Source organism: Amycolatopsis sp. NPDC114505, assembly GCF_055633615.1.
The window spans coordinates 166,951-222,595 of record NZ_JBVKDV010000006.1 but is presented as its reverse complement, the minus strand read 5'-3'; the positions used below and the strand labels follow the sequence as shown (position 1 = coordinate 222,595).

Below are 55,645 nucleotides of genomic sequence, written 5' to 3'. Positions count from 1 at the left end.
GGGGCAGGGTGAGCGTGACGACGTCGCCGTTCGCCCAGGTCCGGCTGACCTTGACGAAGGACGGCCCGGCCGTCGCGGCGACCGCCGCCCCGGCCACGACCAGCCGCGGCGCCGCGCACCAGGCGGGAATCCGGAAGTAGAGCGGGAACGCGAGCGGCTTCGGCGTCCGGACGGTGAAGGTGACCTGCTCGGAGAACGGGTAGGTGGTGTCCTCGGTGATGGTCACGGAGGTGCCGTCGCCGACCTTCGCCGTGACGCTGCTCGCGGAGTACATCGCGGCGGCGAGGCCGTTGTCCGGCGTGGCCAGCCACAGCTCTTCGGTGAAGTAGGGCCAGCCCATGCCGTAGTTGTGCGGGCAGCAGCGGTACTGGTCGACGCCCGGCAGGTAGGCCTGCATCGCGAAGCCGTTCTGGAACTGGCCTTCGCTCTTGGGCACGTTGTCGAGGTCGACGCTGTTCGCGCTGGTGATGTAGTGGATCGCGCGCCCGGTGGGGTCGAGCGACGCGGGCAGGGAGTTGAAGGCGAGGTCCTCGCAGCGGTCGGCCCACACCGGGTCGCCGGTCAGCCGGGTGAGCAGCTGATGGCTCGCCATGAACTCGACGATCCCGCAGGTCTCGAAGCCCTGCCGCGGATCCCCGAACCCGGGCCGCGCGTTCTCGTCCCCGGCGAAGCCGCCGCCGGCGAACTGGCCGTAGGTGGCCATGATCGTGGCGTAGTCGGAGTAGGTGGCCTGGGTCAGGCTCGCGTCGCCGGACCGCAGCGCGTACTGGGCGGGTTCCCGGAAGCCCTGCGCGACGTTGACGTTGTGCAGGCTCGGCAGGTTCCGGACCCAGTTGGCACCGAAGCCGTGGATCTTGTCGGCGAGGTCGAGCAGGAAGGCGTCGCCGGTGCGGTTGAAGAGCCAGAAGACGCTGTCGAGGCCGTCGCCCCAGCGCACGGACACCCAGCTGGAGTCGAAGGCGCTCTTGCCCTGGGCGTTCATGTAGCGGAGGAAGCGGGTGAGGAACGGGACGACGCGGGTGTCGCCGGTGTACTCCTGCCACGAGCGCAGGGCTTGCAGCAGCGGGAGGTACGGCCAGAAGTCGGGACCGTTGTTGAGCGCGGTGCGCAGCCCGGTGGGGCCGAAGAAGCCGTCGGACTGCTGGGTGGCGAGAATGGCGTCGATCCACTTGGCGGCGGTGGCTTTCGCGGTGGCGTCCCCGGTGACGGCTGCGAGATCGACGTAGCCGCGCAGCCAGTAGGGCACCTCCTCCCAGCCGGTGCGCTCGGGGTGGACCCAGCCACTGGTGGCGAAGTCGAGGAAGTGCGAGGTCTCGGCGTAGTGCCCGCAGAGGCCGTCGAGCTGCAGTTTCAGCTGGCCGGCGAGCCACCCCTTGGCGGTGACGGCCCCGGGCGGCAGCTTGAGGAAGGCGGCGGACTTGAGCGGAGCGGCGTTCGGCGTGTAGAGGCCGCCCTGCGCGGCGGCGACCTTGCGGAGGGCTGCGGCCCGGGCATCCGGAGCGGCGACGCCGGTCAGCAGAGTGGCGGCGGCAACGCCGGCCCCGGTGACGAACTGCCTGCGGCTCAGCGACACGGTTGGCCTCCGCTCGTCGTTACAACGTTGTAAAAATACGTTTTACCGGGTGGATACAACGTTGTAAATCCGCCGTTCGCCGGAGAGGCGGGGAGGGAGCCGGTTCTGGTGTGGCGCTACGGCACGTCCGGCGAACCCGAGCCGGCCCCACCAGCCGCGAAGTCCTCAGCCGCGAAGTCACCGGCCACGAAGTCATCCTCCGCGGCGCCGTCGCTCGTCGACGCGAACCAGTTCCCGGAACTCGCCACCCCGTTGGCCGCCGGTTGCTCCGCCACCTTGTCCTCAGTGGACGCCTCCGCGGTGGACGCCTCCGCCTCGCCGCGCACCCACTTCAGCTTCACCTCGAACTGGCCCTGCAGCCCCGTCCGGGCGATCACCGCGCCGGCCTGGGCGTCGAGCTTCACGCCGAACTTGAGCTCCACCTCGTCCGGGCCCAGGTCGCGGAACTGGGCCAGGGCCGCTCCCGCCGCCGTGCGGACCTCGCTCAGGGCGTGCTCGAACGTCGTCGTCGCCTTGCGCAGCACCCCCGAGGGCACCGACGCGCGCTCCAAGCCCGGCTCCACCTCCACCTCGACGACCACCGATCCGCCGTCGGCCAGCGGAAAACGCACGAAGTCCGGCAACGAGCTCTCCTCACACGAAAATCAACAAGGCAGGTCCAGCCACTGCTCCCGGCCGATGCCGACACGCACCCGCTCGAGCTCGTCGAGCAGCGTGCCCAGCCGGTCGGGGTGAGCCAAGTATTCCAGCACCGCCTGGTAGAACGCGCTGCTCATCGCCGACGGCATCAGGTCCGACGCGTCGAAGCACAGGTCGGTTCCGCGCGCGAGGGTCGTCGCGATCCGTTTGGTCACGTCGCTGCGGTAGACGTCCTGGTCGACGAGCCGCTGATGCACCGAGAACGTCGTCCCGCCCGACGGCCAGATCCGCTGGCCCGCTTCGCCGGCCAGGTACACCATCAGCTTGCGCGCGGCCGGGGTGTCGTGGAACAGCCCGGCCAGGTCGGCCGAGACCTCGGACGGGCCGCCCGCTCCCGCGCCCGGGAACGGGAAGAACCGGAAGTCGCGATCGGGCACGGGCGGCCCCGGCAGCGCCGTGTACCCGCCGATCGCGAACGAGCCGAGGTGCTCCCACGCGCACCCCGGCGGCTCGGCGAACATCGCCTTGCCGGCGTCGGCGAACGACGTCAGCAGCGCCGCCGAGCTGCCGCCGCGGACCGCACCCGGCGCCAGGACCAGGTCGCCCCAGCTCTGCCACGCCGCGCGGACCGCCGGGTCCGTCCACGCCAGGGTGCCCGCCGCCCAGGCGCTGTAGACCTTCGGGCCGGCGCGGTGCAGCAGGATGTCCTCGATCCAGTCGGTGCCCGGGAACCCGGAGTTCGGCGGGGCACCCATGCCGAGGCACCACGGCCGTTGCCCGCCCGCGGTGAGCTGCCGCGACGCCGTCAGGAGCTGGTCCCACGTCGCCGGTTCCGGCCCGGCGAACGTCTTCGGCGAGTACCAGACGATGCTCTTCAGGTCGGCCTTGACCGCGACCGCGTACATCGCGCCGCGCCCGAGCTGCTGCAGCTTCAGCCACTGCGGGCTGTACGTCTGCGCCGCCTCCGCGCCGAGGACGGCGTCGAGCGGCTTCAGGTCGCCCGAGTTCACGTACCCGGCCAGCTCGGCCGGGTTGGACAGCACCGCCACGTGGGGCGGGGTGCCCTGCTGCAGGTCGCCGCGCAGCACCTGGTTCTGCGCGCGCGTGCCCTGGTACCGCGTCGGGATCCCGGTCTCGCGGGTGAAGCCGTCGAGCACGCGCTGGAACGCGGCCTGCTCGTCGCCGGTCCACGAGCCGAGGACGGTCACGACCTCCGCGCCGGACCCGGCCGAGCAGCCGGGCACCACCGCCGCCAGGACGACGGCCAGCAGCGCGACGGCGAAGCGTCTCGTCATCGGCTTCTCGCTCCCCGGAACCGGTATTCGTCCAGCCGGGGTTGCAGTCCGCCCGCGGCGAGCACCCCGATTCCCGCGGCCAGCACGGGAATCCCGTAGCCGAGCAGCCCGCTCCAGCCCGGTTCCGTGAGCCCCGGCCCCAGCAGCGCCGCCTCGTCGACGCCGGCCGGGGCCGCGGGCGGGACGGCCGGCGGCGACGCCGTCGCCGCGACGAACGCGGCCACCGTGACACCGCAGGCGTCCGGTCCCCGGTTGGCGCAGGAAGCGAGCAGCACCCGGCCGAGCGTCCGCTGGGCGCCGCTCGCGGTGGCCGTCGTCGCGGCGGAGCGCGCGTCCACGGTGTGCGCCAGCGCGGCACCGCTGTCCCGCGCGTCGGACTGGACCCCGAGCAGCAGCGCCGTTCCCACGCCCAGCAGCACCAGTCCCGCCGTCGCGGCGAACAGCGCCGAGTTCACCGTCCGCCGGAAGCGGCGGGCGAGGAACCGCTGGGTCCACACCAGCAGCGCGAGCAGGAGCAGCAGCGGCAGCGCCCACAGCCACGTGATCGCGGGGTCCAGCCAGTCGGTGCCGAGCTGCGCGCCCAGCGCGCCCCGCTGGGCGGCGGCCAGTGCGTCGAGCCGCGCGAGGATTCCGTTCTCCTTCGCGGTCAGCAGGTCGGACGCCGACTGCAGGTTGCTCGCGGCGAGCGGGTCGTCGGCGTTCTGGCGGAAGTGGGCGTCGGCCTGCCCGATGAAGCCGTTGTACGCGGGCAGCAGCCCTTCGATGAGCCGGAGCGTCTGGCTGCCCTCGTCGCCGGCCGCGTTGTGCTCGGCGACCTGGGCGAGCTGCTGGCTGACCAGCGCGATCTCGTCCTCGTACTGCTCGCTGGGTCCGGTCAGGCGCACCTGGCCGTGCTCGAAGGCACCCACCGCGGCACGGTGGGCGGCCACGAGCGCCTCCTTGGCCAGCGACACCTCGAGCACCGCGGGCGCGGTCCGCTCGCGCACCTCGGCGATGCTGGCCCGCACCCCGAGGAACGTCGCCAGCGCGGTCACCAGCACCAGGGCACTGCCGGCCACCAGCCCGAACCGCAGCCACCACAGGGTCTTGCGCGTGGTGCTCGTCGCGCTCACGAAGGCACTCCCGCCGGGTTCTCGAACGGCTTCCCGCACTTCCCGCAGCGCTTGGCCGACGGCCGCGCCTTGTGTCCACAGTGGACACACTCGCGCGGCGCGCCGCCCTCTTCGGGCCGGGCCGCCGCGGCGACGGGTTCGGCGGTGTAGGTGGAAATGGTCGACCCGAGGACGAGCGAGAACCCGTCGCGCGGCCGGACGCCGTCCTTGATCGCGACGGTGCCGTCGTCGCGGACGTCGATCAGGCGGCCGAGGCGCTTGACGATCTCCGCGTTGCCGAGGTCGGTGGCGAGCCGGTACGCCGTGCTCCACTCGCGCGCCGCGTCCGCCCGGTCCTCCCGCTCGAAGGCGTCCCAGCCCGCGCGGACCGCCCGGCCCAGCTCGGCCTGCCCGGTGACGCGGGCGACGTTCTCGTCCGGCACGCTCGACAGCGCCAGGTCGTCGGTCAGGTAGCCGACGACCGGGAGCTGGTCGCTCACCACGGCTTCCGCGCCCTCGAGCAGGGTGACCGTGCCCAGCAGCCGGTCTTCGTGCCGGGTCAGCTCCGCCGCGTCGACGTCGAGGCAGAGGTGGTACTCGCGCTGCTCGTCGCCCCACGCGCCGGTCGGCAGTTCGAGCGCGCGGCCGTCGGCCCGGCACTGCGCGGTGAGGTCCACCTCGGTCGGGAAGACCTGCTTGACGAACCGCAGCCGGCTGTAGGGCATCGTGGTCAGGCGCAGCCGCAGGTCGGGCACCGTCCGGCCCATCGCCTGCTCGACCAGCCGCCGGAAGTCCGCGGCCAGCTCGGCGTCCTCCAGCACCGCGTCGGCGCTGCCGCGCAGCACGGACGCGATGCGCTGCAGGTCCCGCGGCTCCCAGTCGTCGCCGATTCCCCGCGCGTCGCAGGCGAACTCGCCCCGGCAGCGGTCGAGAGCGGCCTCCAGCGCGCCCGTGCGGTCGGACTCGTTCTTGCCGTCGGTGAGGAGCACGGCCTGCTTGATGGCCACCGGGTTCCGCTCGAACAGCTCGCGGGCCAGGTACAGCCATCGGCTCATCGCGGTGCCACCGCCGGCGATGAGCCCGGAGACCGCCGTCTTCGCCTGGTGCCGGGTCCCCTCGCCGGCCACGGCCAGCTCCGGCGTCGCGGGGTAGACCAGCTCGGCGTGCGCGGTGCACTCCACCACCCCGAACAGCACGCCGTCGCGCAGGGAACCGATGGCGACCCGGCAGGCGTGCCGCGCCGCCTCGATCTTCGTGGGCGGCCAGTCCATCGAGCTGGAACAGTCGACCAGCAGCAGGACGGCGGTCCGCGGTACGGCTTCCGCCGCCACCCCGGCGTCGCCCACCCGCACGGTGAGGACGGCGTCCATCCGCTCGTCCGACGGCGCCAGGTACTTGTTCTGGCTCAGCTGGAGTGCGAACGACGGGGTCTCGGGCATCCGATCACCTTCTCGTCTTCGGCCGGACGGAGTTGGCGAGGTCGACGAGCACGCCGTGCTCGTTGCGGTCGCGGGCCCGCTCGGCGAGCCGGCGCAGGGACTGCTCCAGCAGCGTGCGCAGCCCGCGGTCGGTGACGCGCTCGCCGAGCAGGGCACCGCCGTCCCAGCCCGGTTCGCCGCCGCCGTCGAGCGAGTCCAGCGCGGCTTCGCGGACGAGCGTCTCCAGCCGGTCCTGGGACTCGCCGTCGAGGTAGAGCTCGGGCAGCCGGCGCGCCGCGTCGGCGAGGTCGGCCCGGCCCGGCGCCCCGTCCGGCAGGCGAGCCACCCGGATCCGCACGGCGGCGATCCGGGCGGCGTCGTAGTGGCGGGAGATCGGCGGGACGGCGTCCAGCAGGGTGACCGCGCCGTCGCGGCCCCGCTCCCGCAGCCGGCAGCGGGCCAGCCCGAAGGCGGCGCTGACCTGGCCGTGGTCGCGGTGCCACACCGAGCGGTAGCGGCGCTCGGCCTGCCGGGTGTCCCCGCGCAGCTCCGCGCAGAAGCCGAGGGCGAGCTGCGGGGCGAGCTCGCCCGGCCACGCGCGGTGCACCCGGTCGAACGCGGCCGCGGCCGGCTCGGCGTCGCCGCGGACGAGCGCCAGCAGCCCGTGGTGCCAGGCCGCCCGCCAGTCGCGCGCGGCCTCCGCGCCGAGCAGCTCTTCGGCCGCCGACAGGCTCATGGCCGCGTGGTCGGAGTCGCCCATCGCGACGAGCGCCCGCGTCCGGGCGAGCTCGATCTCGACCGAGCGTTCGCCGAACAGGGCGAGCTTGTCCAGCCAGCGGCGCGGTCCGGGCGCGCCCGCGGCGGCGATGAACTCCACCGCCGGGTCGTCCGGCGCGACCCGCGGGAGCGGCAGCCGGCCGGCCCCGTCGGCGGCGCGCGGCAGCCCGAAGTCCCGCTCTTCGCCGTGGGGCGCCGCGGTGACCCAGCGGTCGAGGCCGGGCACCACGCCGAGGCCGTCGTCGAGCAGTTCCGCGGTGTCCTCGAACAGCGCCGACGGCACCGGGCGCGGCCGTTCGTCGCGCAGCGAAAGGATTTCCCGGCGCACGCCGTCGAGCTGCTCGGCCATCTCGGACGCGGTGGCGAACCGCCGCTCGAACGGCGCGACCGCGCGCTCGAGGACCAGGCGCAGGGAGTCGACGCCGCCGGCGACGCGGTCCGGGTCGCCGGCCTCGCCCGCGGCGTCCAGCAGCACCTGCAGCGTCTTGCCCACGGTGTGCAGGTCCGAGCGGACGGTCAGGCCGTGACGCGCGAGCTCGTGCGCCGGCGCCTGGAACCCTTCGGTCCCGACGCTCGGGCCGGCGGCGTCGTCGATCGCGCGGGCCGCGCCGAGGTCGATGACCTTGACGCGCTTGTCGCCGTGGATCACGTTCTCGGGCTTCATGTCGCAGTACAGCAGGCCTTCGCCGTGCAGGTAGTCGAGCGCGCCGAGGATGGCCCGGCCGTAGACGATGACGTGCTCGACGCGCGGCGGCGGGCCCTTGACGAGGAGGTCGCGCAACGACCGGCCGCCGACGTACTCCATCACCAGGTAGGTATCCGGCTCGCCGCCGGACGGTGGGGTGTGCTCGACGAAGTCGCTGATCCGCACGATGTTCGGGTGGTCGAGCCCGATGAGCACGTCCCGCTCGACCCGCGCGAGCGCGCGCAGCACCGCGCTCTCGCTGTTGATCACGCCCTTGAGCACGACGAGCTGGCCGGCGAGCGCGGTGTCGGCGGCCAGGTACACCCAGCCGAGCCCGCCGCGGGCGAAGCAGCCGAGGACCTCGTAACGGTCGCCGACGCGCTCTTCGCGGGAAAGCTTGGGCAGGAAGGAAAACGGCTCGCCGCAGCTCTCGCCCTCGCAGAACCCTTCGGCGAACCCGGGTTCGCCGGCGTAGGCGCGGCCGACGGGCTCGCCGCAGCGGCCGCAGAACCGGTGCTGCTCGGGATAGTCCGGGTCGGCGAGGACCAGCTTCTCGGGATCCGGCACCTCGATCGCGGGCAGCGAGTGGAAGTCGGCCTCCCCGCCCCAGAGCTCGACACTGCGCCGGGTGCTCTCCGGAACGGGCGTGCTCAGCGCGACGGTGGGGTTCTCGACCGGCACCCGGCGGTGGCCGCACACTTCGCAGAACCCCGTCGGCCCGACGGGCTGCCCGTGACACCACACCGGCTCGGCGGTCATGCGCCGGCCAGCCGGTGCCGCACCGCGCGGACGTAGCTCTCGACCAGTTCCGCCGTGGCCACGAGGTCGCCGGGGACCGCGGTGAGCGCCGCCATCGCCGGGCGGTACAGCCCGGCCAGCTCCTCGTCCTCCATCAAGCCCGCGTCGGTCGCCTTCGCGTTGTAGCCACGCAGCCGTCCGTGCAGCTCGGCGTGGCGGGCGGCGTGCGCGTCGAGGCCGGCGTGCAATCGGACGAGCTCCCGGCGGGCCGCCTCGGCGTCGCGCTCGGTCACCGTCAGCGCGCGGCGGACGCGGCCGGGGTCGATGCGCTCGCCCGCCGACCGCAGCGCGGCCAGCCGCAGGCGCAGGTCCGCGGCGGGAGCGGGCACCGGGGCGGGCGTGCCGACCTGGGCGGCGCGCTCCCGCGTCCGCTCCTGTTCGTGCTCCACCATCTCGACCAGCAGCGCCAGCCGGTCCAGCCGCCGCGCGTTCCGCTCGCTCTCCCAGCGGCGGGCCAGGCGCACGCCGGGCGAGTCCGGCCCGCTGAACTGGACGAGCACGGTGGCTCCCTTGTCCATCAACGGTTTCACCGCACCGGTGAGCACGTCCTCCGGCGCGCGGGCGGCGTCGACCCCGGCCACCGCCACGGCGACGTCCTCCGGGTGGGTCGCGAGCACCGTGGTGACCTCCTCGGTGCTGATGCCGGCGCTGACGTTCTCGGCCACCTCGTCGGCGGTCTTGCCGGTGGCGTCGACGATCGCGGCGAGCCGCTCGCCGCGGCCCGGCCGGGCCCCGCGGCGCTCGCGCCGGACCTGGGTCAGGAAGTCCCGGACCACCGCCGAGTCGCGGTCGCCGATGACGACGACCAGCGGGCCGGACGGCGGCCGCGGCGGCTCGCCCACCCACCGGGCGACCTCCGGGACGTGCCGGACGATCGTCTCGACCGGGATGAGGTAGGCGAGCCCGAGCCGTTCGTCGGTGTATTCGGTGACCACCATGCCGAGCACCGCGTCGGTGGCCTTGTCGATCACGCCGGCGCCGCTGAACCCGCGGCGGACCCGTTCCCCCGGCGGCTTCGAGTTCAGCTGGATCCACTCGCTGCCGGCCCCGGCCGGGCCGGCCAGCTCGGCGTCGTTCACCCACACGCCGTGCTGGTGCGGCGGCGGGAAACCGTAGGTGTGGACCACCCGGTCGCGGACGGCGCCGAGGCGCACCAGCGGCGCGCCCGGCACGCCGGGAAAGGCTTCGCTCAGCTCCAGCAGGGCGATGTCGCCGCGGCCGTCGACCAGCGGCGGCACCCAGCACCCCGGCCGGACGCCGGCGTACGCCTCCGGTGTGCCCGGCAGGCCGACGAAGCGGACCACGAGCTGCCCGGCCGGCGAAAGCGCTTCCTCCCCGGCGGCCTGCACCACGTGCGCACAGGTCAGGACCGTGGATTCGCCCAGCAGCATGCCGGCACCCAGTGCCCGGCCCGACGAGTCCAGCAAGCACACTCGCCACGGTTCCGAATCCCCCGCGCGCCCAGCGGAAAAGTCTCCGTTGTGCTCCCTCACCGGGAGCGACCTTACGGCGGCCCACCGGCACTCCGGGGCCGGTTCGCCCGCTTTCCCCGGCAGACCACCCGATCGGCCGCAGAGCGCCGGGTCACCGTGAGCAACTCACCACCCGGCGGGGTGCCCGGTGGAAAACGGCCCGCTCGCTCAGGCGATCGTGCGCACCCGGCGCAGCGCGAAGTACACCAGCGCCGCCGCCAGCAGGACGAAGAGTCCCGCCTCGATGCCCTGGAACGCCCAGAACCGGTCGCCCGGCTGGTACTGCAGCCAGTTGTAGGCACCGGGACCGGCCTCGTTGCCGCCGCAGCCACCGGGGCCGCAGGGGCCGAGCTCGGCGCCCGGCGACACCATTTCCCCCGCCGCGTTGCGGACGCCCTGCGAGAGCACCCAGTCCCCCGATGCCAGGTTGGGAGTCTGGTTGCCGTCCGGGGAGAACGTGAGGGTCCGCGCCGGCAGGTACCGCGGCCGGGCCAGGACCTCGATCGCGACGCGGACCACCGTGAAGCCGACCAGCGCGATCCCCATGGCGGGCAGGACCCGGTGCCAGAACGCCCCCGCGAAGACGCCCAGTGCCAGCGCGAACAGCGTGTACGCGATCGGCACGACCCCCTGGACGTCGAACGAGATGTACCCCAGCCGGCCGGTGCTCGCCGAGACCAGCGGCCGGAACCACCACGACACGCCCAGCGCGTACCCGACCGCCAGCACCGCGGTGATCCCGCCGACCAGGCCGAACTTCACCAGCACCCAGTGCAGGCGGCTCACGCCCTGGGTCCACACCAGACGGTGGGTGCCCTGCTCGACCTCGCGGGAGATCAGCGGCGCCCCGAAGAACACGCCGACCAGCACCGGCAGGACGACGAACAGGACCGCGACGAACACCATGCCGCCGAACTGCTGCTCGAACTGGTGCGCCAGGCTCGCGCAGTGCGACGCCGATTCGGTCTGCGTGATCATCGACGCGCCGCCGAGCGCGGCCCGGCAGGCGGCCAGGCCGAGACTGTCGTACTTCGCGTGCATCGCCAAGCCCGTGGGCACCATGATCGCGGCGAGCACGCCCAGGGCCACGAGCGTGAACAACGCCTGCCTGCGGTGCTGGCGCCAGGTCAGCCAGATCATGCCGGCACCCCCCACGCTTCGGCCGTCACGCGGCCTTCGGCCTCGGCGAGGTGCGCCAGCACCAGGTCCTCCAGCGTCACTCCGTGCTCCGTCCACAGTGGATCGATCGGGCCGTCGCCGCGCTGGACCAGCAGCGTCGACTGGCGTTCGGTGTGGCTGGCGCGGACCACCTTCGCGACGCCCGCGACAGCCTCGCTCCCCGCCCGCGGGCCGACGAGCGTGCGGTGCGTTTCGAGGAGCTCGTCGACCGGTCCCGCCAGCTGGATCCGGGACCGCTGCAGGACCACGAGGTAGTCGCAGCTGCGTTCGAGGTCGGCGAGCAGGTGCGAGGACAGCAGCACGGTCGTCTCGCTCTCGGCCACCGCGCCCATCAGCGCCTGCATGAACTCGCGGCGCGCCAGCGGGTCCAGGCTCGCGATCGGCTCGTCGAGCAGCAGCAGCCGCGGGCGCTTGGCCAGCGCCAGCGCCAGCGCGACCTGCGCCCGCTGCCCGCCGGAGAGCTTGCCGGCCGGCCGGTCCGGCGGGATGCCGAGCGCGGCGAGCCGTTCGCGGGCCAGCGCGGCGTCCCAGCGGCGGCGGTTCAGCTTGCCGCCCATGGTGATCAGCTCCGCCGCGGTGAAATCCCGGTACACCGGGGTGTCCTGCGCGACGAACCCGATGTCGGCGAGCACCGAGGTGCCGGCCCGCGGGTCGCGCCCGAACACCCGCACCTCCCCCGCGTCGGGCCGCAGCAGCCCGACCGCCAGGTGCAGCAGCGTCGTCTTGCCCGCGCCGTTCGGGCCCACCAGCGCGGCGATCCGCCCGGCGGGCACCTCCAGCGCGCAGTCCCGCAACGCCCAGGCCCGCCCGTACCGCTTGCCCAGCCCCTGGGCCTGAACCGCCAGCTCCATCACGGAACTCCCTACGACAGGTCGTGCGGCACCGCGGCACCGCGCAACGTGGTCTCGATCAGTGCGGCGATGTCGTCCGCCGTCATCCCCGCGGCTTCGGCCCGCTCCAGCCAGGCCACCAGCTCGTCGCGCAGCCGCCCCTGGCTGCCCAGCGACGGCCCGGCGAGGCTGCCGGTGACGAACGTGCCCACCCCCGGCCGGCCTTCCGCGAGCCCCTCCAGGACCAGCTCGCGGTAGGCCTTGAGCACGGTGTTCGGGTTGATGGCCAGCGCCTCGGCCACATCACGCACCTTCGGCAGCTGGTCGCCGGGACGCAGCAGGCCGACCCGCAGCGACTGCTTCACCTGGACGACGAGCTGCATGTACGTGGCGACCCGCGAGCGGCCGTCGAGGACGAACTCGATCACCCGACACCTTCCTATTGTCTTACGACATTAAGACAACACCCGTGGACACGGTGCTGTCAAGGGAACGCTGTCGAGGAGCGGCCGCCGGGCATAGGGTCTCGATCGGGACGCACACCGGCACCGGGAGGCAGGCATGTCGTTGTTGGACGGGCTGAGCAAGGCGATCACCGAGGGGACGATCGAGATCGTCGACCTCACCGCTCCGCTGAGCGCGAGCACGCCGATCCTGCGGCTGCCCGAACCGTTCGCCAACACCATCCCCTTCCGGCTGGAGGAGATCAGCCGCTACGACGAGCGCGGCCCGCGGTGGTACTGGAACGACATCCACACCGGCGAGCACACCGGCACCCACCTCGACGCGCCCGTGCACTGGGTGTCCGGAAAGGATGGTCACGACGTCTCGCAGGTGCCGCTGAAGACCCTGGTCGCGCCCGCGGTCGTGCTGGACTTCTCGGCGCGCGCTTCGGAAGACCCGGACTTCCTGCTCTCGATCGACGACGTCCGCGCCTGGACGGCCGAGCACGGCCCGCTGCCCGACGGCGGCTGGCTGCTCTACCGCACCGGCTGGGACGCGCGCAGCGACGACCAGGAGCGGTTCCTCAACGCCGACGAGGCCGGGTCGCACGCCCCCGGTGTCTCCCCCGAGTGCGCGCGGTGGCTCGCCGAGGAAACCGCGATCACCGGGCTCGGCGTCGAAACCGTCGGCACCGACGCGGGCCAGGCGCCCGGCTTCGACCCGATGTTCCCGTGCCACGAACTCCTGCTGGGCGCCGGGAAGCACGGCCTGACGCAGCTGCAGAACCTGGCCTCGTTGCCGCCGACCGGGACGCTGCTGGTGGTCTCGCCGCTGCCGATCGTCGGCGGGTCCGGCAGCCCGGCGCGCGTGCTGGCACTGGTGGAGCGGTGAACGTCGCCGAACTGGTCGGCCGCACGCTGGCCGGCCTCGGCGCCGGCACGGCCTTCGGGGTGGTGGGCAGCGGCAACTTCGAGGTGACGAACGCGCTGCGCGCGGGCGGCGTCCGGTTCGTCGCCGCCCGCCACGAGGGCGGCGCGGCGAGCATGGCCGACGCCTACGCGCGGATGAGCGGGAAGGTCTCGGTGCTGTCGCTGCACCAGGGCTGCGGGCTGACCAACGCGATGACCGGCATCACCGAGGCGGCCAAGAGCCGGACACCGATGCTCGTGCTCACCGCCGACTCCGCGGGCGCGTCGGTGCTGTCGAACTTCCGCGTCGACCAGGACGCGCTGGCCACGGCGGTCGGCGCGGTGCCGGAGCGCGTGCACTCGGCCGCGACCGCGGTCGCCGACACCGTGCGGGCCTTCCGGACCGCGCGGCAGCAGCGCCGGACGGTCGTGCTGAACCTGCCCCTGGACGTGCAAGCTCAGCCCGCGTCGTCAGCGTCCTCGCCGCCGGCCATCGCCGGTCCCGCTTCGGTGCGCCCGGACGCTTCGGCGGTGGCCGCGTTCGCGGAGCTCCTCGCGGCGGCCGAGCGGCCGGTCTTCATCGCCGGCCGCGGCGCCCGCGGCAGCCGGGAACCGTTGCGGGAGCTGGCTTCCCGGTGCGGCGCGCTGCTGGCGACGTCGGCCGTCGCGCACGGGCTCTTCCACGGCGAGGAGTTCGCGCTCGGCATCTCGGGCGGGTTCGCGTCCCCGCAGGCCGCCGAGCTGATCGTCGGCGCCGACCTCGTCGTCGGCTGGGGCTGCGCGCTGAACATGTGGACCACCCGGCACGGCAAGCTGCTCAGCCCGCACGCGAAGCTCGTCCAGGTCGACGTCGAGCAGAGCGCGCTGGGCGCGCACCGGCCGATCGACCTCGGCGTCGTCGGCGACGTCGCGTGCACCGCCGTCGACGTCCTGGCCGTGGCGAAGGAGCAGCAGGGCTACCGCACCGAGGAGGTCGCGGCCCGGATCGCGACGGGCCGCTGGAACGACGTCGAGCACGAGGACCTGTCCCGGGGCGGCCGGATCGACCCGCGGACGTTGAGCCGGCTCCTGGACGAGCTGCTGCCGGCGGAGCGGATCGTCTCGATCGACTCGGGCAACTTCATGGGTTACCCGAGCGCGTACCTTTCGGTGCCCGACGAGCAGGGGTTCTGCTTCACGCAGGCGTTCCAGAGCATCGGGCTGGGCCTGGGCACGGCGATCGGCGCGGCACTGGCCCGCCCGGACCGGCTGCCGGTGCTGGGCACCGGCGACGGCGGGTTCCACATGGCACTGTCCGAACTGGACACCGCGGTCCGGCTCGGCCTGCCGCTGGTGGTGATCGTCTACAACGACGCGGCGTACGGCGCGGAGGTCCACCACTTCGGCGACGCGGACATGACCACGGTCCGCTTCCCCGACTCCGACCTGGCCGCGATCGGCCGCGGCTTCGGCTGCGCGGGCGTGACGGTCCGGTCGGCGGAAGACCTTTTCGCGGTGCGCGAGTGGCTGGCCGGTCCACGTGCCGAGCCGCTGGTGATCGACGCGAAGATCGCCGACGACGGCGGCTCGTGGTGGCTCGCGGAGGCGTTCCGGCACTGACCCGCCCTTGACAGCGTCCGGGCGGAGCTGGATGCTGGCCGAGTTGTCTTACTGTCGTAGGACAGCAGGTATTCGTTCTGGGGAGCCGTCATGCGCTTGTTCAAGACCGTCCTGGCCGTGCTCGCGGCCGCCACACTGGTGGCCGCACCCGCCGACGCGGGTCAGCCCCGGTCACCATCCGACCCCGTCGGAGCCGTGCTCGCGGCGTTCGACAGTCATGCGATCGTCGCGAAGTCCAGCCCCGAACCCGGGACGTTCGTCTTCGACCTCGTCCGGGACCCGCGCTTCCCCGGCAAGGTGAACGACATCGTCGTGGAGTGCGGGAACTCGCGCCTCCAGCCGCTGCTGGACGCGTACATCGCCGGCGGTGACGTCCCGGACGTCAGCCGCGTCTGGCGGGACACGACCCAGCCGAGCTGCGGGTTTTCGTTGTACTACGAGCAGCTTTTCGCGCTGGTCCGGCAGGTCGACGCGACACTGCCGGCGGCGCGGAAGATCCGGGTGCTGGCGGGCGACCCGCCGATCGACTGGAGCCGCGTCCGGAGTCCGGCGGACGTCGAGCCGTTCCACGACCGGGACGGGTCGATCGTGTCCGTGGTGAAGACGCAGGTGCTGCAGAAGAACCGCAAGGCCCTGATGTTGTTCGGGCTGGGACACCTGAAGCACGACGGCGGCAGCGCGGCGGTCGCCCAGCTGGAGCGCGAATACCCGAACGCGGCGTACGTCGTGGCGGACCACTACGGGTTCACCTCGGACAACGCACGCCTGGAACAGCGCTTGGGCGCGTGGCCCGCTTTGGTGCCACTGAAGGGTTCCTGGCTGGGCACGCTCGACACGACGTACTTCCCGACGAACCGCGACTACCCACCGGGCACGAAGGGCTTCCCCGGCGTGGACGCGTACCTGTACCAGGGCCCGGCCGACCTCCTGCTACGCGAGCCGCTGTCGGCCCGAACGCTCCTGGACTTGGACTACCTGAACGAGCTCCACCGCCGCGCGACGGCGATCGACGCACCTCCGGACAGCCTGGAGTGGCCGGAGTTCTTCTTCGAGCGGGAGCGGACGTCCGGGGTGCTGATCCACGGCTAGGTGTATTGACCCGTGAGGTTGGGGACGCGTGTAGGCCGGCCGGGAGTGGTCGTCGACGGCGTTGTGCAGGTAGCTGTGGTCCAGATTCGCGTGGCCGCCGATCCTGCGGGCCGGTCGGGGTTGCGGTGGGCGGCGCTGTTGCGCCCGCCGAGGGTGCGGCCGTGGATCTTGTGGCCGCCGCCGTCGGGATGTTACCGAGCTTCTTGATGTCGACGTGGACCAGGTCACCGGGTGCGAGGTGTTCGTAGCGGCGGAGCGAGCGGCCGGTGGCCCGGTCGAGGTGGGCGAGGCGAGCCAGCCGGTAGCGGGTCAGCACACTGTGCACTGTTGAGGGGTTCAGGTCGGGCAGGGAGGCGATGCGGGCCGGGCCCCACCGACGGGTCAGCCGGACTTTGATCACGCGTCGTTCGGTTCGGGTGGGTGTCCGGTTGGGGCTGGTCCAGGGCCGTGAAGACCGGTCGGTCATTCCTGTTTCGCCGTGGTTGCGGTAGCGGCTGGCCCATCGTGCGGCGGTGGAGAGGCCTTCCCTCACACCAAGATCATCCGATCACGTGTCGCCCCCGTACCCAACCTCCGTGATCAATACAGCTAGTCAGCGCTGCTCCACGCGGTGGGAGATCCAGACGTTCGGTTCGACGTAGACCGCGAAGTCCTGGGCGGTCGCGACGAACACCGGCGCGAGCGCGCCCGGGACGATCGTCTCGCCGTCGCGGTCGAAGGGCAGCCCGGTCCAGCGCCGCCAGTCTTCGAGGGGTGCCTGGACCGTCGCCGAGCAGGGCGCGACGGCCTCGACGCGGCCGCCGGCGCGCACGTGGGTGCGCAGCCAGCGGTCGGCGGGCAGGCCGTCCGCCCGGGTCTCGGCGGCGTACTCGCCCATCGGCACCGAAGGAACCGCGGCCTTGTCCGGCGGCCGGACCGGGATCACCAGCGACTTCAACCCAGCAGCCGCCGCGCGCATCCCCGCCAGCACCGTGCCGGAGTGCCCGCGGCCCTGATGTGAGGGGTGCACGGCGATCTCCAGCGCGCACGCGGTATCGGGAGCCACCTCGTCGAGCGCGTCCTCCGCGGCCCACACCGCCACCTCGTCCCAGCCGCGCGCAGGCAGCGAACCGCGACCGCGGAACGGCACCATGATCCCCCGCGCGACCGGCCGATCGTCCTCGAGCAGCGCGACCACCAGATGCGGCCACCGCCGCGCCACCCGGCTGCCGCGGACCAGCAAGCTCGCGAGACTCCCCGCCATGAACTTCGGCGAGTCCGCCGGATACGGGATCGCGTACACAGCCGAAGCCAGGTCAGGGCGCTCGGCCAGCGTCACGAGCACCTCAGTGCCCCCGGGACCACGACTCGAGGGCGATCAAGGTCTTCGTGCCGGTCACCTGGTGGTGACGGCGGATCTCGTCGATCGTCTTCTGCAGGTGGGCCATGTCGCGCACCCGCAGCCACACCAGCGCGTCCGGGTCGCCGGCGATCGTGAACACCGCCTGCGCCTCGGGCATCCGCGTGGTCGTGCGCAGGATCTCGGCGACCTTCGTGTTCCCGACGAACCGCAGCTCGGTGAACGCCTCGATCCCCCAGCCCAGCTTCGCGTGGTCGACCTGGACGGTGAACCCGGTGATCACGCCGGTCTCGCGCAGCCGGTCGATGCGGCGCTTGACCGCGGCCGTGGACAGCGTGACGCGGCCCGCGATGTCCGACAGCGTGCGGCGGGCGTCTTCGCGCAGCAGACCGAGGATTTCGTGGTCGGTCGCGTCGAGCAGGTCGTCGGTCATGTGTCCGAGCGTAAACGGACGCAAAAAACAGGACCACTCCGTCACTGGATACGCTGAACTTTGCGTGTGACGCCCTGATCCGGCCCCGGCTGTTGCGTGAGGGTGACCCGCGCCGCAGTGTGCCCCAAGGCACAACCGACGCGAAGGAGGCCCGCGCCGTGGAGACGTTCACGCTGGAGGACCGGTACCTGCGGGAAGCCGGGACCGTGCACCTGTCCGGGGTCCAGGCCCTGGTCCGGCTGCTGTTCGACCGCGTCCGCCACGACCGCGCCCACGGCGGCGACCCCGCCGTGTTCGTCTCGGGCTACGAGGGCTCGCCGCTGGCCGGCTACGACCTCGAGCTCGGCCGCCGCGCGAAGCTGCTGGAGAAGCACGACGTCGTCCACCGCCCCGGCCTCAACGAGGAGCTGGCCGCGACCTCGGTCATGGGCAGCCAGCTCGTCGCGGGCGCCGGCGGGCGGCGCGGCGTCACCGGGTTCTGGTACGGCAAGGCGCCCGGCCTCGACCGCGCCTCCGACGCCCTCCGGCACGCCAACCTGGCCGGCACCGACCCGCGTGGCGGCGCCGTCGCGCTGGTCGGCGACGACCCGAACGCGAAGTCCTCGACCGTCCCGTGCGCGTCCGAGCTCGCCCTCGCCGACCTGGCGATCCCGATCCTCTACCCGGCCGACTCCCAGGACGTCCTCGACCTCGGCATGCACGCGGTCGAGCTGTCCCGCGCCGCCGGGGTCTGGACGTCGCTGAAGATCGTCGCGAACGTCGCCGACGCCTCGGGCACCGCGACCGTGAGTCCACAGTGGACCGCACCGGAGATCGAACGCGCTTACCGCCACACCCCGACGTCGCGCCTGCTCGGCACCAGCCTCGCCGAGCTGGAGCGCAGCCTGTTCACCGTCCGGCTGCCGCTCGTGCTCGACTACCTGCGCGCGGCCGCCGTCAACCGGATCACTCGACGGGGTACGGCCGACCGGATCGGCATCGTCTCCGCCGGGAAGTCCTACCTGGACCTCCAGCAGGCGTTCCGCGCACTGGGGCTCGACGCGGAAGCCCTGGAGCAGCACGGCATCCGCGTGCTCAAGCTCGGCGCGATCCACCCCCTCGAACCCGGGATCGTCCGCGAGTTCGCCGACGGCCTGGACGAGATCATCGTCGTCGAAGAGAAGCGCGCGTTCATCGAGACGGCCCTCAAGGACGTCCTCTACGGCGTCCCCGGCGCGCCCGCGATCACCGGCAAGAAGGACCGCGACGGCCGGACGCTGTTCACCGAGCTCGGCGAGCTGGACCCGGACGCCGTCGCGACCGGCCTGGCCCGGCGGCTGCCGGAAGGCATCGCGTCGGTGGACGCCTACAAGGCGCGCCGCCGCCGCGAGCGCATCTCCGTGCCGCTGCTCGCCCGGACGCCGTACTTCTGCTCGGGCTGCCCGCACAACTCGTCGACGAAGGTGCCCGAGGGCACGCTGGTCGGCGGCGGCATCGGCTGCCACACGATGGCTCTGTTCATGGAGCCCGACCAGGTCGGCACCGTCCTCGGCGTGACGCAGATGGGCGGCGAGGGCACCCAGTGGATCGGCATGGCGCCGTTCGTCGAGGCCGAGCACTTCGTCCAGAACATCGGCGACGGCACGTTCACCCACTCCGGCAGCCTCGCCGTCCGCGCGGCCGTCGCCGCGGGCGTCAACATCACCTACAAGCTGCTCTACAACTCGGCCGTGGCGATGACCGGCGGCCAGGACGCCGTCGGCGGGCTGCCGGTGGAGAAGGTCGCCGAGCTGCTGCTGGTCGAGGGCGCGAAGCGGGTCGTGATCACCAGCGACGCGCCCGGGAAGCTGCGGCGCCGCAGGTTCCCGGCCGGCGTCGACGTCCGCGACCGGACCGAACTCCTGACCACGCAAGAAGAACTGGCCGCGATCGAGGGCGTCACCGTGCTCATCCACGAGCAGGAGTGCGCGGCCGAGAAGCGGCGGAAACGCCGTCGCGGCAAGCAGGAGACGCCGGCCACCCGGGTCGTGATCAACGAGCGCGTCTGCGAAGGCTGCGGCGACTGCGGCACCAAGTCGAACTGCCTGTCGGTGCAGCCGGTGGCCACCGAGTTCGGCCGCAAGACCGCGATCCACCAGTCGTCGTGCAACGTGGACTACTCGTGCCTGGCCGGCGACTGCCCGTCGTTCGTCACCGTGGTGCCGACCGGCAAGAAGCAGCGCCGGAAGCTCGGCGAGCTGACCGCGGACGCGGTGCCCGCTCCCCCCGCGTCCACAACGGACTTCACCGTCCGGATCACCGGGATCGGCGGCACCGGGGTCGTCACCGTGACGCAGATCCTCGCCACCGCCGCGGTGCTCGACGGGCGGCACGTCCGCACGCTCGACCAGACCGGGCTCGCGCAGAAGGGCGGCGCGGTGGTGTCCGACCTGAAGGTGACGGCGGAGCCGGTCGAGCAGGCCCCGAAGCTCGCGACCGGCGAGTGCGACCTCTACCTGGCGTGCGACGCGCTGGTCGGGGCGGACGCGGCGAACCTCGGCGTGGCCGACGCGGCCCGCACCACCGCGGTCGTCTCGACCACCGAAGTCCCGACCGGCCGGATGGTCGTCGACACGACGGTGTCGTTCCCGGACCCCCGCAGCGTCCTCGCGCCCATCGACACCGCGGCGGCGCGCACGGTGTCGCTCGACGCGCGCGGCCTGGCCGAGGAGCTCTTCGACGACGACCAGTTCGCGAACGTGCTGCAGCTCGGCGCAGCCTTCCAGACCGGTGCGATCGGCCTGCCCGCCGACGTCATCGAGCGCGCGATCGAGCTGAACGGCACCGCGGTGGCCGCGAACCTGCAGGCCTTCCGCCGCGGCCGTCAGCTGGTCGCCGACCCGGACGCGCTCACGGCCGCCCCCAAGGAGACGCGCCGGGTCACGCAGCCCGCCGCGCGGAAGCTGGTGCACGCGGAGCCGGGATCGGAGCTGGCGCGGCTGCTCGACGTCCGGGTCCCCGACCTGGTCGCCTACCAGGACGAGCGGTACGCGCGGGCGTACGCGGAGTTCGTCGAGCAGGTGCGGGTGCTGGAAGACGGGCCGACGGAGATCACCGAAGCGGTCGCGAAGCACCTGTACAAGCTGATGGCCTACAAGGACGAGTACGAGGTCGCGCGGCTGTCGCTCGACCCGGCCTTCACGGCGGATCTCGAGGAGCAGTTCGGCGCGGGCACGAAGTTCGCCTACCGGCTGCACCCGCCGGTGCTCCGGGCGCTCGGCATGAAGCGCAAGATCAGCCTGGGCCCGTGGTTCCGCCCGGCGTTCCGGGTCCTGCACGCGTCGCGCAAGCTGCGCGGCACCCGGTTCGACCCGTTCGGCCGCGCCGAGGTGCGGCGGGTCGAGCGCGAGCTGATCGAGGACTACCGCGGCACGGTCCTGCGGGCGCTCACGGCGGCCGACGCCGACCGGGCCCGCGTCCTGGCGCTGGCCGAGCTGCCGGACCTCGTCCGCGGCTACGAGGACGTCAAGCTGGCCAACGTCGCCCGGTACCGGGCGAAGCAGGCCGAGGTCCTCACGCTCGTAGATAACTGAGCATCGCCTGGGCGTCGTCGGGGACGCGCAGCTTCGCGCTGACGTCCCCGGCGTGCTGCCGGGCCGCGGCGGTGCCGATGCCGAGCAGCCGCCCGATCGTCGGCACGGAGTGGCCTTCGGCCAGCAGCGCGACGACCTCGCGTTCACGCGCGGTGAGCGTCGCGACCGGGTCGCCGGGGCGAGGCCGGGCCAGCTGGACGGCGACGACGTCGCGGTCCAGCACCGTGCCCCCGGCGGCGACGCGCTTCAGGGCGTCGAGGAACTCGTCCGGCTTCCCGACGCGCTCCTTGAGCAGGTACCCGGCGCCGCCCCCGCCGGCGGCCAGCAGGTCGCCGGCGTAGCCGTCTTCGATGAACGCCGAAAGCGCGAGGATCGCCAGTCCCGGCGCCAGCCGGCGCGCTTCGAGCGCGGCCCGCAGTCCTTCGTCGGTGAACGTCGGCGGCATCCGGACGTCGACGACGGCCAGGTCGGGGGCCACCGCGTCGACGGCGGCCAGCAGGTCACCGGGGTGGTCGACGGCGGCGGCGACGTCGAACCCTTCGCTGCGCAGGAGCAGGACCAGCCCCTCCCGCAACAGGGCGTCTTCTTCCGCAATGACAATGCGCACGTCGGCTGCCTCCTCGCCTCCACGTCCTCTCCCTGCCTGGATGCACGGATCGGAGGCCCGAACCGTTCAGCCGACGCCGGTGGTCCGGAAGCGGGCCCGGTAGTCGCTCGGTGTCACGCCGAGGCCGCGCGCGAAGGCGCGTCGCAGCGTCTCGACGGATCCGAAACCGGATCGCCGCGCCACGACGTCCAGGGGCTCGGTGGTGCGTTCCAGCTGCTGCTGGGCGGATTCCAGCCGCACCTGCTCGACGAACCGCGCGGGGGTGCGGCCGAGCTCTTCGCGGAACAGGCGGGTCAGGTGCCGGGCGCTGACCCCGGCGCGGGCGGCCAGGTCGCCGAGGGTGTGGGGCGCCGCCGGGTCGGCCGCGACGGAGTCGAGCACGGCCCGCAGCACCTCGGTGCGCGGGCGGCCGGTCTCCAGCCGGACGCTGAACTGCGACTGCCCGCCCGGCCGCTGCAGGAAGACGACCAGGTGCTTGGCCACCAGCCGGGCCACCTCGGCGCCGAGGTCCTCCTCGACCAGTGCGAGGGCCAGGTCGATGCCGGAGGTGACACCGGCCGAGGTGATCACCGGACCGTCCTTGACGAAGATCGCGTCCGCGTCGACGCGCACCCGCGGGAAGCGGCGGGCGAGCTGGTCGGTCAGGTCCCAGTGGGTGGTGGCGCGCCTGCCGTCGAGGACGCCCGCGGCGGCCAGCGCGAACGCGCCCGCGCACACCGACGCCGTGCGGTTCGCGCCGCCGGCCAGCCGCCGGATCTGCTCGACGAGCTCGGTGTCGGCGATCGTGCGGGCCCACTCGGGGCCGCCGGGCACCAGCACGGTCGCGCCGCGCGGGTCGGCCGCCGCGAGGTCGAGGTCGGCACCCAGGCGCGTCCCGGTGTTGGCGCGGACGTCCGCGCCGCCGGGTGACGCGGTTTTCAGCTCGTACCGGCCGCCGTGCTCGTTGGCCTCGGCGAAGACCTCGAGGGGCCCGGAGACGTCCAGCAAGCGGACGCCGTCGTAGAGCACGACGACGACGCGACAGCCGGGACGGGTGCCCACCTCAGGTCTGGCCGGACCAGCCGCTCAGCCGCGTGAGCAGGCGCTCCAGCACCTCCGGGTCCGCGGCCACCGGAGCGCCGGAGACCGGCTCGTCGACCAGGGTCCGGCGGTCCTGCCGGCGCGGCAGGCGCACCTGCTTCGCGTTCATCCCGCCCGGCAGCTCCAGCTCGCACCAGGTCGTGCGGGCCCCGCCGACGCCGGGCGTGACGCCCACGCGCTCGCCGGGCCCGGCGACCTTCGGATCCGGCAGCCCGGGCACGTCGTCGTCGACCTCGACCACCAGCACGTCGGCGCGCAGCCGCAGCCGCACCGTCACGAAGCTGGGGGACCGCGGGTCGCCGGCTTCGATCACGGTCTCGACCAGCCGTCTCGCGGTGGCGGTCACCTGCTCCAGCATCGGCATCAGGGACCAGTCGGTGAGAATCAGGCGGACGAACAGTTCCGTGACCGGCAACGCGCTCGGTTGCGCGACCAGCCGGATATCGTCCATCTGGGAGGTGTGCGCGCTCAAACCTGACCTTCCTCGCCCAGGTGCGGACCGTCCGGGTCGCCGCATCCTGCCACCCGGTCTCCGGCGGCACGGTACCGGCTGTGCTCGCGCTGCTACCGCCGGGGCCGGGGCCGGACCGGTCGAGAGTGGGAATCTGCGCGCCGAACGGTCCGGCGGGGCGCTTCCCACCCCCGGGCCCAGGGGTGGGAAGTCCGGCCGCGCGTCAGACCCGCGCCGGGGCCCACAGGTCGTCGATGGTCTTCTCCGCCGTCGCCAGGCTCGCGTCCGCCAGCGGGATGAGCTCCGCCATCGCCGGGTTCACGTGCGCGAGCGTCAGCTCCGCCGTGATGAACCGCGGCTCCAGGCCGGTCAGCGAGACGCCGTGCGGGAGCCACTGCTCGGCGTGGTCCCAGCCCTCGCGGGGCGCGCCTTCGCCGTACCCGCCGCCCCGCGACGCCAGCACGATGAACTCGCGGCCGCCGAGCAGGCCGGTCATCGTCGCGTGGTCGACCGACAGGCCCGGCGCGATGAGGTGGTCCACCCACGCCTTGACGCTGCTCGGCGCGCCGTAGTTGTAGACCGGCAGGCCCAGCAGCACCGTGTCGGCCGCCTTGATCTCGCCGATGAGCTCCCGCGTCAGCGCCCACGACGCGGCCTGGGCCGGCGTGTGCTGCTCCGGCGGGATCGCGCGGGCCGCCCCGCTGTCGGCGTCGAGGTGCGGGAGCGGGTGGGCACCCAGGTCGCGGTAGGTGACCGTGCCGTCCGGGTGGGCGGCCTGCCACGCGGCCGCGGCCCGCGCGCTGAGGCGGCGGCTCACCGAGCGGTCGCCCTGGATGCTCGAGTCGATGTGGAGGAGATGCGCCATGTCGTTAGCCACCCATAGATCGTTGATGTAAGACAAACCATTAATAGCACATCGACCGTTGAGCTGCCCATATACTGGGCGCATGACCTCGCTGCCGGTCGTCAACCAGCCGCCCCACCGCTGCGGGGCGCTGCTCGGCCAGCTCACGCGCCGGCTGCAGCTGCGCAGCGAGTCGGTGCTGACCCCGCTGGGACTGCGGCCGCGCCACCTGATCGCGCTCACGGTCCTGCGCGACCAGGGCGGCAGCTCCCAGCAGGACCTGGCGAAGACGCTCGAGATCGACGGCACGAACGTCGTCGGGCTGCTCAACGAGCTCGAGACCGAGAACCTGATCGAACGGCGCCGCTCCCCCGTCGACCGCCGCCGGCACGTGGTCGAGCTCACCGACGTCGGCGCGAAGCTGCTCGCCCGGGCGGAGTTCGCGCTCGCCGCGGTCGAGGACGAGGTGTTCCGCGGGCTGAGCGACGACCAGCGCGAGACGCTCTACACGCTGCTGCAGCAGGCGACGAACAAGACGGAGTTCGAAGCCTGCACGGAAGCCGCCAAGCCGCCGGTCTGCTGAGAGCGTCAGCCGCCGGCGATGTCGCGCGCCAGCTGCCGCGCTTCGGGCAGCGTGAACTGCCCGGTGATCTGCGTTTCCCCGCCGGTGATGGCGGACTGCACGGCCGGCGCGGTCAGGACGCGGCTCTTCAGCACCATCGCGACCTGCTTGCCGATGTTCTGCCCGGTCCACTCCGCCCAGGTCTTCGTCCCGGCGGTGGTGAAGCGGAGGGTGATGACCGGGCTCCCGCTCCGCGGATCGAGGGCGGCGTCCACCCGGCTCACGTCGGCACCGCTGAGGAAGCCGGGCGCGAGGACGTACTTGGTGCCCTGCGCGCGGTCACAGCTGACCAGCGGCAGCGCCGGGTCGTCGCGGCCGTCGAGCGGGTCCGCGCCGGGCGAGCAGTTCAGCGCCTGCGCGGCGGCCTGCTGCGTGGCCGGGTCGGTGCTCTGCCGGTCGGTCACCGAGCCGGTCGACGGCCCCGGCGGCAGCTCGGCCAGTACCGGCCGGAACCGCAGCTGGGTGCCGTCCTCGACGATGAAGCCGGTGGGCACGGCCTGGCCCGCGACCTCGGTCGTGCACCCGGTGACGAGCACGGCCACGGCCGCGAGGAGGAAGATCCGCACGCCGCTCATTCTGGCGTGCGGACCTACCCGGCCGCCAGGACCGCTTCGAGCCCGGACGCCTGGGTCCGCCAGTCCGTCACGTTCGGCGTGGTGCCGGTCCAGCGCTGGCCGATCCGGTTCAGGGAGTCCCGGTCGCCCGCCCACAGCGCGTCCGCCTGCTTCTGCGCAAAGGCACGGTAGGTCGCCGAGCCCGTCGCCGTCGCGAGATCGCCGAAGTAGCGCGTGAAGATGCCCTTGAACTGCTTCTGGTTGTCGTCGCACGAGCCCGAGCCGGTGTCGCAGGACTCGACGAGCACCCCGCCCGAGGTGAGTCGCGCCATCGCCGCGTCCGCCAAGCGCTTCGCGGCGTCCAAATAGGACTGGACGCCGGTCGCGTGCCACAGCTCCAGGAGGCCGCCGATGCCGAGGCCCTGGTTGTATGTCCAGACGGTCTGGCCGTTGTTCGCGCACGACGACGTCAAGCCGTCGTTCACCAGGTCCGAGGAGTTGATCAGGCCGCTGCTCAGGAACCAGTCGCCCGCGGTCCGGGCCCGCTGGCCCCACACCGTGTCGCCGGCGAGCCGGTTGTGCAGGGACGCGGTCAGCCGCAGGTACAACCCGGCCGTGACGGCGTTCTTGTACGTCCGCTCGCGGTTCCACCAGACCCCGCCGCCGCAGCTGCCGGTGTCCCAGAACCCGTGGACGTAGTTCGCGATCGTCGTCGCCTCGGTGAGGTAGCGCGGGTCGTGGGTGCGGTCGTAGACGGCGATCCAGGCCAGGCCCCACCACCCGCTGTCGTCGATGGCCCGGCTGACGAAGTCGCCCTCGATCGCGTCGGAACTCCTTACCCCGGCGGGGAAAGCGGCACGGTTGACATCGAAGGTGCGGGCCAGCGCGGCGTCGAACCCGCCCGCGTCGGCCACCGCCGTCACCGCGACCGCCGAGTTCCACCAGCTCGACGGCCACCACGCGGTGTACGGGTCGTAGGACCACATCAGGGCGTCGAGCGCGCCGGCGGCACGGGTCGTCGCCGGGCGCGCCCAGGCCGTGCAACTCCCTTGCGCGTGCGTGGCTTCGCGGCCGCACGCCCGCACCGCGCCGCCGTAGAGCCGGCCACGCGGATCCCGCGTCGCGAACGCCGTGGTGTGGGTGCCGGTGGCGCCCGAGGCGACGCTCGTGCGGCCCAGCGAAGAGCCGTCCGGCCAGCTCGCGCCGGCGTCCCAGGAGCGGTCGAGCCAGATCTCGTCGCCGGCGCCGCCCGCTTCGATCCCGGCCCAGGCCATGCCCTTGCCGTCGAAGTGGAGCCGGATCGTGCGGCCGAAGAGCGTCGTCGGTGCTACCGGCTGGCTGTCCCCGGCGCCCGGGGCGGTGCGGTCGCACGCGGCGTCGCAGACGTCCGGGTAGATCCACGCGGTGCACGCGACGCCCTGCGCGTCCCCGCACGCCCGGACCAGTCCCCGGTGGTGGTGCTGCGGGTCGGTGAGGTTGTACATGAGCGTGCGGGTGCCGGTCCACGTACCGGGGATGGTCGCTTTGCCCAGCAGGCCTTCCCAGGTGGCGCCGCCGTCCCACGAACGGTCGAGCCAGACGGCGTCACCGGCGACGCCGTTGTCGATGCTCGCCCACGCCATGCCGTCGGGGTCGGAGGCGTGCAGCCGCACGACACGGTTGTTGATCACCTTGTCGGGCAAGGGAAAGCTCTCCCGCGCGGCCCGCGCCGGGTCGAGGGTGTCGCACGAGGTCACGCACACGGCTGTCGCCGCGGCGGCCGGGATCGGGGTCAGAGAACCGAAGACGAGCAGGAGCACGAGCAATGTCCGCATCGACATCCCTCTCCACGCACGGGGGTTCGTCCCAGCATAGGAAGCTCGCGGCCGGTTTTGAAGTTTTCCGCCCGGTTCTGGCTCGTTCCGGACAAAGGTTCTCCACCACTAAAATGAGTGGTGCGACCCGTCCGGACGGAGTTTGCTGGCCGCCGTGGCTGACACCTGGGGAACGTGCGAAGACCGGTTCGGCAAGGTGCGCGACGTCCTGGCGGCGTCGCTGGACACCGACGACGTGGGCGCCTCGGTCGCCGTGTTCGTGGACGGCGAGCCCGTCGTCGACCTGTGGGGCGGGTACGTCGACACCGCGCGCACGGTGGCATGGGAACGCGACACCATCACCAACGTCTGGTCCACCACCAAGACGATGACCGCGGTGTGCGCGCTGGTCCTCGCCGACCGCGGCGACCTCGACCTCGACGCGCCGGTCGCCGAGTACTGGCCCGAGTTCGCGGCCGCGGGCAAGGAAAAGACGCTGGTCCGGCACCTGCTCGGGCACACCGCGGGCCTGCCGGACTTCGACGGACCGATCGCCGTCGAGGACCTGTTCGACTGGCCGGCCGTGACGGCCCGGCTGGCCGCGCAGGCGCCCGCGTGGGAACCCGGCACCGCGGGCGGCTATCACTCGGTGACCTTCGGGTTCCTGGTCGGCGAAGTCGTCCGCCGCGTCACCGGGCGCAGCCTCGGCACGTTCTTCGCCGAGGAGGTGGCCGGCCCGCTGGGCGCCGACTTCCACATCGGGCTGGCCGCCGAGCACGACCACCGCGTCGCGCCGCTGATCCCCGACCCCCGGGGCGACCGGCCGCCGGGGTTCCTGATCGGGGTGTCGGACTCGTACTCCGAAGCCTGGCGGCGCGCGGAACTGCCCGCCGTCAACGGGTACGGCAACGCCCGCTCGGTCGCGGCCGTGCAGTCGGTGCTGGCCTGCGGTGGCGGCCGGCTGCTGTCGCCGGCCGGCGCCGAGCGGGTCTTCGAGGAGCAGTTCCACGGCGAGGACCGCGTCCTCGGCGCGAAGATGCGCTACGGCATGGGCTTCCGCGTGGAAGGGCACACGTGCTCGTGGGGCGGCTGGGGCGGTTCGGTGGTCCTCGTCGACGCGGACCAGCACCTGGTGGTGTCGTACGTGATGAACCAGACCCTGTGGGAAAACGGGTACGACCGGGGTCTCGGCGTGGTGATGGCCGCCTACGAAGCGTTCTGATCCGGCGGGAAGAGGCGCGGCATGAAGGCCAGCATGAGCGCCGACCACACCACGTGCGTCAGCACCGGTGCCTGCAGCCCGCCGGACCGGCCGCGCTGGACGGCGAAGAGCGCGCCCATCACCGTCGAAGCCAGTACCAGCGCGGGGTTTCGCGTCGCCGTCGTCGAAAGGACGTACAGCGCCGTCGATCCGCGGGAGCCGAACGCGTCGTACAGCGCGCCGCGGAAGAAGAACTCCTCCGCCGCGCCCGTCACCAGCGTGGTCGCCACCACCGAGGGGGTCGAACCGCGGTGCGCGTGGGAGAGCACCCCGGCGATCGCGCGCCGCAGCGGCGGGATGCGGCGGGACACCAGCGCGCAGCCGTAGAACACGCCGAACGCGCCGGCCCCCGCGAGGACCGGCTGAGCGACGTCCGGGCGACCGCGTTCCACCGGCCCCGCGCCGGCGAACCAGGTCGCCGCGACCGCCGCCGTGAGGACGTGGAACCGGCGCGAACCCGGCCGGCTGGCCAGCGACGCGCCGAGCAGGCCGGACCCGGCGGCCGTCACCCCGGCGAGGAGCTTCTTCCTCACGCGGGCCGCCGGCTCTTCGCCCGCTCGCCCAGTGCCTGCAGCACGGCTTCGTCGTAGCCCATCGGCTCGAACTCGACGATCCGGCGGATGGCGTCGTCGCGGACGACGACCTCGTTCGTCATCGAGTCGATCAGCGCCCGCCCGGTGGTGACGTCGATGTCGGTGACCAGCGAAAGCCAGTACGACGAGAGCCGGGGCGAGAGCAGCGGCACCGGCAGGATCACCAGCGGCCGTCCCTCGATCGCCGCGACCCGCTGCAGCATGTCGCGGTAGGCCAGCACCTCCGGCCCGCCGATGTCGAACGTGCGCCCCGCCGCTTCCGGGTGGTCGAGCACGCCGGCCAGGTAGCGGACGACGTCGGCGATCGCGATCGGCTGGGTGCGCGTGCCGACCCAGCGCGGCGTGACCATCGCCGGCAGGTGCTCGACCAGCTGGCGGGTCAGCTCCCACGACGTCCCGCCGTGCCCGATGACGATCCCGGCGCGCAGCACGGTCACCGGCACGCCGGTCTCCCCCAGCAGCCGCTCGACCTCGCGCCGGCTGCGCAGGTGCTCCGAAAGCGTGTCGTCGTCGTCCCCGAGGCCGCCGAGGTAGACGATCCGGCTCAGGCCGACGTCCGACGCCGCCCGGGCGAACGCGCGGGCGGCGTCGGCGTCGCGGCGCTTGAAGTCCGCGCTGTCGAGCGAGTGCACCAGGTAGTACGCGGCTTCGGCGCCCTTGAGCGCGTCCCGCAGGGAACCGACATCGGCGACGTCGCCGCGGACCGGCGTCCCGGCGCCGTCGTACTTCGCCGGGTGCCGCGTCATCGCGAGGACGTCGTGCCCCGCTTCTTCCAGCGCCGGGCACAACCGGCCGCCGACGAACCCCGAAGCCCCGGCCACCAGTACACGCATACCGGCGACGTTAGCCGCGACGGTCCCGGCCCGCAGATCCTCCGCGGCGGGTCCGCCCGGCGAAGCAGACCGCGGCGACCACGCTCGCACAGCCCACGAGCTGCGGCACGCTCGGCGTCTCCCCCAGCAGGCCGATGCCCAGGAGCACCGCGCCGACCGGCTGCAGCAGCATCAGCGTCGCGCCGGTGGTGGCCGACATCCGGGGCAGCGCGGCGGAGATGAGAATCCAGCCGATCAGCTGACCCACCACGGCGAGTGCGACGAGCCAGCCGAACGTCGCCGGGCTCGGGCTCAGGTCGAGCGTACCGGTCGGGAGGCCGAGCACGACGGCGACGACCCCGGCGGAGATCGTCGCCAGCACCAGGGACTGCGCCTGCGCGCCCGCACCGCCGCTGAGCCGGATCAGGAAGAGGTAGACGGCGTACCCCGCACCGGCGAGCATCGCCGCGACGGCGCCGGTGACCGGGTCCGGGCCGAACGAGCCGCCGCCGGCGAACCCGCCGGCCAGCACGACGCCGCCCAGCAGCACGGGCACGGCGAGGACGAACCGCTTCGCCGGGCGTTCCCGCAGGAACGCGAACGCCAGCAGCGGCACGATGATCACCTGGACGGCGAGCAGCACCGTCGCGATGCCGGCGCCGATCCGCGGGATGGCCTCACCCCACAGCACGAAGTCCAGGCCGAGACCGGTGCCGGCCAGCAGCGGGAGCAGTACGCGGGGCGCCGGGCCGGACTTCCGCCGTTCCCGCACGGCGAGCGCGACCAGCACCGGCAATGCCAGCAGGCAGCGCCAGAACGCGCTCGTGCTGCCGCTGGCGTGCGAGACCTTGATGAAGACCGACGACAGGGAGATGCAGAAGCTGCCGAGCGTCGCGAGCAGCCGCGGGTCGAAACGCTCCGTGAACGGCGCGGGGGTGGTCGTGGGGCGGGGCGCGGTCGTGGTCACGGTTCCAGCCTGCGGGTCACGACTGTCAAGGACAAGCGAATGTTTCTGCGTGGAATTCGGTAGCATTTCTACCGTGTTGGGAATCGAGCGGATGCGCGCGCTGCACGCGGTCGCCACGCACGGCTCGGTCGCCGCGGCGGCCGCGTCGCTGCACGTCACGCCGTCGGGGGTGTCGCAGCAGCTGGCGAAGCTGGAGAAGGAAGCCGGGCAGCGGCTGCTGGAGCCGCGCGGCCGGGGCGTCCGGCTGACGAAGGCGGGCCAGGTGCTGGCCGGGCACGCCGAGCGGATCCTGGCGCAGGTCGCCGAGGCGAAGGCCGACCTGGAACTGCTGCGCGAGGACGTCATCGGGCCGCTGCGGGTCGGCGCGATCCCGACGACGGTGCACGCGCTCCTGCCGCCCGCGCTGGCGACGCTCGCCGCGCAGCACCCCCGGCTGGCGGTGACGCTGCACGAGGGCGAGGCGGAGCAGACGATGCCCCGCGTGCTGGCCGGCGACCTCGACGTCGCGGTCTTGGAGAGCTGGGAAGACCGGCCGACGGTGCTCCCGCCGTCGACGACGCGGATCGCGTTGTTCTCCGACGTCGCGGACCTCGCCCTGCCCGCCGGCCACCGCCTCGCGCACCGCAAGACGGTCGACCTGTCCGAAGTGGACGACCTGCCGTGGATCGGCTGGAGCCTGGGGTCCGGCTGCTACGAGTGGCTGGTGCAGGTGCTGCGCAAGCAACGGCTGGAGCCGCGGATCAGCTGCACGGTCGGCGGCTACCCGACGCAGCTGGCGCTGGTGGCGGGCAACGTCGGCGCGGCGCTGGTGCCCCGCCTGGCCCGCGAGCCGCAGCCGGAGGGCGTCCGGATCCTCGCGACGCGCCCGGCGCTGACCCGGACGATCTACGCGATCTGCCGGGCGGGCGAAGAGGACCACGGCGCGGTGCGCGCCTGCCTGGACGCGCTGAGGGCCGCCTCGGCGCGGTTCTCCGCCCGGGCGTCTACTGTGGACTGAGCCGCTCGACCATCTCGGTCACCAGCTTCCCCGGGCGCCGGTGATGCACCAGGAAGACGTCCCGTGCGGGCTGGGCGTCGGCGGCGTCGCGGACCTCGATCCGCGCCGGGCCCATCCGGGCGAGCACGCTCTCCGGCACGAACGCGACCCCCAGGCCGGCTTCGACCAGTGCCAGGATCACCTGGTAGTCCCGGGTTTCGTAGGCCACGGTGAGGGTGACCCCGGCGGCGTCGGCGAGCTGCTCGAGGCAGCCGCGGTTGGGCACGCCCGGACTGCCGGAGATCCAGTTCTCCCCGGCCAGCGCCCGCAGCGTGAGCCGGCGGACGCGGGCTTGCGGGTGGCCCTCGGGGAGGATCAGCCGGAACCTTTCCGAGCGCAGCAGCGTCCGCGTCAGCCCGCGCGGGTCGGGCAGCGGCGCGCCGGGGTAGCGGTGGGTGATCAGCAGGTCGAGGTCGCGCGAGCTGACCAGCCCGTACCCGTCGGGCGGTTCGAGGTCCAGCAGCCGCAGCGCGACCGCGGGGTGGTCGCGGCGGAACCCGGCGAGCGCGGCGGGCACGAGCGTCATGCCGGCGCTGGCGAACGTGCCGACGGCGAGCTGGGCCGGTTCCTCGTCGAGCAGGGCGCGGACGGTCCGTTCGGCGGTGCGCAGCTCCCCGACGATGGTCTCCGCGTGGGTCAGCAGCGCCTCCCCGACCGGCGTGAGCGTGACACCGCGCGGGTTGCGGTGCAGCAGGGGCGCGCCGACGTCGCGTTCGAGCTTGCCCAGCTGCTGCGAGACGGCGGACGGCGTGAAGGACAGTCGCTGGGCCGCGCCGGCGATGGACCCGGCGTGCGCGACCTCGGCGAGCAGGGCCAGGCGGTGAGCGTCGAGCACGGGAGCCTCCAGCCGTAAGCGTCGCTAACGCCAGCATAGGAGACGTCGCTGGTGCTTACGGCGGTCCGCGCGCATGCTGGTGCGCATGATCAGCATTTCGGATGTCGAGCGGGCCGCCGCGCGGATCGAGGGTCACGTCCGCCGGACGCCGGTGTTCAGCGACGACGGCGTGTGGTTCAAGCTCGAGCACCTGCAGCACACCGGGTCGTTCAAGGCCCGCGGCGCCTTCAACCGGATCATCGCCGCGGGCGAGCTGTCGGCGGCCGGGGTGGTGGCCGCGTCGGGCGGCAACGCGGGACTCGCCGTCGCCCACGCCGCCCGGGAGTTCGGCGTGGCCGCGCGGGTCTACGTCCCGGTGACCGCGCCGGCGGTCAAAGTGGCGAAGCTGCGGCAGCTGGGGGCGGCCGTCGAGCTGGTCGGCGACAAGTACGCGGACGCGTACGACGCGGCGGTGAAGGACGCGGCGGACCGCGGCGCGCTCTTCTGCCACGCGTATGACCAGCCGGAGATCTGCGCCGGCCAGGGCACGGTGGGCCTCGAGCTCCTGGCCGACGTCGAAGCGCTGGACACGATCCTGGTGGCGGTCGGCGGCGGCGGGCTGCTGGCCGGCATCGCGGCGGCGGTCGAAGGCCGGGCCCGCGTGGTCGGCGTCGAACCGCGCACGGCCCCGACGCTGCACGCGGCGCTGGCGGCGGGCTCACCGGTCTCGGTGGAGGTGTCCGGCATCGCCGCCGACTCCCTGGGCGCGTCGCGGCTCGGCGAGATCGCGTTCGCGGTCGCCACCCGCACTCGTGTGGGCTCGGTGCTGGTGGACGACGCGGCGATCGTCGCCGCCCGGACGGCCTTGTGGGACCGCTACCGTCTGGCGGTGGAGCCCGGCGGAGCGACGGCATACGCGGCGCTGCTGGCCGGCGCTTACCGCCCGGAGCCGGGCGAACGCGTCGCGGTCCTTCTGTGCGGCGCGAACACCGACCCGGCGACGCTCACTTCCCCGACAGCCGCTCCACCAGCGGCGCGAACTCCTCGATGAAGGCGCTGTTGACGCTGACGTAGGAGACGCCCAGTTCGTCGCGCCGCCGTTCCAGCTCGGCGGCCATGTCGTCGACGCTGCCGCGGAGCATGGTGAGCGAGTCGTGCTCGATGAGCGTCTCGGCATCGACCCCGATGAAGCCCCGAATCCACGGCGGCACCTGCTCACCGACGACGAAGATGTTCAGCCCGAGCTCGATATCGCGATCCCCGGCGGCGGCCCGGATCTCCGCGACGTAGGAGGCCATCTCGTCCCGGGTGGTCAGCACCCCACCGGCAAGAGTGACGATGTCGGCTTTCGCCGCGGCGAGACGCCGGGCCTTCGGCCCACCGGCGGCGATCATGACGGGGGTGTGAGCGTCACCATCGAGCCGGCGGACGTGGTCGACGGTCTCGGAGATCGAGTCGAGCCGTTCCTGGCCCGAGCCGTAGGGCAGGCCGAGCTCTTCGGCCTGCTGCCGCATGGTGGGCAGGCCGGTCCCGAGCCCGAGTTCGAACCGGTTGCCGGTGACGACGGAGAGGCTGTGCGACTCCCAGGCGGCGGCCCGAGCGGTCCGCAGCGGGCTGGCGAGGACAAAGGACCCGACGCGCAGCTCAGTGGTGACGGCAGCGGCCGCCGCGAGCGCGGCGGTCGGAGTGGGCAGGTTGAGGTTGTCGGGGCAGAGCAGGGTGGAGTAGCCGAGCTCCTCGGCCCGCCGAGCGGTCCGCAGCCATTTCGCCCCGCCTTCCATCGCAGCGGCGACCACGCCGAACCGGAACGCCTTGCCGGCCATCGAGCACCCCCAGGTTTGTTGGTACTTCGATCAAACCACCGCTCGGGCCGGGTGTGCCAGTGCCGGGGCGCGGTCCGATCCCGCGCCCCGGCACAGCCACACCCGCGGGATCAGCCGCGCTGGTACTCCTCCCACGTGACCTTGGTGACCGCGGGACCGTCGTCGGCCCCGCGCCCGGCGAGCCCGTTCATACCCAGGTAATAGTCCCCGGTCTGGTGCTGAGCCCCCGACGAAAGGTCCGGGTCGGAGATCGCCATGGCGTGGATGTGGTAGTCGAAGCCCTGCGCCGGGGTGCGGTACCACGCCGCGAAGCCGACCTTGCGCAGCGCCGTCAGCAGCTTCGTGCGGGTCGTCGACGACATGCCGGACACCGAGATGTCCAGCGCTCCGCCGCCGTCGTGGGTGCCGGCCGACGCGTCCACTCCGCCCGGGTTGTAGCCGCCCTGGGTGAGGGTGACCGTGCTGCCCGCGATCCCTTCGGCCGCCGACAACATCGCCTTGGTGCGGGTGTTCGTCGTGACCCCGCGGTAGGCGATGCGGCTGCCCGCGGACACCGGGGCGGTCACCGTGTACCGGCCCTCGCCCAGCTTCTCCAGCGATGTCTTGCCCGGCAGGCCGGACGCGTCGATCCCGGTGTACCCCAGCGACTTCTGGTACTGCGAGTACGCCGTGATCGTCGTGGTGCCGAAGTACCCGTCGACGTACGTCGCGGCCAGCAGGCCCTTCGCCTGCAGGGCCTGCTCCACCAGCAGCACGCTGTCGTGCGCTCCCGGGGTCTGCGTGTCGTCGGCGCGGCGGGGGTCGATCTGGGCCGCCTTCAGCACGGCCTCCATGTTGGCCGTGGGCAGCGCCGTCGTGGCCGCGGGCTCGGCCTGAGCCGGTGCGGCCACGGCGAACGCCGCTGCGGTGAGTGCCGTGAGCACGGCGGCCTTCGTGAACATCCCTGTCCTCCACTGGTCGGAATCCTTACCCGCCCAGCATCACCCGGCCCGGTACAAGGACCGTACAAATCACCCGGCCGCGAACCGTCGCAGACGCAGGCTGTTCGTGACGACGAAGACCGAGCTGACCGCCATCGCCGCGCCGGCGAGCATCGGGTTCAGCAGGCCCGCGGCGGCCAGCGGCAGCGCCGCGACGTTGTACGCGAACGCCCAGAACAGGTTGCCCTTGATCGTGCGCAGCGTCCGGCGGGACAGGCGGATCGCGTCGGCCGCCGCGCGCAGGTCGCCACTGACGAGCGTCAGGTCGGCCGCCTCGATCGCGACGTCCGTGCCGGTGCCCATCGCCAGGCCCAGGTCGGCCTGGGCGAGCGCCGCCGCGTCGTTGACGCCGTCGCCGACCATCGCGACGACCTTGCCGTCCTCCTGCAACCCGCGCACGACGTCGGCCTTGTCCTTCGGCAGCACCTCGGCGATCACGCGCTCGATGCCGACCTCGGCCGCGACCGCCCGCGCGACCGCGGCGTTGTCGCCGGTGAGCAGCACCGGGGTCAGGCCCAGCCCGCGCAGCCGGCGGACCGCCTCGGCGGACGTCGGCTTGACGGTGTCGGCCACGGCCAGCGTGCCGCGGACCTCGCCGTCCCAGGTCACGGCGACCGTGGTCAGCGCGCTTCCGCCGGCGGCCCGGCCGATGCTCACCGCGCGTCCCTCGACGACGCCTTCGACGCCCAGCCCCGGCGTGCTGCGGAAGTCCGTCACGGGTGGCAGCGTCCCGAAGCGCTCCCGGGCGGCGTCCGCGATCGCCCGGGCCACCGGGTGCTCGGACGCGGCTTCGACGGCGCCCGCGAGCCGCAGGACCTCGCCGTCGCCCTCGACCAGCGTCATCCGGCCGGTGGTCACGGTGCCGGTCTTGTCGAGCACGACGGTGTCGACGCGGCGGGTCGACTCCAGCACTTCCGGCCCCTTGATGAGGATGCCGAGCTGCGCGCCGCGGCCGGTGCCGACCAGCAGCGCCGTCGGCGTCGCCAGGCCCAGCGCGCACGGGCAGGCGATGATCAGCACCGCGACCGCGGCCGTGAACGCGGCCGACGGCGTCGCGTCCGCGCCGAGCCAGAAGGCGAGCGTCGCCACGGCCAGCGCGATGACGATCGGGACGAACACCGCCGAAACGCGGTCCGCGAGCCGCTGGACCCGGGCTTTGCCGGTCTGCGCCGCCTCGACCAGCCGGGCCGTCTGGGCCAGCTGCGTGTCGGCGCCGACGCGGGTGGCGCGGACGACGAGCCGGCCGCCGGCGTTGACCGTCGCCCCGGCGACCGCGTCGCCCGGCCCGACCTCGACCGGCACGCTCTCGCCGGTGAGCAGGCTCGCGTCGATCGCGGACCCGCCGTCCTCGACGACGCCGTCGGTGGCGACCTTCTCCCCCGGCCGCACCAGGAACCGGTCGCCGACGACCAGGTCGCCGACGGGAATCCGCTGCTCGCCGCCGTCGCGCAGGACGGCGACGTCCTTAGCGCCCAGATCCAGCAACGCCCGCAGCGCGGCGCCGGCGCGGCGCTTCGAACGGACCTCGAAGTAGCGGCCGGCCAGGATGAACGTCGTGACGCCGGCGGCGACCTCGAGGTAGATGGCGCCGTCCCCGGCCATGCGCTCGATGGTGAGCTCGAACGGGTGCTTCAGGCCCGGCGTGCCCGCGCTGCCGAACAGCAGCGCGTAGACCGACCAGCCGAACGCGGCGAGGGTGCCGATCGAGATCAGCGTGTCCATCGTCGCGGCGCCGTGGCGGAGGTTGGCGAACGCGGCGCGGTGGAACGGCCACGCGCCCCACACCAGCACCGGCGCGGCCAGGACGAGCGAAATCCACTGCCAGTAGGTGAACTGCCACGCGGGCACCATCGCCAGGGCGATCACGGGCACCGAAAGCACCGCGGAACCGACCAGCCTCTGCCGCAGCGTCAGGATCGGGTCGTCTGGTCGGAGTTCCGGCTCGGCCTCGGGCAGCGCCGCGCCGTAGCCGGCCGCTTCGACCTGCGCGACGAGGTCCTGCGGAGCGACCTCGCCGCCGTAAACGACCTTCGCCTTCTCCGTGGCGTAGTTGACGGTCGCCGTGACGCCGTCCAGCTTGTTGAGCTTGCGTTCGATCCTCGCCGCGCAGGACGCGCAGGTCATGCCGGTGATGGCGAGTTCGACGTTCTTCGCTTCGAGTTGCAGCGTCACGAGTGCGCTCCTCCCCCGGTGGTCACGGTGAATTCGGCGGTGCGGACCACGTCGCCGTGGCGGAAGTCCAGGAACATCCGGTAGGTGCCGGCCGACGGCACTTCGGCGATGAACGTCACGGCCGCGCCCGTGCGGCCGTCCGGGTGGACGTGCAGGTACCCCAGGTCGCCGCCGCGCAGCGCGACGAGGTGGCCGTAGGCGCCCAGGTAGGGCTGCAGGTCGGTGACGTCCCGGCCGTCCTCGGTCACCGTCGCGGTCAGGCGGGACGAGCGGCCGGGAACGAGGTCGCCGTCGAGCCGGACGCGGTAGCCGTCGACGTCGGCGACGCGCGACTCGCGGTGCTCGACGGGCTGGAAATCGCCCGGCGCGACGAGGTCGACGCCGAGCGTCTGCGCCGGTCCCCCGGTGGGCGTGAAGTCGGCGAAGGCGCGGTAGCTGCCCGCGCCGGCGACGGTGATCGGCACGCTCCACGTGCCGTCGGCGCCGAGGCCGGGGTGCAGGTGTCGGTAGCCGCTGGTGTCGCGGCGAACGACGATGAAGTGCATCCGCTTCTCGTGCTCGACGTCGTAGGCGGTCACCGGGGCGCCGTCCGGGCCGGTGATCCTGAAGGTGAAGTTCGTCGTGGTGCCCGGGGTGAGCGTCGTGCCGGTGGGCGTGAGGGTGTAGCCGCCCGCGGCCGACGCCAGCCCGCCGGGCTGGTGGTTCGCGGCCTCCGCGACGGTGCCGCCGTGGACGTCCCCGTGCACGGCGTCCTCGCCGCCGTGCCCCCCGGCCGCGCCGGGGAAGGGACCGACGGCGGTGCCGGCCACCCAGGCGCCGACGGCGACCAGGGCGAGTGCCGCACCGTAGGCGGAGAGCTTCGCTGCGGTGTTCATGTCAGCCGGTACCCCGCTTCTTCGACCGCGCCGCGCACGTCGGCGACGGAAAGGTCTTCGCTGCTGCTGACGGTCACCGCGCCGGTGGCCAGCTCGACGGTGACTCCGGTGACGCCCCCGAGTCCGCGGATCTCCTCTTCGACCGAGCGGGCGCAGTGGCCGCACGTCATGCCCGTGACGGTGTAGGTCGTGTCTGCCATGACTCATGGATACCCTAGGGGGGTAGGGTAAGCAAGTGCGACGACGACATGTAATCCCGGTCACAGTCAATCCGGTTACCACTGGTCCAGCCGTGTTTCTCACCGTCACGGAGAGTTCTCAGAGGGGGCCCCTGGACGTTGCCGTGCTCGTTTCGTAACCTGTTCGAGATCTCGCGGCCCCCGGTCGTCGATGAGACGGCGACGCGAGATCGCCGCCGATACCCCCTGCTGGGTACCGGACCCCACCGCGTGCTCTTCCTGTTGCGGTCGAGCACGCGCCGGACACGGGCGAGGCCCCCGACTCGCCCCCGGTGCCCGACGGCGGCCGATAAGCAAAGGAGACCCGCGCGAGAATGCGTTCGCATCCCGTCAAGCGCGTGGTGTCAGGTGCCCTCGCCGCGGCCTCGGTGATCACTGTCATCACCATGGCCCAGCCGACGGCCACCGCCGCCCCCATCCCCGTCCTCCAGGCCCCGCCCACCGGGTCCGACGCCCTCGCGAAGTACCGCGACCTCTCGGCCCAGGCGGAGAAGCTCAACGAAGACCTGCTCAAGGCGAAGGACGACCTCACCGCGAAGCAGGGAGAACTCGACAAGGCCAACGCCGACGTCACCGCCGCCAAGGACTCCGGCGCGCAGGCCATCGAGGCCAAGCAGAAGTACCAGGGCCAGGTGGACAAGTTCGCCGGCGCGTCGTTCACCAGCGGCGTCCAGCTGAACAAGCTGTCGGCGCTGCTGGCCGGCACGTCGACGCAGGACTTCCTGGACCGCTCGGCGGCCCTCGAGGTCATCGCGACCGACAAGAACGCCGCGATGGGCAACCTCAGCGGCGCGGCCGCGAAGGCCACCGAAGCCGAGAAGGCGGCGACCGACGCGGCGAAGCGGGCGACCGACGCCCGGGACGCCGCGGCGAAGCTGGCGTCGGACATCGAGGGCAAGAAGAAGAACCTCCAGGCCCAGATCGACCAGATCGAGGCCCAGGGCAAGACCCTCAGCACCGCCGACAAGACCGCCCAGAAGGACACCGGCGGCAAGGCCCCGACCGTCAAGGCGGCCACCGCGGCCGCGCAGAAGGCGGTGGACGCGGCACTGAGCAAGCTCGGCAGCGCCTACGTCTACGGCGCCACCGGCCCGAGCACGTTCGACTGCTCCGGCCTGATGCAGTGGGCCTACAAGCAGGCCGGCATCACGCTGCCCCGCACGTCGTCGGCGCAGGCGGGCTTCGGCACGTCGGTGCCGCGCGACCAGCTGCAGCCGGGCGACCTGGTCGCCTACTACTCCCCTGTGTCCCACATCGGGATGTACATCGGCGACGGCAAGATGGTGCACGCGCCGACGAGCGGCGACGTCGTCAAGATCTCGCCGCTGCTGAAGGAGTACGCGGGAGCGACGCGGCCGACGGCCTGACGCTCATTCGTCAATGCCCTGTTCCGGGAGGTGTAGAACGCCCGGGACGGGGCACCTTCCGTTCTATGGTCGACAACTACGACGCCGCCACGATCACGGCGGTGGGCAAGGTCATCGAAGCGTTCGAGACGGTCGAACGCGCGCGGGGCCACCTCTACACGTTCCACCAGCTGACGGGCAACGCGGACCTCGTGCTCGACGAGGCCGTCGAGGCACTGGAGAAGGCCGGCCACGCGGACTGGGCACGGCGGATCTCCGAGGAGCTCATCGGGCTCAACGTCGTCCCCGACCGGTGGACGTTCCAGGTCGTCGAGGACTACGACGACGGCTACTACCGGACATTCCGCGACTTCCACCGCGAGCTGCTGGAATCGTTGAACGACGGCCGCCGCCACGTGCCGGAACAGCGAATGAAGGACGAGCGCCGGACCCGCGGCCGGCCGGGCCACGAGGCGGGCCCGCCGAGCACCCCGCCGGGCCCGTGACCGGCGATTGTCGGACCCTTGCGCTAGGGTCGGAGTCGACCCGAACAGACGTTCGAATGGAGACTGTGATGACGGATCAGGTGGAGCCCAACCCGGAGAAGGACCCGAGCGACTGGACCACCGGCGACGAGCCGATGACCGGGCCGCAGAAGTCGTATCTGCAGACGCTGGCCCAGGAGGCCGGGGAAGAGGTGCCGGAGGGGCTGACGAAGGCTCAGGCCTCGGCACGGATCGATGAGCTGCAGCAGACCACCGGGCGGGGCAGCTGAGGGTTTGACAGCGCTGGTGACCGGTGCGCGCGGTGAGGTCGCCGCGGGCAGCTCGGCGGTGGGTCAGGCCGCGCGGCGCTGGGTCAGACTGCGGCGGGGAGCGCGGCGCCGGGTCAGGCCGCGGTGGTAGCGCCGGGGCCGGCCGCGGCGGCAGCGCGGCGCTGAGTCGGACTGCAGCGGCGAGCGCGGCGCCGGGTCAGGCGGCGGTGGGTAGCGCCGGGGCTGGCCGTGGCAGGCAGCGCGGCGCTGGGTCAGATTGCAGCGGCGAGCGCGGCGCCAGGGCAGGCCGCGGCGGTGGGTCAGACTGCGGCGAGCAGCTCGGCGCCAGGCAGGCCGCGGCGGACTGCGCAGCGCCGGGTCAGGCCGCGGTGGGCAGCACAGCGCCAGGCCAGGCGCGGTGCAGTGCGTCGCCGGGTCAGGCAGCGCTGCGCCGGGTCAGGCTGCGGCGGGCAGTGCGGCGCCCGTTACGCGGAGCAGGAACTCGGCGTTGGAGCCCGTCTTGCGGAGCTGGTCGAGCAGCTGCTCGATCGCGTGCGGGCCCGGCAGTGCGCGGCGGACCTCGTGCATCGCGGCCAGTTCGCCCGGGGTGACCAGGAGTTCTTCGCGGCGGGTGCCGGATGCGGCGACGTCGATCGCCGGGAACACGCGGCGCTCGGCCATCTTGCGGTCGAGTTTCAGCTCGGCGTTGCCCGTGCTCTTCAGCTCCTCGAAGAACACCGTGTCGGCCAGGGAACCGGTTTCCACCAGTGCCGACGCGACGATCGTGAGGGATCCGCCGCCTTCGAGGTTGCGGGCCGCGCCGAGGATGCGCTTCATCGGCTGCAACGCCGCCGCGTCGACGCCGCCGGACAGCGTGCGGCCGGATGGGCGGGCCGACAAGTTGTACGCGCGGCCGAGGCGGGTCAGCGAGTCGAGGAGCAATACTACGTCTTCGCCGCGCTCCACCAGGCGTTTCGCGCGCTCGACGGCGAGTTCCGCCACCGCCACGTGTTCGGCGGGCGGACGGTCGAATGTGGACGCGATCACCTCGCCGCGCACGGTCCGGCGCAGCTCGGTGACCTCCTCCGGGCGCTCGTCGGCGAGCAGCACCATCAGCCGGCATTCCGGGTGGTTGACCGCGATGCCGTGGGCGATTTCCCGCAGCACGGTCGTTTTCCCGGCCTTCGGCGGGGAAACGACCAGCGCGCGCTGGCCCTTGCCGAGCGGGGTGACGAGGTCGAGCACGCGCGGCAGCAGGCGCGTCGGCGTGGTTTCGAGGAACAGCCGCTGGTCCGGGTGCACCGGAACCAGGTCGGCGAAGTCCGGGCGGGGCTCTGCCGGGTCGGCACCGTCGACGCTGGTGATTTCCTCGGCGGTGCCGGTGATTTCGTCACCGGGACGCAGCTTGTGCTTGCGGACGACGGAAAGCGGGAGTGCGATGTCGTCCGGGGCCGGCCGGTAGCCGGTGCGGACGAAGGGGGTTTTTCCTGACAGGTCAAGGATTCCGTGAAAAGACATGGGGTTCTCCTGATGAGGGTCCGGCCCGCGCGAACGGCGGAACCGAAAATGAGGAAGGAGGCCGAGCGGCCTGATCCGGGAAGCTTCCTCCGGGCGGCCGAGGGGCCGACATCCGCGAGGTGCTGACTCAACGGTAGCGCGACGTCACGAAAAGCACAACGGGTAAGACTCCGTCGTGCTGGGTAGCTCACCAGAGAAGCCCGAAGCACGGGGGAAACCGTGGCTGATGATGGGAGCGGATCGTGTATCGACATACCCCGGAACCCGACGTCGATATGGGTCAGCGCACCGACGCCGACCGAACCGGGACCACGCCCCCGGCGCGCACCGGCGCCGGCGCGGTGGTCACGGCGACGTTCGAAGAACTGGCGCCCGCGCTGCCGAACGAGGTGGCGGACCTGCGCCGCAAGCTGACCCGCTGGCTGGGCGAGCTCCCGCTCGACGCGGAAAGCACGCACGACATCACGCTGGCCACGTACGAGGCGCTGGCGAACGTGGCGGCCCACGCGTACCCGGACGGCCACGGCTGGGCCCGCCTCCAGGCAACCCGCACCGGCGACGCGGTGACGGTCACGGTGACGGACACGGGCTGCGGAATCCCGCCGGCCCGCCCCCGCCGCCGAGGCCCGCGCACCTCGGGTGGCCGGGGTCTGCTGCTGATCGAGAAGGTGACGGACCAGTCCGACATCGACACGAGCGACGACGGGACAACGGTCCGCATGACCTGGCGCCCGGCGGCACTGCGGGACGAGGGCCGGGCCTGAACGGTCGGCACCGCCCGGCGGCACTTGCGCCACGGAACACGCCCGCATGGTCAACTCGGCAGCGTCGCGGACAAGAGTCCGGTCTGGACGATCCGCATTGCCTGGCACCCAGCGACTCTTACGCGACGGGAACAGTCAGCCCGACCGCTCTGCGGACGAGAGTCCGGTCCAGACGATTCACATCGCCCGGCGCGCCCGGCCACGCGGGGAACGAGATCCCGCCGCGCGCGGCCTTGCTCAAACCCCGCGGCTGCCAGTGCACAGCGCCGCCCACGACCGAGCGAAGACCGAGCCCACCGAGGCCTCCGCTCAAACCCGCCATCCACGCCGGCGAGCGGAAGCCCGAGTGCCCTACGTCACAACCCCCTCAAAACTCCCCCCTCAAGCGGCCTGAGCCAGCCGCACCATTCGGTTCCGCGGGTACGAAACCAGCTCCCTCTCCTCGTCCGTGGTGAAGATCTCGACGGAGTCCTCCAGCAACTCCGCCGAGGTCACCTGCAGCTGCCACGCGGGCAGGCCCGGCGCCGGCTCGTGCCAGAACCACTGGCCCTTGGTCAGCTGGTCCGCCGGGACCGTCGCGTCGTCCGTGTTCATGCCATGAGGCTAGCCGTCACCACCGACAGTTTTCGCACTGCCTCTAGCCGTGCGCCGCGTTGACCGTGAGCGTCAGCACCTGGGGGTCGCCCGCGAAGACCGCGCCGCTGAAGTCCGGGCCTGGGCTCACGTCGTCGTACGGGAACGCGTATCCCCTGTTGTCCGGCAGTTTCGAGTGGACGATCCGCGCGTAGTGATTGGTCGTGTCGCCTCCGTAAAAGCGGGCCGGGTCCTCCGCCGTGGGCTGGTTCGGGTTGTCCAGCAACGTCGTCCGGTTCAGCGCCGCCGCCAGGCGCGGGACGATCGCCTTGCGCGCGTCGCTCGCTCCGGCCGCCAGCGCGAACGGGCCGCTGTCGCAGCTCCACACGTCCGCCGTCGCCGGCTTGGCGAAGGACTCGGCCCCGAACACCAGCTGGTCGCCCGAGACGCGGCCCGTGAACGTGCCCAGGCCCGGGTTCTGCGAGTCCACGACCAGGTCCGTGCCCGCGTACTTCTGCCACACCTGGTCGATGTAGCCGTCGAGGTACCCGCCGAACTGGGACGCGTGGTGGTGCGGCGACAGCACGCGCAGGTTGCCGCCGCCGCCCGTCTGCACCAGGCCCGCCCACTCGCCGCCCAAAGAGGAGAGCGACGACGCGATCTGGTCCAGCGCGCCCGCCGGCAGTCCGTTGACCGTCGACGTACCGGATCCGGACGTGGTCAGGGAAAGACCCATCGGGATGCCCACGAAGTCGACGTAGCTGATGTTGGCGAACAGCTGCGTGTCGTTGAACGTGAACTCGCTGAACGACCAGTTCTTCCCGAAGTTCGCATCACCGGAGTTGAGGAAGCTCGGGTGCACCAGGTTGGGCCCCGGGTCGAGGAAGAAGTCCAGCTTCGCGTCCGTGACGACGTAGATGCGCGCGCCGCCCATCTTGGGCACCGAAACCTGCGCTCCCGAGGAGATCGGGATCGCGCAGTCCTCCGGCAGCGGGGTCGTCGGCGCGGACGGCGAGTCCGGGTAGTACGGCGTACCGTCGGCACGCAGCAGCACCAGTCGCCCGTCCGGCGTCGTGCCGGTGACGTAGGCGTACACGGTGCCGGAGCCCGAGTTGTTCACCAGCTTGAGGCCGAACGTGTCCGGCGTCGCGGCGTAGGCGGACCGCGCCAGCGGCAGCGCGGTGGCCGTGGCGAGCGTCGCCGCCGTGAGGCTGAGGAACGAGCGACGGGAGATCATGGCGTCCTCCACGTTGAGGAGAGGGATTGCGGAGTCCACAAAGGACATCCGAGGGCGGTTCGCAGGTATTCGTTGTGGACGTCAACAAACTATGACTCCGGTTTCGTTACCTGGCAACCCTTCGAAAGAAGGTCCAGACCACCGTCTCACTCGGCCCGCGCGCTTCCCAGCGCAGAAGAATTCCAAACGGGACTCCGCGCGGAGTGCCCACGGGTACCGGGTGCCGCGTACTTCCGGGCACATGCCTTGACCCGGGCGCGCGCGAAGGGTGACAGTGGATGGCCTCGCAGGTCGTGGACGACCCCATTCCCCTCAGGAAGCGAGACCCCATGCGCACCGTCAAGCGGCTCACCGCCGTGCTGGCCTCTTTCGCCTTCGTCCTGACCGCCGCCCCGGCGCACGCCGACGCCGAGTGGACCACCGTCTTCCAGGACGACTTCGACGGCGCCGCCGGCACCGGCCTGAACGCCCAGGACTGGCTCTACGACACGGGAACCGGCTATCCCGGCGGCGCGGCGAACTGGGGCACCGGCGAGCTCGAGACGGCTACGAACTCGACGGACAACGTCTACCACGACGGCGCCGGTCACCTCGCGATCAAGCCGTTGCGCGACGCCGCCGGCAACTGGACGTCCGGCCGGATCGAAACGCAGCGAACCGACTTCGCCGCGCCCGAAGGCGCCCAGCTGGAGATCAGCGCGACGCTCAAGCAGCCCTCCCCCGCGAGCGGCCTCGGCTACTGGCCGGCGTTCTGGGCGATGGGCGCCGACGCCCGCCCGGTCGGCGCGACGAACTGGCCGAGCATCGGCGAGCTCGACATCATGGAAGACGTCAACGCGCTCAGCAAGCACTCCACCACCTTCCACTGTGGACAGTGGCAGGGCGAGTGCCACGACCCGGACGGCATCACCAGCGACCTGCAGGACTGCGCGGGCTGCCAGGAGGGCTACCACAGCTATTCGGTGATCGTGGACCGTCGCGACGCCGCGGCCGAAGAGCTGCGGTTCTACCTCGACGGAAACCAGACGTTCGCGGTGAAGCAGAACCAGGTGTCGGACGCGACCTGGAAGGCCGCCGTCGACCACGGTTTCTTCGTCATCTTCGACGTCGCGATCGGCGGCTCCTACCCCAACAAGGTCTGCGGTTGCACCTCCCCCAGTGCGGACATCACGCCCGGCGCGGAGATGAGCGTCGACTCGCTCTCGGTGAAGACCAGCCAAGGCTGACCCGTAGGCTGGACGCCATGAAACACGCCGTCATCGCGTCACCGATCGGACCGCTGACCCTGGTCGGCGACGGCGAGGCGCTGGCCGGGCTCTACTTCGACGGCCACCTCCGGACGCCCCGCCTCACCGACCTCGGTCCCCGGGACGACGACGGCTTCGAGGCGGCGCAGCAGCAGCTCGGCGAGTACTTCGCGGGCACGCGGCGCGAGTTCGACCTCGAGCTCGCGCCGCGCGGCTCGGCGTTCGAGAAGCAGGTCTGGGCGATGCTGACGAAGATCCCGTACGGCGAAACCCGCACGTACGGGCAGTTGGCCGCCGAGCTGGGCGACCCCGGCGCCGCGCAGGCCGTCGGGAACGCCAACGGCTGGAACCCGATCAGCGTCATCGTGCCCTGCCACCGCGTGGTCGGCACCAGCGGCGGCCTGACCGGGTACGCCGGCGGCCTCACCCGCAAGCGGTTCCTCCTCAGCCTGGAGGAACCGCCCGCGGACGAGGTCGGCCGGCTCTTCTAGCCCGCCGAGCAGGTCACGGTCGGGTCGGTCAGGTTCCCGCCGTGCTGCACGGTGAACCCGATGACGTTGCCGCTCCCGTTGGGCCGCGCGGTCAGCACGTAACCGGTGCTGTCGTACGTCCCGGTGTAGTTCCAGCTGCCGATGACCTTCTGGGGCTCGTGGAAGGTGATCGTGAGCACCCAGCTGTTCGAGCCGGTCACCGTGACCTGGCCGTTGAAGCCGACGTTCCACTCCGCCGTCTTGAGGTACGTCCCGGTGCAGCCACCCGGCGTCGGCGTGGTGGTCGTGGGCGTCGTCGGCGTCGTGGGGGTTGTCGGCGTGGTGGTCGGCGTCGGGGTCGTACCGCCGTTCAGCGCGTCGAGCACCGCGGTGTAGGCGGCCTTCTTCTGGCCGTTGCCGTCGAACAGCAGGGGCGTACCGGACGCCCGCCACGAGTCCGTGTCGCGGATGCCCCACACGGTCATCCCGGTGCAGCGCGCCACCGCGAGACAGGCGTTCGTGACTGTGCGGAAGTTGTTCGCCTGCGTGGTGCCCGACCCCTCGATGTCCAGCTCGGTGATCTGCACGTCCACGCCGAGGTTCGCGAAGCTCTGCAGCGTGGTCTGGTAGCTCGACGGCACCGGGCTGTTGCTGTTGAAGTGCGACTGGAAGCCGACGCAGTCGATCGGCACGCCGCGGGACTTGAAGTCCTGGACCATGCGGTACACGCCCTGGGTCTTCGCCTGGTTCCAGTCGTCGGTGTTGTAGTCGTTGTAGCAGAGCTTCGCGTTCGGATCGGCCGCTCGTGCGGCGCGGAACGCCGCCTCGATCCAGTCGTTGCCGGTGCGCTGCAGGTTCGAGTCGCGCCGGGCGCCCGAACTGCCGTCCGCGAAGGCCTCGTTGACGACGTCCCAGGCGTAGATCTGACCGCGGTAGTGGGTCGCGACCTGGGTGATGTGGTTCAGGATCGCCGACCGCAGCCCGGATCCCTCCATGCCCTGCATCCAGCCGGGCTGCTGCCCGTGCCAGGCCAGCGTGTGCCCGCGCATCCGGGCGCCCTGTGCGTTCGCCTGGCTGACGATCCGGTCGGCGTTGCCGTAGGAGAACTGGTTCTGCGAGGGCTCGGTGGCGTCGATCTTCATCTCGTTCTCCGGTGTGATCATGGAGAACTCGCGGCTCAGGATGCCGGTGTAGACGCTGTCCGAGAGCTTGCTCGCCGAAACGGCCGTACCGAAGTAGCGGCCGGTCCCGCTCGCCGCGCTGCCCAGCGTGGTGCCGGCGGACGGCGTCGGAGAAGTGGTGGTCGAACCGCCGCTGTCCAGGCCGAGGAACGCGATCGCGTACGCCACCATCCCGTTCTGCGGCAGCACGTGCCCGGCGCCCTGGACGCTGATCCCTTCGACCGGCGCCTGCGTGCCGGTGCTGCCGTAGCGGGTGCGCGTCCAGCCGGACTGCGGCGCGTCACTCGACGACGGCGTCTGGCTCACCCCGCGCAGGTTGGTCCACTGCTTGATCTCCTCACCGAAGTTCGGGTAGCGCAGCGTGTCGTCGGCGGTGCCGTGCCACAGCTGCATCCGCGGGAACGGGCCGGACCGCCCGCCGCTCATCTGGCGGGCCTGGTCGCCCCACTGCTGCGCGGTCTTGGTGAGCTGGCCGCCCGAACACTGGCTGTTCCAGCTCGACCCGTCGGTGGTCGCGAAGCAGCCGGCGGGCACGCCCATGAACGCGGAACCGGCGGCGAAGACGTCCGGGTACTCCGCGGCCAGGACGTTCGTCATCATCGCGCCGGAGGAGAAGCCGGTGACGAAGACCCGCGACGCGTCGACGTTGTAGTGCTGCTTGGCGTAGTCGACCATCGACAGGATGCCGACCGGGTCGCTGCCGCCACCGCGGGTGAGGGCCTGCGGCGACGAGACGTCGAAGCACTGCCCGCTGCGCGTGGCTTCCGGGAACACGATGACGTACCCGTACTGGTCGGCCGCGGTGACGTAGTCGCGGGCGTAGCCGTTGAAGACCGCCGAGGCCGAGCCGGTGCAGTAGTGGAGGGCGACCAGCAGCGCCGGCTTGGCGGCGACGTGGTCCGGGACGTAGGCGTACATGTTCAGGTTGCTGGGGTTGGTGCCGAAGCCGGTCACGCGGGTCAGCGTGGCGGCCGACGCGGGCTGCGCCGTGATCACCAGCACGATGGCGGCGGCGATCGACAACACGGCGGCGAGGAGGGCGCTGAAGAGTCTTCGCACTCGAGGTCGTCCTTTCCGGGAGCAGGGCGCAGCTGCGACGATCGTTGGTTCGCCGCCCGGGACCGGTCAACGATTTTCGGAAAGTTTCGGGACCTTTCGAACTGCCGACCTGCCTTACTGCTGAAAGGATCCGGGGATGACCGAGCTCCTCCTGGGACCGCTGCTCCGGCACGTCGACGACACTTCGGCGACGATCTGGGTCGAGACCGGCGGTCCGTGCGAAGTCCTCGTCGGGGACGCGAAAGCGCGGACGTTCGAGGTCTCCGGGCACCACTACGCGCTGGTCGTGCTCACCGGCCTCGAACCCGGGCGCAGCACGCCCTACGAAGTGCGGCTCGACGGCGAGCTCGTCTGGCCCGAGCCGGACGGCGATCTGCCGCCCAGCCGGATCCGCACGCTGGACCCCGCCGACACGCGGTTCCGGCTGGTGTTCGGGTCGTGCCGCAAGCCGCGGGAGGAGGACGCGCTCGGCCCGGACGCGCTCGCCGCCTACGCCCACCGGATGGCCGGGCTCGACGAAACCGAGTGGCCCGAGTCGCTGCTCCTGCTGGGCGACCAGGTCTACGCCGACGAAACCACCGACGCGACGCAGGAGTGGCTCGCCGGGCGGCGGGACACGAAACAGCCGCCCGGGACCGAGGTCGCCGACTTCGAGGAGTACTGCCACCTGTACTTCGAGGCCTGGTGCGAACCGGCGGTGCGCTGGCTGATGTCCACCGTGCCGACGTCGATGATCTTCGACGACCACGACGTCCGCGACGACTGGAACACCTCGCAGACCTGGCGTGAACAGATGACCCGCACCTCGTGGTGGCCGGAGCGGATCCGCGGCGCGCTCGTGTCGTACTGGGTCTACCAGCACCTGGGCAACCTCGGGCCGCGCGAACTGGCCGAAGACGAGGTCTACCAGCGGGTGAGCACGTCGGGGGTGGACAACGCGGAGCTGCTGCGCGAGTTCGCCGACCGGGCCGACCGCGAAGCCGACGGCGCCAAGGGCACCCGGTGGTCCTACCGGCGCGACTTCGGCCCCATCCGGCTGCTGGTCATCGACTCGCGGGCCGGGCGGATCCTCGGCGGCGGGCAGCGGTCGATGATCGGCGAGGCCGAGTTCCGCTGGATCGAAGAGCAGGCCGCGGGCGAGTTCGACCACCTGCTGATCGGGACGTCGCTGCCGTGGCTGATGCCCACCGCGCTCTCGGCCGCGCAGTCGGTCAACGAGCAGCTCTGCACGCGGCCGGGCCGCGTCGGGCGGATGTCGGAGCGGTTCCGGCAGTTCGCCGACCTCGAACACTGGCCGGCCTTCCGCGCGTCGTTCGACCGGCTGACGCGGCTGATCGGGCGGGTCGCCGACGACGGCCCGGCGTCGGTGAGCGTGCTCTCGGGCGACGTCCACCACGCGTACGTCGCGCGAGCCGACCTCCCGGGCGCGCCGGTCCACCAGCTCACCTGCTCGCCGGTGCACAACACCGTGCCCTGGTACATGAACCGCCTGTTCCGCGCCGGCTGGGCGCGGGGGCTGACCCGGCTCTGCGAAGGGCTGGCGCGCCGCGTCGGGGTCCCACCCGCGCCGCTGACCTGGAGCTGCGTCTCGGGGCCGCACTTCGGGAACGCCGTGATGACCTTCGACGTCGACGGGCGCACGGCCACGGCGACGCTGCTGCGGCCGGAGCGTGACGGGCAGCCGATCAAGCTCACCTGAGCGCGAGGGTGGGTGCGGCGCGGCCACCCTTCCCGGGCTGATCGGCGTTAGCCTCGGATCATGGCCAGGGAGAACGCGCTCGGGGAGTTCCTCCGGGCCCGCCGCGAACAGGTGGGACCGGACGACCTCGGCCTGCCCGCCGGCGGGGCGCGCCGAGTCGCGGGGCTGCGCCGCGAGGAGGTCGCGGTGCTGGCCGGCGTCAGCACCGACTACTACGTCCGGCTCGAACAGGGCCGGGAGCGGAACCCGTCGGCGCAGGTCCTCGACGCGCTGGCGCACGGGCTGGCCCTCGACGAGGACGCCACCGCCCACCTGCACCGGCTGGCCCAGCCCGCTCCGAAACGCCGTCGCGCGCGGCGGCGGGAGCAGGTCAGCCCGAACCTCCTGCGGCTGATGGACGGCTGGCCGGACACGCCCGCGCTGGTGCTCGGCCGCTGCCTGGAGGTGCTCGCGCACAACGCGCTGGGCGAGGCGCTGTTCGGCGGCCACACCCACAGCGGTGACCTGGTCCGGCTGGTGTTCCTCGACCCGGACGCGCGCGAGTTCTACCCGGAGTGGGAGCGCGTCGCGGTCAACACCGTCGGCGGCCTGCGCGTGGCCGCGGGGATCGACCCGGACGATCCCCGGCTGATCGAGACGGTCGGCGAGCTGTCGGTCAAGAGCGCCGACTTCCGCCGGCTGTGGGCCCGGCACGACATCCGGCAGAAGACGCACGAAACCAAGCGGTTCCACCACCGGCTGGTCGGCGAGCTGGTCCTGAGCTACGAGGCGCTGACCGTGAACAGCGCGCCCGGTCAGCAGCTGGTCGTCTACCAGGCCGAGCCCGGCAGTCCGTCGGAAGCCGGACTCGCGCTGCTCGGCAGCCTCGCCGCCGGCTGAGAAACCCTTTTCTGTCACTTTCCACCATGGACGGAGTACTTCGTCATGCCCGAAAACTGGTTCATCACCGGCTGTTCCACCGGCCTCGGCCGCGCACTGGCCGAAGCCGTGCTCGACCGCGGCCTGCGGGCCGTCGTCACGGCCCGCGACCCGGCGCAGGTCGCCGACCTGGTCGCGAAGCACGGCGACCGCGCGCTGGCCCTGCCGCTCGACGTCACCGACCACGCGCAGGTCGTCGACGCGGTGAAGCGCGCCGAAGCCGCGTTCGGCCACATCGACGTCCTGGTCAACAACGCCGGCTACGGCTACCTCGCCGCGGTCGAGGAAGGCGAGGACGACGAGGTCCGGAAACTGTTCGACGCCAACGTGTTCGGCCTCGCCGACGTCACGAAGGCGGTGCTGCCGGGCATGCGGGCCCGGCGGAGCGGGCACGTCGTGAACGTGTCGTCCCTCGGCGGGCTCGCCGCCTTCGGGGCCACCGGCTACTACCACGCGACGAAGTTCGCGGTGGAAGGGCTTTCCGAGTCGCTGGCCGCGGAAGTGGCGCCGCTGGGCATCAAGGTGACGATCGTCGAGCCCGCGGCGTTCCGCACCAACTGGTCCGGACCGTCGATGCGCCAGTCGGCGACCCGCATCGACGACTACGCCGAGACGGCCGGTGCGCGCCGGGCCGCGACCACCGCGACCTACGGCCACCAGCCGGGCGACCCGGTGCGCGCGGCCGAGGCGATCCTCACCGCCGTCGACGCCGGCGAACCACCCCTGCGGCTGCTGCTCGGCAAGGCCGCCTACGACATCGCCACCGCCCGGCTCGACACCCTGCGGGCCGGCTTCGACACCTGGCGCGAGACCACCCTCGGCGCCGACTTCCCCGCTCTCTGAAAGGCCATTCATGAAGATCGTTCTCATCACCGGTGCCAGCAGCGGCATCGGGCGCGCCACCGCGCTGCGGCTGGCCGGCGAAGGCCACCACGTCGTGCTCGGCGCCCGGCGGGAGGACCGGCTGACCGCGCTGGCGAAGGAGATCCACGACGCCGGGGGCACCGCCGACGTGCACCCCCTCGACGTCACCGACCGCGCGGACGTCGCCGCCTTCGTCGACACCGCCGTCGAAGCGCACGGTCGGGTCGACGTGTTCGTCGCCAACGCGGGCGTGATGCCGTTGTCGCGCCTGGACTCCCTGCTCGTCGACGAGTGGGACCGGATGCTCGACGTCAACGTCCGCGGCCTGCTCCACGGGATCGCGGCCGTGCTGCCGCACTTCCGGCGCGCGGGCGGGGGCCACTTCGTGACGATCGCCTCCACCGGCGCGCACGAGGTCGTGCCGACGGCCGCGGTCTACTGCGCCACGAAGTACGCCGCCCGCGCGATCACCGAAGGCCTGCGGCTGGAGGCCGATCCCGGCATCCGCGTGACGACGGTGTCGCCGGGCGTCGTCGAGTCCGAGCTGGCCGACACGATCACCGATCCCGGCGCGCGGGAAGCGATGCGCACCTACCGCGCGGTGACGCTCCCGCCGGACACGATCGCCGGCGCGATCTCGTACGCGATCGGGCAGCCGGAAGGGGTCGACGTCAACGAGCTGATCGTCCGGCCGACCGCGCAACGCTGACGCCGTGTCGTCCGTCCAGTCACGCGTGTCGTCCGTCCAGTCACGCGTGTCGTCCATCCAGTCACGCGTGTCGTCCGTTCCGGCACGGCGGCACGCGTGATCAGCGGGTCGGCACGCGTGACTGAGGGGTCGACACGCGTGATCAGCGGGTCGACACGCGGCGGGTCAGGACCGCGGGCGGCGGGTTTCCTGGGCCAGCACCATGGTGAACCCGCCGTCGCGGTCGCGTTCCCAGGTGGTCAGGGAGGCGTTCGGGACGTCCGTGGTGCGGGCGACGCGCAGCGGGTCCGGTTCCGGGACCCCTTCGAGGAGGTAGCGCAGCGCGTAGACCGTCACCTCGTGCGCGGCCAGCAGGACACGGGCGCCGGGGTGCTCCGCGCTCAGCTCGCGCAGCAGGGATCGCAGCCGCAGCACGACGTCCGCCCAGGACTCGCCGCCCGGGGGCCGGTAGTAGAACTTGCCCAGCCGGCGCTTGCGGCGCAGCTCGTCGGGCCAGCGCTCGCGGACGCCGCGCGAGGTCAGCAGGTCCAGCACGCCCAGCTCGCGGTCGCGCAGCCGCTCGTCCGGGAAGATCGGCACGCCGGCGGGCGCGGCCAGGCGCGCGGTGTCCCAAGCCCGGCGGTACGTCGACGTGACCACGAGGTCCGGTGGGCGGTCGCCGAAGAACTCCCCCGCGGCCTTCGCCTGCTTCCGCCCCAGGTCGGTCAGCGGGACGTCGGCGTCGCGCTCGGCGACGTCGATCACATCCACCCCCGCCGACTCCGCCTCTTCCCTGGCCACGTTCCCCGTGCTCTCACCGTGCCGCAGCACGGCCACCCACTCCAGGTCGACGCTCACGCCCGGCTTACTACCCTCGGGGACCCGCCGACGAAACCCGGGATGGCTGCGCGCGCCAACGACATCCGGTTAGGGTCTTTCCATGTCGCGAAGTCTCGGCACCGAGGACCGGCTGAAGCAGCTGGAGACGATCATCGGCGCGCCCGCCGAGCACCTCGGACTGGCCGATCTGCTCGCCGAGACCCTGCAGCGCCTGCGGGAAGTCATGGACGTCGACACCGCGACCGTGCTGCGGTACCAGCCCAGCGGCCGTCAGCTGGTGGCCTTCGCGGCGGCCGGTATCGAAGAAGAGGTCCACCAGGGCGTCCGGGTGCCGGTCGGCAGCGGCTTCGCCGGCCGGGTGGCGCTCGAACGCGCTCCCGTCGTCCTCGACCACGTCGACGAGACCACCGTCGTCAACTCCCTGCTCTGGGAGCGGGGACTGCGCTCCATGCTCGGCGTGCCGATGGTCGCCGGGATCGATCTCGTCGGGGTGCTGCACGTCGGCTCCGTCACACCGCGGCAGTTCACCGAGGCCGAAGTCGGCACGATGCAGCTGCTCGCCGACCGCCTGGCCATGGCGATCCAGGTCGAGGCGCTCGAGGAGAACCGCACCGCCACCATGGCGCTGCAGCGCAGCCTGCTGCCCGCCAGCCTGCCGGAGGTGCCCGGCCTCACGTTCGGCGCGCGGTACGTGCCCGGCGCGGAAACCGGCCTCGGCGGCGACTGGTACGACCTGTTCGCGCTGCCGGGCGACCGGCTCGGCGTCGTGATGGGCGACGTCTCCGGCCACGGCCTCGAAGCGGCCGTGATCATGGGACGGCTGCGCAGCGCCCTGCGCGCGTACGCACTCGACTGCGAGAACCCGGCCGACGTGCTCGCCAAGCTCGACCGCAAGGCCAACCACTTCGAGCACGGCGCGATGGCCACCGTCGCCTACGGGATCATCGGGCCGGACCGCGCGACCATGGCCCTGTCGCTCGCCGGGCACCTGCCGCCCGTGCAGGCCGGGCCCGACGGACCGGGCCGGCTGCTGGACGTACCCCCGGACCCCCCGATCGGCTTGACCATCGGGCAGCCCCGGCGGCGCACGACGCTGGTCGAGCTGACACCGGGCAGTGTGCTCGCGTTCTACACCGACGGCCTGGTCGAACGGCGCGACCGGCCGGTCGACGCCGGGATGGCGCAACTCGCGGAGGTCCTGCGTGCCGGGGATCCCGAACGGGTCTGCGCGCAGGCGATGGCCGCGATGATCGGCAACCGCCCGGCCCAGGACGACGTCGCGCTGCTCACCATCCGGCGCCAGGTCCCGGCCGGCGACTGAGCCGGCCGGGACGACCCCGGGTCAGGACGCGGTCAGCGCCGCCTCCCGGGTCGGGAACAGCGAAAGGCTGTCCTCGAGCCCGGTCAGCTGGATCGGGCGCAGGGTCGCCCGGCCGGACGCCACGATCCGCACCACGGTGCCGGGGCCCGCGTTGCGGTGGATCGTCAGCAACGCCGTCAACCCGGGCGAGGCAAGGAACTCCACCCGGGTCAGGTCGACCACGAGCAGCGGCGGGGCCGCGGCCAGCGCCTCTTCAGCTGCTTGTACGAGGGCCGGCGCGGTGGTCGTGTCCACGTCTCCGACGACCTCGATGACGAGGGCGCCGGACTGCTCCGTTCGGGCGATCCTGAATTCGCCGAATGGCACAGCGGTGGCCGAGCCCTCACTGTGGGTGTGTTCGGTCATCGTCATCTTCTCCTCGCCTTCGCAGTGCCGCCAGGATGTCCGGCGGGCACGCGTCATCACGAAGGCTGTCTGCTCAACCGAGATCAATCATGCCCGTCCTTCCCGGACACCGCCGTGT

Annotated in this window: 52 protein-coding genes and 1 pseudogene (1 of these 53 cut by a window edge); 19 read left to right on the top strand and 34 right to left on the bottom strand. The window is 72.5% G+C overall.

Features of this window, described 5'->3' with window-relative positions; genetic code table 11:
- From ACZ7OU_RS47540 to ACZ7OU_RS47495, 10 genes are all read right to left on the bottom strand, one after another.
- Positions 1-1,573: the 5' portion of an RICIN domain-containing protein gene (locus ACZ7OU_RS47540; RefSeq protein ID WP_470260333.1), read on the bottom strand. 1,283 nt of this gene lie to the left of the window's left edge; only the first 1,573 of its 2,856 coding nucleotides appear in the window; it begins with the start codon at positions 1,571-1,573; its stop codon lies off the left edge, out of view.
- Between the two features lie 116 nt (positions 1,574-1,689).
- Entirely contained in the window at positions 1,690-2,196 is a 507-nt protein-coding gene (locus ACZ7OU_RS47535) for a CU044_2847 family protein (protein WP_470260332.1), read from the bottom strand.
- Positions 2,197-2,217: 21 nt separating this feature from the next.
- Positions 2,218-3,507, bottom strand: coding sequence for an ABC transporter substrate-binding protein (locus ACZ7OU_RS47530; RefSeq protein ID WP_470260331.1), 1,290 nt, complete (start codon positions 3,505-3,507; stop codon positions 2,218-2,220).
- Positions 3,504-4,619 carry a hypothetical protein gene (locus ACZ7OU_RS47525; RefSeq protein ID WP_470260330.1) on the bottom strand — a complete coding sequence of 372 codons (1,116 nt, stop codon included), beginning with the start codon at positions 4,617-4,619 and terminating at the stop codon, positions 3,504-3,506. The genes ACZ7OU_RS47530 and ACZ7OU_RS47525 overlap by 4 nt, the downstream gene beginning before the upstream one ends.
- Entirely contained in the window at positions 4,616-6,037 is a 1,422-nt protein-coding gene (locus ACZ7OU_RS47520; RefSeq protein WP_470260329.1) for a VWA domain-containing protein, read from the bottom strand. The genes ACZ7OU_RS47525 and ACZ7OU_RS47520 overlap by 4 nt, the downstream gene beginning before the upstream one ends.
- A gap of 4 nt (positions 6,038-6,041) precedes the next feature.
- Complete coding sequence (locus tag ACZ7OU_RS47515; RefSeq protein ID WP_470260328.1) at positions 6,042-8,237, bottom strand: serine/threonine-protein kinase; 2,196 nt, start codon at positions 8,235-8,237, stop codon at positions 6,042-6,044.
- Positions 8,234-9,709, bottom strand: a complete 1,476-nt coding sequence (locus ACZ7OU_RS47510; RefSeq protein WP_470260327.1) for a trypsin-like peptidase domain-containing protein — start codon at positions 9,707-9,709, stop codon at positions 8,234-8,236. Before ACZ7OU_RS47510 ends, ACZ7OU_RS47515 begins: the two co-directional genes overlap by 4 nt.
- 207 nt (positions 9,710-9,916) lie before the next feature.
- A complete protein-coding gene (locus ACZ7OU_RS47505) occupies positions 9,917-10,888 on the bottom strand; it encodes a transporter (protein WP_470260326.1) in 972 nt (323 codons plus the stop codon).
- Entirely contained in the window at positions 10,885-11,778 is an 894-nt protein-coding gene (locus ACZ7OU_RS47500) for an ABC transporter ATP-binding protein (RefSeq protein ID WP_470243451.1), read from the bottom strand. The genes ACZ7OU_RS47505 and ACZ7OU_RS47500 overlap by 4 nt, the downstream gene beginning before the upstream one ends.
- 11 nt (positions 11,779-11,789) lie before the next feature.
- Positions 11,790-12,185 carry a GntR family transcriptional regulator gene (locus tag ACZ7OU_RS47495; RefSeq protein WP_470243452.1) on the bottom strand — a complete coding sequence of 132 codons (396 nt, stop codon included), beginning with the start codon at positions 12,183-12,185 and terminating at the stop codon, positions 11,790-11,792.
- A 133-nt stretch (positions 12,186-12,318) separates the two neighbouring features.
- Here ACZ7OU_RS47495 and ACZ7OU_RS47490 point away from each other — a divergent pair, with 133 nt between their 5' ends.
- From ACZ7OU_RS47490 to ACZ7OU_RS47480, 3 genes are all read left to right on the top strand, one after another.
- The gene (locus ACZ7OU_RS47490) at positions 12,319-13,092 is read left to right on the top strand and encodes a cyclase family protein (RefSeq protein WP_470260325.1); all 774 of its coding nucleotides are present in this window, start codon (positions 12,319-12,321) and stop codon (positions 13,090-13,092) included.
- The gene (locus ACZ7OU_RS47485) at positions 13,089-14,708 is read left to right on the top strand and encodes a thiamine pyrophosphate-binding protein (RefSeq protein ID WP_470260324.1); all 1,620 of its coding nucleotides are present in this window, start codon (positions 13,089-13,091) and stop codon (positions 14,706-14,708) included. The genes ACZ7OU_RS47490 and ACZ7OU_RS47485 overlap by 4 nt, the downstream gene beginning before the upstream one ends.
- A gap of 90 nt (positions 14,709-14,798) precedes the next feature.
- Positions 14,799-15,797 carry a hypothetical protein gene (locus tag ACZ7OU_RS47480; protein WP_470260323.1) on the top strand — a complete coding sequence of 333 codons (999 nt, stop codon included), beginning with the start codon at positions 14,799-14,801 and terminating at the stop codon, positions 15,795-15,797.
- Between the two features lie 27 nt (positions 15,798-15,824).
- On the opposite strand, the pseudogene ACZ7OU_RS47475 reads toward ACZ7OU_RS47480, so the two are convergent.
- From ACZ7OU_RS47475 to ACZ7OU_RS47465, 3 genes and pseudogenes are all read right to left on the bottom strand, one after another.
- Positions 15,825-16,317: pseudogene (locus ACZ7OU_RS47475) on the bottom strand (helix-turn-helix domain-containing protein); the annotation flags it as partial.
- Positions 16,318-16,389: 72 nt separating this feature from the next.
- Positions 16,390-17,115 carry a hypothetical protein gene (locus tag ACZ7OU_RS47470; protein WP_470260322.1) on the bottom strand — a complete coding sequence of 242 codons (726 nt, stop codon included), beginning with the start codon at positions 17,113-17,115 and terminating at the stop codon, positions 16,390-16,392.
- A 7-nt stretch (positions 17,116-17,122) separates the two neighbouring features.
- Entirely contained in the window at positions 17,123-17,569 is a 447-nt protein-coding gene (locus ACZ7OU_RS47465; RefSeq protein WP_470243457.1) for an Lrp/AsnC family transcriptional regulator, read from the bottom strand.
- Between the two features lie 158 nt (positions 17,570-17,727).
- On the opposite strand from ACZ7OU_RS47465, the gene ACZ7OU_RS47460 reads away from it, so the two are divergent.
- Positions 17,728-21,120 carry an indolepyruvate ferredoxin oxidoreductase family protein gene (locus tag ACZ7OU_RS47460; RefSeq protein ID WP_470260321.1) on the top strand — a complete coding sequence of 1,131 codons (3,393 nt, stop codon included), beginning with the start codon at positions 17,728-17,730 and terminating at the stop codon, positions 21,118-21,120.
- On the opposite strand, the gene ACZ7OU_RS47455 is transcribed toward ACZ7OU_RS47460, so the two are convergent.
- The 4 genes from ACZ7OU_RS47455 to ACZ7OU_RS47440 form a co-directional block, all read right to left on the bottom strand.
- The gene (locus ACZ7OU_RS47455) at positions 21,101-21,727 is read right to left on the bottom strand and encodes a response regulator (protein WP_470243459.1); all 627 of its coding nucleotides are present in this window, start codon (positions 21,725-21,727) and stop codon (positions 21,101-21,103) included. The two genes, ACZ7OU_RS47460 and ACZ7OU_RS47455, sit on opposite strands and share 20 nt — an antisense overlap.
- Positions 21,728-21,793: 66 nt before the next feature.
- Entirely contained in the window at positions 21,794-22,768 is a 975-nt protein-coding gene (locus tag ACZ7OU_RS47450; protein ID WP_470260320.1) for a GlxA family transcriptional regulator, read from the bottom strand.
- Between the two features lies 1 nt (position 22,769).
- Positions 22,770-23,279, bottom strand: coding sequence for an ATP-binding protein (locus ACZ7OU_RS47445; RefSeq protein WP_470260319.1), 510 nt, complete (start codon positions 23,277-23,279; stop codon positions 22,770-22,772).
- Positions 23,280-23,481: 202 nt separating this feature from the next.
- Positions 23,482-24,123, bottom strand: coding sequence for an FMN-dependent NADH-azoreductase (locus ACZ7OU_RS47440; RefSeq protein WP_470260318.1), 642 nt, complete (start codon positions 24,121-24,123; stop codon positions 23,482-23,484).
- 82 nt (positions 24,124-24,205) lie between these two features.
- Between ACZ7OU_RS47440 and ACZ7OU_RS47435 the strand changes: the two genes are divergently transcribed.
- Positions 24,206-24,685: a MarR family winged helix-turn-helix transcriptional regulator gene (locus ACZ7OU_RS47435; RefSeq protein WP_470260317.1), complete on the top strand. Its 480-nt coding sequence runs from the start codon at positions 24,206-24,208 to the stop codon at positions 24,683-24,685.
- A 5-nt stretch (positions 24,686-24,690) separates the two neighbouring features.
- Here the strand turns inward: ACZ7OU_RS47435 and ACZ7OU_RS47430 are convergent, their stop codons facing one another.
- Together ACZ7OU_RS47430 and ACZ7OU_RS47425 are read right to left on the bottom strand one after the other, a co-directional pair.
- A complete protein-coding gene (locus ACZ7OU_RS47430; RefSeq protein WP_470260316.1) occupies positions 24,691-25,299 on the bottom strand; it encodes a SecDF P1 head subdomain-containing protein in 609 nt (202 codons plus the stop codon).
- A 14-nt stretch (positions 25,300-25,313) separates the two neighbouring features.
- Complete coding sequence (locus ACZ7OU_RS47425) at positions 25,314-27,092, bottom strand: glycoside hydrolase family 76 protein (protein ID WP_470260315.1); 1,779 nt, start codon at positions 27,090-27,092, stop codon at positions 25,314-25,316.
- 154 nt (positions 27,093-27,246) lie between these two features.
- Here ACZ7OU_RS47425 and ACZ7OU_RS47420 point away from each other — a divergent pair, with 154 nt between their 5' ends.
- On the top strand, positions 27,247-28,293 hold the full coding sequence (locus ACZ7OU_RS47420) for a serine hydrolase domain-containing protein (RefSeq protein WP_470260314.1): 1,047 nt from the start codon (positions 27,247-27,249) through the stop codon (positions 28,291-28,293).
- Here ACZ7OU_RS47420 and ACZ7OU_RS47415 read toward each other — a convergent pair.
- Genes ACZ7OU_RS47415 through ACZ7OU_RS47405 form a run of 3 tightly spaced genes read right to left on the bottom strand, consistent with a single transcriptional unit; the run spans position 28,278 to position 30,704 of the window.
- A complete protein-coding gene (locus ACZ7OU_RS47415; protein ID WP_470260313.1) occupies positions 28,278-28,865 on the bottom strand; it encodes a lysostaphin resistance A-like protein in 588 nt (195 codons plus the stop codon). The genes ACZ7OU_RS47420 and ACZ7OU_RS47415 overlap by 16 nt on opposite strands.
- On the bottom strand, positions 28,862-29,758 hold the full coding sequence (locus tag ACZ7OU_RS47410) for an NAD(P)H-binding protein (protein WP_470260312.1): 897 nt from the start codon (positions 29,756-29,758) through the stop codon (positions 28,862-28,864). Before ACZ7OU_RS47410 ends, ACZ7OU_RS47415 begins: the two co-directional genes overlap by 4 nt.
- 10 nt (positions 29,759-29,768) lie before the next feature.
- Positions 29,769-30,704, bottom strand: coding sequence for a DMT family transporter (locus ACZ7OU_RS47405; protein ID WP_470260311.1), 936 nt, complete (start codon positions 30,702-30,704; stop codon positions 29,769-29,771).
- A 73-nt stretch (positions 30,705-30,777) separates the two neighbouring features.
- On the opposite strand from ACZ7OU_RS47405, the gene ACZ7OU_RS47400 reads away from it, so the two are divergent.
- A complete protein-coding gene (locus ACZ7OU_RS47400) occupies positions 30,778-31,701 on the top strand; it encodes a LysR family transcriptional regulator (protein ID WP_470260310.1) in 924 nt (307 codons plus the stop codon).
- Here the strand turns inward: ACZ7OU_RS47400 and ACZ7OU_RS47395 are convergent.
- On the bottom strand, positions 31,688-32,575 hold the full coding sequence (locus tag ACZ7OU_RS47395; RefSeq protein WP_470260309.1) for a LysR family transcriptional regulator: 888 nt from the start codon (positions 32,573-32,575) through the stop codon (positions 31,688-31,690). The genes ACZ7OU_RS47400 and ACZ7OU_RS47395 overlap by 14 nt on opposite strands.
- Positions 32,576-32,660: 85 nt before the next feature.
- Between ACZ7OU_RS47395 and ACZ7OU_RS47390 the strand changes: the two genes are divergently transcribed.
- The gene (locus ACZ7OU_RS47390) at positions 32,661-33,605 is read left to right on the top strand and encodes a threonine/serine dehydratase (RefSeq protein WP_470260308.1); all 945 of its coding nucleotides are present in this window, start codon (positions 32,661-32,663) and stop codon (positions 33,603-33,605) included.
- Here the strand turns inward: ACZ7OU_RS47390 and ACZ7OU_RS47385 are convergent.
- The 5 genes from ACZ7OU_RS47385 to ACZ7OU_RS47365 all read right to left on the bottom strand — a co-directional run bounded on the left by ACZ7OU_RS47385 (position 33,559) and on the right by ACZ7OU_RS47365 (position 38,604).
- Entirely contained in the window at positions 33,559-34,377 is an 819-nt protein-coding gene (locus tag ACZ7OU_RS47385; RefSeq protein ID WP_470260307.1) for an LLM class flavin-dependent oxidoreductase, read from the bottom strand. The two genes, ACZ7OU_RS47390 and ACZ7OU_RS47385, sit on opposite strands and share 47 nt — an antisense overlap.
- Positions 34,378-34,487: 110 nt before the next feature.
- Positions 34,488-35,318, bottom strand: coding sequence for a peptidoglycan-binding protein (locus ACZ7OU_RS47380; RefSeq protein ID WP_470260306.1), 831 nt, complete (start codon positions 35,316-35,318; stop codon positions 34,488-34,490).
- 69 nt (positions 35,319-35,387) lie between these two features.
- The gene (locus tag ACZ7OU_RS47375) at positions 35,388-37,481 is read right to left on the bottom strand and encodes a heavy metal translocating P-type ATPase (protein ID WP_470260579.1); all 2,094 of its coding nucleotides are present in this window, start codon (positions 37,479-37,481) and stop codon (positions 35,388-35,390) included.
- Positions 37,482-37,525: 44 nt separating this feature from the next.
- The gene (locus ACZ7OU_RS47370) at positions 37,526-38,404 is read right to left on the bottom strand and encodes a hypothetical protein (protein WP_470260305.1); all 879 of its coding nucleotides are present in this window, start codon (positions 38,402-38,404) and stop codon (positions 37,526-37,528) included.
- Positions 38,401-38,604, bottom strand: a complete 204-nt coding sequence (locus ACZ7OU_RS47365) for a heavy-metal-associated domain-containing protein (RefSeq protein WP_470260304.1) — start codon at positions 38,602-38,604, stop codon at positions 38,401-38,403. The genes ACZ7OU_RS47370 and ACZ7OU_RS47365 overlap by 4 nt, the downstream gene beginning before the upstream one ends.
- Before the next feature lie 353 nt (positions 38,605-38,957).
- Between ACZ7OU_RS47365 and ACZ7OU_RS47360 the strand changes: the two genes are divergently transcribed.
- The 3 genes from ACZ7OU_RS47360 to ACZ7OU_RS47350 all read left to right on the top strand — a co-directional run bounded on the left by ACZ7OU_RS47360 (position 38,958) and on the right by ACZ7OU_RS47350 (position 40,764).
- Positions 38,958-40,010 (top strand): C40 family peptidase, encoded by a 1,053-nt coding sequence (locus ACZ7OU_RS47360; RefSeq protein ID WP_470243478.1) that lies wholly within the window; start codon positions 38,958-38,960, stop codon positions 40,008-40,010.
- Between the two features lie 65 nt (positions 40,011-40,075).
- Positions 40,076-40,495 carry a hypothetical protein gene (locus tag ACZ7OU_RS47355; protein WP_470260303.1) on the top strand — a complete coding sequence of 140 codons (420 nt, stop codon included), beginning with the start codon at positions 40,076-40,078 and terminating at the stop codon, positions 40,493-40,495.
- 68 nt (positions 40,496-40,563) lie between these two features.
- Entirely contained in the window at positions 40,564-40,764 is a 201-nt protein-coding gene (locus ACZ7OU_RS47350) for a DUF3072 domain-containing protein (protein ID WP_470243480.1), read from the top strand.
- Positions 40,765-41,199: 435 nt separating this feature from the next.
- On the opposite strand, the gene rho is transcribed toward ACZ7OU_RS47350, so the two are convergent.
- Entirely contained in the window at positions 41,200-42,261 is a 1,062-nt protein-coding gene (rho, locus tag ACZ7OU_RS47345; RefSeq protein WP_470260302.1) for a transcription termination factor Rho, read from the bottom strand.
- 242 nt (positions 42,262-42,503) lie between these two features.
- Here rho and ACZ7OU_RS47340 point away from each other — a divergent pair, with 242 nt between their 5' ends.
- Positions 42,504-43,025 carry an ATP-binding protein gene (locus tag ACZ7OU_RS47340; RefSeq protein ID WP_470260301.1) on the top strand — a complete coding sequence of 174 codons (522 nt, stop codon included), beginning with the start codon at positions 42,504-42,506 and terminating at the stop codon, positions 43,023-43,025.
- A 381-nt stretch (positions 43,026-43,406) separates the two neighbouring features.
- Here the strand turns inward: ACZ7OU_RS47340 and ACZ7OU_RS47335 are convergent, their stop codons facing one another.
- Together ACZ7OU_RS47335 and ACZ7OU_RS47330 are read right to left on the bottom strand one after the other, a co-directional pair.
- Positions 43,407-43,619, bottom strand: coding sequence for a hypothetical protein (locus ACZ7OU_RS47335; RefSeq protein WP_470243483.1), 213 nt, complete (start codon positions 43,617-43,619; stop codon positions 43,407-43,409).
- 43 nt (positions 43,620-43,662) lie between these two features.
- Positions 43,663-44,835 (bottom strand): glycoside hydrolase family 64 protein, encoded by a 1,173-nt coding sequence (locus ACZ7OU_RS47330; RefSeq protein WP_470260300.1) that lies wholly within the window; start codon positions 44,833-44,835, stop codon positions 43,663-43,665.
- Between the two features lie 329 nt (positions 44,836-45,164).
- On the opposite strand from ACZ7OU_RS47330, the gene ACZ7OU_RS47325 reads away from it, so the two are divergent.
- On the top strand, positions 45,165-46,061 hold the full coding sequence (locus tag ACZ7OU_RS47325) for a glycoside hydrolase family 16 protein (protein WP_470260299.1): 897 nt from the start codon (positions 45,165-45,167) through the stop codon (positions 46,059-46,061).
- Positions 46,062-46,078: 17 nt separating this feature from the next.
- Entirely contained in the window at positions 46,079-46,573 is a 495-nt protein-coding gene (locus tag ACZ7OU_RS47320) for a methylated-DNA--[protein]-cysteine S-methyltransferase (protein ID WP_470260298.1), read from the top strand.
- Here ACZ7OU_RS47320 and ACZ7OU_RS47315 read toward each other — a convergent pair.
- Positions 46,570-48,792: an extracellular catalytic domain type 1 short-chain-length polyhydroxyalkanoate depolymerase gene (locus ACZ7OU_RS47315; protein ID WP_470260297.1), complete on the bottom strand. Its 2,223-nt coding sequence runs from the start codon at positions 48,790-48,792 to the stop codon at positions 46,570-46,572. The two genes, ACZ7OU_RS47320 and ACZ7OU_RS47315, sit on opposite strands and share 4 nt — an antisense overlap.
- Before the next feature lie 136 nt (positions 48,793-48,928).
- On the opposite strand from ACZ7OU_RS47315, the gene ACZ7OU_RS47310 reads away from it, so the two are divergent.
- Genes ACZ7OU_RS47310 through ACZ7OU_RS47295 form a run of 4 tightly spaced genes read left to right on the top strand, consistent with a single transcriptional unit; the run spans position 48,929 to position 52,982 of the window.
- Positions 48,929-50,491, top strand: a complete 1,563-nt coding sequence (locus ACZ7OU_RS47310) for an alkaline phosphatase D family protein (RefSeq protein WP_470260296.1) — start codon at positions 48,929-48,931, stop codon at positions 50,489-50,491.
- Positions 50,492-50,551: 60 nt separating this feature from the next.
- A complete protein-coding gene (locus ACZ7OU_RS47305) occupies positions 50,552-51,370 on the top strand; it encodes a helix-turn-helix transcriptional regulator (protein WP_470243489.1) in 819 nt (272 codons plus the stop codon).
- 45 nt (positions 51,371-51,415) lie between these two features.
- The gene (locus ACZ7OU_RS47300) at positions 51,416-52,252 is read left to right on the top strand and encodes an oxidoreductase (RefSeq protein ID WP_470260295.1); all 837 of its coding nucleotides are present in this window, start codon (positions 51,416-51,418) and stop codon (positions 52,250-52,252) included.
- Between the two features lie 10 nt (positions 52,253-52,262).
- Positions 52,263-52,982: an SDR family oxidoreductase gene (locus ACZ7OU_RS47295; RefSeq protein ID WP_470243491.1), complete on the top strand. Its 720-nt coding sequence runs from the start codon at positions 52,263-52,265 to the stop codon at positions 52,980-52,982.
- Positions 52,983-53,147: 165 nt separating this feature from the next.
- On the opposite strand, the gene ACZ7OU_RS47290 is transcribed toward ACZ7OU_RS47295, so the two are convergent.
- Positions 53,148-53,819, bottom strand: coding sequence for a histidine phosphatase family protein (locus tag ACZ7OU_RS47290; RefSeq protein WP_470260294.1), 672 nt, complete (start codon positions 53,817-53,819; stop codon positions 53,148-53,150).
- A gap of 82 nt (positions 53,820-53,901) precedes the next feature.
- Between ACZ7OU_RS47290 and ACZ7OU_RS47285 the strand changes: the two genes are divergently transcribed.
- A complete protein-coding gene (locus ACZ7OU_RS47285; RefSeq protein WP_470260293.1) occupies positions 53,902-55,122 on the top strand; it encodes a PP2C family protein-serine/threonine phosphatase in 1,221 nt (406 codons plus the stop codon).
- A gap of 21 nt (positions 55,123-55,143) precedes the next feature.
- On the opposite strand, the gene ACZ7OU_RS47280 is transcribed toward ACZ7OU_RS47285, so the two are convergent.
- On the bottom strand, positions 55,144-55,527 hold the full coding sequence (locus ACZ7OU_RS47280; protein WP_470243494.1) for an STAS domain-containing protein: 384 nt from the start codon (positions 55,525-55,527) through the stop codon (positions 55,144-55,146).
- Positions 55,528-55,645 lie beyond the last annotated feature (118 nt).

What these genes read in the sequence shown, in the direction of transcription:
- ACZ7OU_RS47435 (WP_470260317.1), top strand. Translation starts at nt 24,206, where the DNA reads ATGACCTCGCTGCCGGTCGTCAACCAGCCGCCCCACCGCTGCGGGGCG.
- ACZ7OU_RS47325 (WP_470260299.1), top strand. Translation starts at nt 45,165, where the DNA reads ATGCGCACCGTCAAGCGGCTCACCGCCGTGCTGGCCTCTTTCGCCTTC.
- ACZ7OU_RS47375 (WP_470260579.1), bottom strand. Translation starts at nt 37,481, where the DNA reads ATGACCTGCGCGTCCTGCGCGGCGAGGATCGAACGCAAGCTCAACAAG.
- ACZ7OU_RS47300 (WP_470260295.1), top strand. Translation starts at nt 51,416, where the DNA reads ATGCCCGAAAACTGGTTCATCACCGGCTGTTCCACCGGCCTCGGCCGC.
- ACZ7OU_RS47465 (WP_470243457.1), bottom strand. Translation starts at nt 17,569, where the DNA reads ATGACCGACGACCTGCTCGACGCGACCGACCACGAAATCCTCGGTCTG.
- ACZ7OU_RS47360 (WP_470243478.1), top strand. Translation starts at nt 38,958, where the DNA reads ATGCGTTCGCATCCCGTCAAGCGCGTGGTGTCAGGTGCCCTCGCCGCG.
- ACZ7OU_RS47515 (WP_470260328.1), bottom strand. Translation starts at nt 8,237, where the DNA reads ATGACCGCCGAGCCGGTGTGGTGTCACGGGCAGCCCGTCGGGCCGACG.
- ACZ7OU_RS47490 (WP_470260325.1), top strand. Translation starts at nt 12,319, where the DNA reads ATGTCGTTGTTGGACGGGCTGAGCAAGGCGATCACCGAGGGGACGATC.
- ACZ7OU_RS47350 (WP_470243480.1), top strand. Translation starts at nt 40,564, where the DNA reads ATGACGGATCAGGTGGAGCCCAACCCGGAGAAGGACCCGAGCGACTGG.
- ACZ7OU_RS47310 (WP_470260296.1), top strand. Translation starts at nt 48,929, where the DNA reads ATGACCGAGCTCCTCCTGGGACCGCTGCTCCGGCACGTCGACGACACT.
- ACZ7OU_RS47295 (WP_470243491.1), top strand. Translation starts at nt 52,263, where the DNA reads ATGAAGATCGTTCTCATCACCGGTGCCAGCAGCGGCATCGGGCGCGCC.
- ACZ7OU_RS47335 (WP_470243483.1), bottom strand. Translation starts at nt 43,619, where the DNA reads ATGAACACGGACGACGCGACGGTCCCGGCGGACCAGCTGACCAAGGGC.
- ACZ7OU_RS47410 (WP_470260312.1), bottom strand. Translation starts at nt 29,758, where the DNA reads ATGCGTGTACTGGTGGCCGGGGCTTCGGGGTTCGTCGGCGGCCGGTTG.
- ACZ7OU_RS47385 (WP_470260307.1), bottom strand. Translation starts at nt 34,377, where the DNA reads ATGGCCGGCAAGGCGTTCCGGTTCGGCGTGGTCGCCGCTGCGATGGAA.
- ACZ7OU_RS47480 (WP_470260323.1), top strand. Translation starts at nt 14,799, where the DNA reads ATGCGCTTGTTCAAGACCGTCCTGGCCGTGCTCGCGGCCGCCACACTG.
- ACZ7OU_RS47280 (WP_470243494.1), bottom strand. Translation starts at nt 55,527, where the DNA reads ATGACCGAACACACCCACAGTGAGGGCTCGGCCACCGCTGTGCCATTC.
- ACZ7OU_RS47505 (WP_470260326.1), bottom strand. Translation starts at nt 10,888, where the DNA reads ATGATCTGGCTGACCTGGCGCCAGCACCGCAGGCAGGCGTTGTTCACG.
- ACZ7OU_RS47425 (WP_470260315.1), bottom strand. Translation starts at nt 27,092, where the DNA reads ATGCGGACATTGCTCGTGCTCCTGCTCGTCTTCGGTTCTCTGACCCCG.
- ACZ7OU_RS47430 (WP_470260316.1), bottom strand. Translation starts at nt 25,299, where the DNA reads ATGAGCGGCGTGCGGATCTTCCTCCTCGCGGCCGTGGCCGTGCTCGTC.
- ACZ7OU_RS47530 (WP_470260331.1), bottom strand. Translation starts at nt 3,507, where the DNA reads ATGACGAGACGCTTCGCCGTCGCGCTGCTGGCCGTCGTCCTGGCGGCG.
- ACZ7OU_RS47285 (WP_470260293.1), top strand. Translation starts at nt 53,902, where the DNA reads ATGTCGCGAAGTCTCGGCACCGAGGACCGGCTGAAGCAGCTGGAGACG.
- ACZ7OU_RS47330 (WP_470260300.1), bottom strand. Translation starts at nt 44,835, where the DNA reads ATGATCTCCCGTCGCTCGTTCCTCAGCCTCACGGCGGCGACGCTCGCC.
- ACZ7OU_RS47305 (WP_470243489.1), top strand. Translation starts at nt 50,552, where the DNA reads ATGGCCAGGGAGAACGCGCTCGGGGAGTTCCTCCGGGCCCGCCGCGAA.
- ACZ7OU_RS47500 (WP_470243451.1), bottom strand. Translation starts at nt 11,778, where the DNA reads ATGGAGCTGGCGGTTCAGGCCCAGGGGCTGGGCAAGCGGTACGGGCGG.
- ACZ7OU_RS47355 (WP_470260303.1), top strand. Translation starts at nt 40,076, where the DNA reads ATGGTCGACAACTACGACGCCGCCACGATCACGGCGGTGGGCAAGGTC.
- ACZ7OU_RS47365 (WP_470260304.1), bottom strand. Translation starts at nt 38,604, where the DNA reads ATGGCAGACACGACCTACACCGTCACGGGCATGACGTGCGGCCACTGC.
- ACZ7OU_RS47440 (WP_470260318.1), bottom strand. Translation starts at nt 24,123, where the DNA reads ATGGCGCATCTCCTCCACATCGACTCGAGCATCCAGGGCGACCGCTCG.
- ACZ7OU_RS47320 (WP_470260298.1), top strand. Translation starts at nt 46,079, where the DNA reads ATGAAACACGCCGTCATCGCGTCACCGATCGGACCGCTGACCCTGGTC.
- ACZ7OU_RS47390 (WP_470260308.1), top strand. Translation starts at nt 32,661, where the DNA reads ATGATCAGCATTTCGGATGTCGAGCGGGCCGCCGCGCGGATCGAGGGT.
- ACZ7OU_RS47380 (WP_470260306.1), bottom strand. Translation starts at nt 35,318, where the DNA reads ATGTTCACGAAGGCCGCCGTGCTCACGGCACTCACCGCAGCGGCGTTC.
- ACZ7OU_RS47520 (WP_470260329.1), bottom strand. Translation starts at nt 6,037, where the DNA reads ATGCCCGAGACCCCGTCGTTCGCACTCCAGCTGAGCCAGAACAAGTAC.
- ACZ7OU_RS47370 (WP_470260305.1), bottom strand. Translation starts at nt 38,404, where the DNA reads ATGAACACCGCAGCGAAGCTCTCCGCCTACGGTGCGGCACTCGCCCTG.
- rho (WP_470260302.1), bottom strand. Translation starts at nt 42,261, where the DNA reads ATGTCTTTTCACGGAATCCTTGACCTGTCAGGAAAAACCCCCTTCGTC.